Source organism: Paenibacillus cisolokensis, assembly GCF_018403665.1.
Taxonomy (GTDB): Bacteria; Bacillota; Bacilli; order Paenibacillales; family Paenibacillaceae; genus Paenibacillus_AH; species Paenibacillus_AH cisolokensis.
Genome location: NZ_BOVJ01000001.1, coordinates 1 through 46,752, shown reverse-complemented (window position 1 = coordinate 46,752; position 46,752 = coordinate 1). Strand labels below are relative to the sequence as shown.

The following is a 46,752-nucleotide window of genomic DNA, read 5'->3' as shown; positions in this document are numbered from 1 at the left end:
GACCGAGCCGGCCAAGCTGGCGCTCATTCTCTATTTGGGCGCGCTCATAGCGAAGAAGGGAGAGAAATTCCGGGATTTCAAAAAAGGGCTGCTGCCCGTCATCATCATCGTCTCTTTTTCTGCGGCCTTATTATGCTGCAGCCCGATCTCGGGTCCTGCCTGGTGCTTGCCGCCTGCGCTTCGATCATGATACTGGCCGGCGGCGCCAACCTGAAGCAAGTAGCCGCAACCGGCCTCATCATGCTGGTCGTTTTGGCTGTCTTGTTCGCCATATGGATTATGGCCGATCCCGACGGATGGACGTACCGGTTTGACCGGATCACCTCCTACATGGACCCGTTGGCCGACGAGCTCGGTTCCGGCTTCCATCTCGTCCGGTCGCTGCAGGCGCTCGGCCACGGCGGTCTGACCGGCGCAGGGTTCGGAGAGAGCGTACAGAAGCTGCATTATCTGCCTTATCCGTACAACGACTTCATATTTGCGATTATCGCCGAGGAATTCGGATTTATCGGCAGTACGCTGTTCCTCCTGTTCTACTTGTTTTTCCTTTGGCGCGGACTTCTGATCGCCCTGCGCTGTCCCGATATATACGGTACGATCGTCGGCGTCGGCATTATCGGTCTGATCGGCATGCAAGCGGTGATCAATATCGGCGGCGTAACCGGCACGATCCCGATAACGGGCGTTACGTTGCCGTTTATCAGCTACGGCGGCTCGTCACTGCTTTTTACGCTGATGAGCGTCGGCATTCTGCTCAGCATTTCGCGCGAATACAACCGGCAGGAGCGGATGCGCGACTCCGGCCGCAAATAAAGGGGTACCGGCCGTCGTCATCGGGCCGGTACCCCTTCCGTTTCGGTTGTTATTTCACTCGATGCGGCTCTTCCGGCGACTGTTCGTCCTCCTTGAACGCGACGCCCTCAACCTTTACGTTCACTTCCACCACATTCAATCCCGTCATATTCTCCACCGCTTCCTTCACGTTGCGCTGAAGCTGGCGGCTGACCTCCTGAATCGGGATGCCGTAGTGGACGATGATCCGCAGATCGATGGCCGCTTCAAGCTGGCCGACCTCGACCGAAACGCCTCGCTGTACATTTTTGCCGCTCAGCCGCTTGGCAAGTCCTTCAGAGATGCCTCCGGACATGGCGGCGATGCCCGGGGTTTCCAGTGCGGCAAGACCGGCGATGGTTGCCACAACGTCGTCGGATATGCGAATAATACCCGTATCGAAGCCTTCGGTCATATCGTTCACTCCTCATTCACCATATGATTCCATTGTAATGGATACGACAGGCGCAAAGCAAGGAGCCCGGTTTTCGCCGACGGGGACGACGCAAAAAAAGAGCAACTCCCTAACGAGAGTTACTCGCTTCTATTGTTCAGCGCTTCGTACAGCTGCGCCAAGTTGCGTTCAAGTCTGCTGACAATTTCCTTGCCGACGGGTTGCGGAACAAGTCCCGCCCGCACCGCAAAATCGACCTGACGAGAAAATCCGTACATCTGCGTGTCCAGCACTTCCTCGTACAACGGGCATTGACGCGTCGTCAGGTTCTCCATTTGAACCTCAATGAGCTTTTCGATTTTGTCCGCGTCCTCTTCAAGCAGCTGCAGCGCTTTGTGATGCAAATGGATCATGACATCCGATGAAGACATCGTATCCCCCCCTGTGCGCGATCCTCGCCGTCTTCTATACCCTTTATATTAGACGAAAAGAACGCAATACACAAGGACAAAACGGAAGCCGGCCGCAATTCGAGCAAATGTTTGCGCGATTGCCGTCCGGGTTTCGGTCAGTCGGAAATAATGTTGACGTGCAGATTATGCTTGGCGAATACGTCGGCCATCGCTTTCTTGGCTTCTTCGGCGTCCGGACCGTGAACGTGCAAATCATAGGCATGTCCGCTGATCAATGTCGTGAACAGCCCGAGGATGCTTTTGACATCGATATATTTGTTCTCGGCTTGAAGAACGATGGAAGAGCGAAAACGGCTTGCGGTTTGGGAAATTTCGACAATTGCCGTATTGTTGGACATGGAAATCCCTCCATTTGGGTTAGTAAGTCTTTCCTTCCTCATAATAACCCGAACATTGGCTCCGTTCAAGAGCAAAAGGCTTGTCTATTTCAGGTTTTCCGGATTTAACCCTTCAAGCTCCGGTACGACGAAGCGTCCGTCCTTGCGAATAAGCCGGCCGTCAAAATAAATTTCCCCGCCGCCGTATTCTTCGCGCTGAATAAGCACGAGATCCCAGTGTATGGACGAACGGTTTCCGTTATCCGTCTCCTCGTAAGCCTGACCCGGTGTAAAATGCAGACTTCCGGCGATCTTCTCATCGAACAGCGTATCGTTCATCGGGTGAAGAATGTACGGATTGAAGCCGAGGCTGAATTCTCCGATATAGCGCGCCCCTTCGTCCGCATCGAGAATTTCGTTCAGCCGCTTCGTGTTATTGCTGGTCGCCTTGACGATTTTGCCCTGCTCAAATGTGAATGCGATTTGGTCGAACGTCACGCCCGAGTAAACGCTCGATGTATTGTAGGTGATCGTTCCCTCCACGGAATCGCGGACCGGAGCGGTAAATACTTCGCCGTCCGGAATGTTGCGCTGGCCGGAACATTTTTGGCGCCGATGCCGCGAATGGAGAAACGCAGGTCCGTTCCCGGTCCGACGATACGAACCTGGTCGGTCCGCTCCATCAGCTCACGCAGCGGCTCCATCGCCTTGTCCATCCGGGAGTAGTCCAGATTGCATACGTTGAAGTAAAAATCTTCGAACGCTTCGGTGCTCATTTTCGCCAGCTGCGCCATCGATTCGTTCGGATAACGCAAGACGACCCATTTCGTATGCTTGACCCGCTGCTCCAGATGTACAGGCCTTTGATAAATTTGCTCGTACATCCGCATCTTGTCTTCCGGCACATCCGCCAGCTCGTTAATATTTCCGCCCGAGCGGACAGCAATATAGCCGTTCATCTCTTTCATGCGCCGAAGATCGCGTTCGGCCCACAACTCGAGCTGTTCCTTCGTCGCATGCAGAAGCAGCGTGCGCAGCACCGAACGGTCGCTCAATTCGACGAACGGTCTGCCGCCGCGTCTCGCCACTTCTTCCACGAGACATTTGGCCAGCTCGCGCTCGGCGCCGATCATGTCGATCAGCACGTTGTCACCAGGCTGCACGTCGATCGAATAGCCGACCAGATTGGCCGCCAGCTTTTGCAAACGAGAATCCCGCATCATATTCACCTCTTGCTTCGTAAAATGGCTAGCGTTACCATCGTAACACGGAGGGCGGCATACCGCCAGCCGGTTATAAACCGAATGTGACGTTCGTCGTCCGGCTTTCCCGGCATGTCTGCCCGTCTCTCTCGTACTGGAGAGTGGTCAACTCCGTAATTTCAAGAGGTAGCATGCGCCTGCGGTCAATCGCAACAATATAGGTAGACTGCACGTTCAGCCCTTTCATCATGCGTTCAAGCTCCTTACGGGACCTCGCGATTTCGGCGTTCCACTCGCGCCTGAAATCGACGTTCCGGCTGACCGGCAATTTCGCGATCGACGTCCGGGCCGCTTGCACGGCCGACTCGAATTCCCGTTCCAACCGCCGCTTCCAATCCCGGGTAGCATGTGCCGCTTCCAGATCGGCTTTCACGATCCAGGCGCGGTTCTCATGCCTGCGCGGCAAATAGGCGACGTTTTTGGGGGCGCCGACAAGCCGCTCGAGCGTCTGCACTGCGTTCCAATCGGCGCCTTCCTCCGCTTCCTTCATACCGTCGCGGGCGATCCAGCGATCGGGGCCTTTGCGGTCGATTTGCATCCATTGCCCCGTTTGAACGTCTTGCGCCCCTTGCACGTGCACGGACAAATTGCGATGGTTCCAAATTTCGCCTTCGAATTTCGCGGTCCTCGCGGAGCGGCCGTCCGCCAGCAGCAGCGTCGTCTCGCCGTCGAACGTATAGCGGTCAACGCCCGACAACCCGGATACGGCCAGCGCCAGCAGCTCTTCGGCAGACCGCTCCGGCTTGTAGAACGAGCAGGAGGTCAGTAGCAGCAGCGGAATAAGACAGGCCGTCCATCGCGCTCGTTTCTTCATGATGCAGCCCCCTTGCGGGCGCGAGCCGCCCTTTTTCCCTTATCGTCCCAAGAGCGGCAAACAATTATTCGGAGGCGCATCCTCCGATACAGATGCTGTTCCGGCCTTTGTTTTTGCTTTCGTACAGTGCCATATCGGCCTGATAGAACAGCGATTCGACGGTGATCTTGCCGCTGACGCGCGTCCACTCCGCCAAACCGCACGATATCGTCACGCGCGGAGCGGTCTCGCTTTCGACGCGGGCCCGGATCCGTTCGGCTATGCGGTACGCCTCCTCCGCGCGAGCTTCAGGAAAATAGACGGCCAATTCTTCTCCTCCCCAACGCGCGGCGATATCGTCAGGACGTATGGAAGTTCGGATAATTTCGCTGACCTGGACCAGTATCCGGTCGCCGATCAGATGGCCGTGGGTATCGTTAATCGTTTTGAAGTAGTCGATATCGATCAAGAGCAGCGAGCCGCATGACTCGAATCGCTGTCGGAGCTGGATTTGTTCGTTCAAAAAGTGGCGGGCGTGCAAACCGGTCAAATTGTCGGTAATGACCATGCGGCGGACTTCGGCATGCAGCGAGGCGTTTGTCATCGCCAAACCGATATGCGTTGACAGTACTTGCAGCAGCTTGTAGTTATCGTAAGAGAAGTAGTTCGGACTGCGGTGGGTAATGAGAATGACTCCGACAACACGGCCTTCGGCCAAAATTGGCGAAGCGATCAGGGAGCGCGATCCGGTCATCTCCATCAGCTTGGATTCCACAAGCGGATTTTGCCAGTAATCGGACAGGATGAGCGGTTCCTTGTTATTGTATATGATCCCGCAAAAACCATAGTCCGTGGAGTAATTCTCCTCGTCGGCAACCGGAAAGTTGCATGATACGACTTGAAAACGGCGGCTTGCCGGATCCAATTGCAATACCGAGCAATAATCGGCGTTGAATATCGCGAGCAGCTCGTCGGTCGCATATTGGAATATTTCATTCAAACTGAGCGAGCCGTTCAGCCGTTTCGTCAGTTCGTTGATGAGCCTCAGCTCCTTGATCAGCCGGTCGGATTGCTCCAGCAGCTTGGCGTTTTCGAACGCCGTGCCCGCGGTGTCGGCAAGCCATCGCGCGGTCGACAGATACGAATCGCGCCATTGCCGCGCATCCATGGAGAGACGGAGAACGCCGTAAACCGCCTGCTTGCCTGCCATCGGCAGCGCCATGACAGCCTGCTCTTCCACGCGGACAACCGGCCTGCCGTTCAGGAAAGCGTCCGTCACCACGTCGGACCCCTGGCCGCCGAATGCGAGAGGCCGAACCCGGGCATCGCCGTTCAAATGATCCTGGGACAAAAACAGGCAAATGGACGATTCCGGATAAAACCGCTCCAGACTTTGCAGCATTTCCGTCAGGACCGACTCGACGTCGTCGCAATTGTACAAACGGTTCGCAGCAAGAATCAGCGCTTCCTTCTGATGCGCCTCCCGGTCCGCCCGGCGCTTCTGCCTGTATGCCTCTTGCGCCTTCTCCCGCTCCAGCGCGGCTTTGATGCTGCTTGCAAGATGAAGCGCGGCGGCTTGCAAAACGGCTTCCTCGGGCTTCATGGCTTCCGGCCAGGCGCCGGCCACGGCCGCATACGGACGGGAAGGACGAGCACGGGTCCATAGCGGCACGGCCGTCATATAGAAACCGTCGGCCGTATTCGAGCGGAACGTCCCTTCGCGGCACGCATCGACCGCCAGCCTGGACAGCTGTTCCCCGTACGGCCGGCGTCCGTCCCCGGCATCCGCTGCGGCCTCGCCATCGGCATTCAGCAGCAGCAGCGACGCGCTTTTCCCCGCATGCAGCAATCCCCCGATTTCCTCCAGCCATTCGGTGAATGTCGCGGCCAGAACGGACGGAAGATCGAAAATGGCGTCATCGGGAATCTCCATATGCCGTTTCGATTCCCCCTCGTTCATCATGAGTTCGCTCATACGCAGCACCCGGTCCTTCCAACTCTTTCTCGTCAAGGTGTGAGCATCCCGAAATGAATTGGCTTCTTTATGATACTTGAATCCAAACGGTTTTGCACTACTTTTCCGGATTTTCCATAGGTCTTTAGATATATTTTAGAAAGGAGAAAAAGCGTCTATGGTCCTGTTATTTTGCGCATCGGAATTTGCAACGCCAATCTTGACAAGATGCCTCCTTCTCCTATAATATTTATTGTTGAATATTGGGCGTACGGTTTTGTGTCACCCTCACGAAGACGGTCGCTGACAGGACAGCGGCTGAACTAGCCTGTCAGGAGCCCGGCGGTACCAGCCGTCCGCGCTCGCCAGACCGCCTTCGGCGAAACAACCCCATTTTCAAACATCCCATTTGAAGAAGGAGTTTTTGCGACGCATGGCACGTTATACAGGACCCAAATTTAAACTGAGCCGCCGTCTCGGCATTTCCCTGAGCGGTACCGGCAAAGAATTGAAGCGCCCGTTTCCGCCCGGACAACATGGACCGAACCAACGCAAAAAGTTGAGCGGATACGGCGTGCAGCTGCAAGAAAAGCAAAAACTGCGCCATATGTACGGCTTGAGCGAGAAGCAGTTCCGCAACCTGTTCGATAAAGCGACGAAAATGAAAGGGATCGCCGGCGAGAACTTCTTGATCCTGCTGGAGAGCCGTCTGGACAACCTCGTATACCGTCTCGGTCTGGCGAACTCCCGCGCAGGCGCCCGCCAGCTGGTCGCACACGGACATGTGACGGTCAACGGACGCAAGGTTGACATTCCTTCCTATACCGTTTCCGTCGGCGATGTGATCGGACTGCGCGAACGCAGCCGCGGTCTGAAATCGATCAAGGAAGCGAGAGAAGGACGCCACCATCTGCCGAACTATCTGGAGTTCAACGACCAGACGATGGAAGGCAAATATATCCGCCTGCCGGAGCGTGCGGAGCTCTCGCAGGATATCGACGAAAGACAAATCGTCGAGTTCTACAGCCGCTAATGAGAAGCCCCCGGGATTTTCCGGGGGTTTTCGGTTTCAAAGGGATTTGTTATTCTATCGCTGCCGTCTTTTCGTCTTTGCCGGCGTTCGGCCGCTTCGCCGCCTCCGGTGACGGCTTCGGCGCTTCCAATGTGCCCGTCAGTCCCTGAATCAGCGCATTCACGTCGATTCCGGTGACGTTCTTCAGCATATCCGGCGCCGTCGCCATCAATTCGGTCACGTAATTGCTGACTCTCGCGGCCCCCTGTCCATTGCCCGTATCTACAACGGTCAGCTTATCAATCCCTTTAATCGGCTCGGCCACCTTGCCGGCCAGCTCAGGCAGCATTTTGGCGATAATATCGAGCACCGCTGCCTGACCGAAGTTTTGGAACGCCTCCGCCAGCTTCTCTTTCGCCTCCGCTTCGGCAAGCCCCCGCAGACGAATGACTTCCGCCTCGGCCGTACCTCTGGCCCGCTCGGCTTCGGCCGCCGCCAGTCCGTCCAGCCGCTTCTGCTCGGCAAGCGCCTTCGCTTCCGCTTCGATCTTGTATTTCAGGGCGTCGGCTTCGCGCAGCCGTCTCGCCTTCTCCGCTTCGGCCGCCTGCTCGACGGCATAGCGCTCGGCATCCGCTTTCTTCTTCACCTCGGCGTCGTACTGCTTCTCGCGGCGCAATATTTCTTTCGCTTCCAGATCGATTTCGCGCTCCTTGCGGACGAGCTCGACCTTCATCTGCTCCTCGACGACGCTTTGCTTCGCGCGGGCTTCCTGGATCGCGTAAGCCTGATCCGCCTCCGCTCTTGCCGTATCCTGCTCCCGCTTGAAGGCAGCGATTTTCAGTTCCTTCTCCTTGGTCGCCTCGGCGATGTTCGTATCGCGCAGCAGCTCCGCCTTCTGCCCCTGCTCTTCGGCGTTCGCCTTCTGAATCCGGGCGTCTCGGATCGCTTCCGCCTCGGCGATTTCCGCATCGCGCTTGACGGCGGCGATACGTGGCTTGCCGAGCGCGTCGAGATAACCGTGCTTATCCCGGACATCCTTGATCGTGAAGGATACGATCTGCAGCCCCATTTTTTCAAGTCTTTGGCCGCGACGCCTTGAACTTCCTGCGCGAACTTGTCCCGGTTGCGGTACACTTCCTCGACGGTCATCGAACCGAGAATCGCCCGCAGATGGCCTTCCAGCACTTCCTGCGCCTCACCCTTCAGCGCCTCGGTCGGTTTGCCCATGAACTGTTCGGCGGCCGTGGCTATATCCTCGACGGAACCGCCGATTTTGATAATCGCCACGCCGTCCGCCATGACCGGCACGCCCAGTTCCGTATACACCTCGGGCGTTGAGATGTCCAGCTTGTGCGACAGCAGCGAGATGAATTCGGCTTTTTGGAATATCGGCAAAATAAATGCTCCGCCGCCGCGGACGATTTTGATTTTGCGGCCGGAATCGTCGATCATCACGTTGCGGCTCCCCAGGAAAGAGCCCGTAACAATCATCGCCTCGTCCGGACTTACCGTTTTGTACCGCGCCCAGAAGGCGAGGCCGAGCACAACGATTACGGCGATGACAATGGAGGGAATGATAAGAAAATCTGGCATAATGGCTGCTCCTCTCTCTTTGTTCTCACATCTCTAACCGTGAAACATACAGCGTACCGTCCCGCACTTCGACGACGACGACTCTCGATCCCCCGGCTATCGGCTCGCCGTCGAAGCTTGCCGCGATATGGTTCGCGCGTCCGGCGCCGACGGAAACGAGCACTTCTCCGTACCCGGCGGACGGAATCGGCACAAGCACTTCCCCCAGCTTGCCGGTGAGGTCCCGGATCGAGTAGCCAGTGGAGTTTTCGCTGTTCTCCATCGGCTTGACATACAGGAAGAACACTCCCGCTCCCGCCAATACCGCAATAAGCAGCGAAGCCGCGATGACGGCGCCCGCGCCGAGCGGGCTGTAACGATCGAGCAGCAAGCCGGCTCCTCCGAAGACGGTGATCGCGCCGACGACCGTTGTCGGTTCCAGCCACGGCACCCCCTCAGGGGAAAGAAAGTCAAGCAATCCGTCCAGCGCTTCGCTCAGAAAATCGCCGAACACGACGCAGACGATCGCATACAACGCCCCCCCGGCAAGACACGACCAGAACAACGCCTCCACTTCTTTCCTCCTCCTTTCCAAGTCGCATGCGGTTGATCCATGACGATCAATAATACGAATCATAACCGAAGATGTTTCACAATTTCGTCAAAATTTAACGTCGAATTGACGAGAAAATTCTGTATTTTTCGGACACGTATACGTCCCGTTTCCGTGCAAAAACGTCCGTCCGGCCCAGGCCGAACGGACGTGAACAAAACGCGGAGCGAATGCCAAGACCCGGTATCAAGACCCGGTATTACAGACGGATACGGGCAAACAGGCGCTTGCCAACCTGTACGACGTCTCCGTCTTTCGGTTCAATCTCGGCGTTCGGATCGGTAATTTTATTTTCATTGATGCGTACCGCTCCCTGCTGCACGCTGCGGCGCGCCTCGCTCCCCGAGCTTTGCAGGCCGAGCGCCGTCAGCAGACGGACGATCCGGATGCGTCCTTCCGACAGTTCTTCGGCAGGCAGCGATACTTCAGGAATGTCGTCCGGCAATGCCCGCTGCTGGAATACCGTCACGAAATGCTGCTCCGCCGCTTCCGCCGCTTCCTCTCCGTGGTACATCCGGACGAATGTACGGGCGAGCCTCATCTTGGCATCCCGGGGATGCAGCGTACCGTCATTCAATCCGGCGCGCAGCTTCTCCAGTTCGTCATTGCTGATGTCGGTCGCCAATTCGAAATATTTCAGCATCAGCTCGTCCGGAATCGACATCGATTTGCCGTAAATTTGATTCGGCTCCTCGTCGATGCCGATATAGTTGCCAAGGCTTTTGCTCATTTTGTTGACGCCGTCCAGCCCTTCGATCAGCGGCATCATGATGGCGATTTGCGCCGGTTTGCCGTATTCCTTCTGCAGCGTCCGGCCCATGAGCAAATTGAATTTCTGGTCGGTGCCGCCAAGCTCCACGTCCGTTTCCAGCGCCACCGAGTCATAGCCTTGCATCAGCGGATAGAAAAATTCGTGAATGCTGATCGGCTGGCCGCTCTGATACCGCTTCGTAAAATCGTCGCGCTCCAGCATGCGGGCCACCGTCACCTTCGCAGCCAGGCCGACGACGTCGGCGAACGTCAGCGGCGCCAGCCAGGACGAATTGTAGTAAACCTTCGTGCGCTCCGGGTCGAGAATTTTAAATATTTGTTTCTGGTACGTCTCCGCATTGCGCTTGACATCCTCTTCGCTCAGCTGCTTGCGCGTTTCCGATTTGCCCGTCGGATCGCCGATTCTGCCCGTAAATCGCCGATAATGAGCTGAATCTGGTGGCCGAGCTCCTGAAACTGCCGCAGCTTGTGCAGGACGACCGTATGTCCGACATGAATGTCCGGCGCCGACGGGTCCAGCCCGAGCTTGACGTTCAGCGGTTTGCCGGTCTTCACCGAATCGGCCAGCTTCTCCCTCAGCTCCTCCTCCGGCACGATTTCGACCGTTCCCCGGCGGATAACGGCCAATTGGCGCTCGACCTCCCGTTTCTGCTCCTCGTTCAACTGCTGCCATCGATCCATAATGCCATTCCTCCTTAAAAGTTTGGGATCAAAGTGAAGGGCAATAAAAAAATCCTTCGCATCCCCAAGGGACGAGAAGGATTATCTCGCGGTACCACCCTCGTTAGAACGCAAGCCGATGCGCCGCGGCGCATGATGCCCGCAACGATCGTTTGACGCTCTCACTCGACTTTTGATAACGGAGTTTTCAATCTCCGGAACGGACTACTGACCGGTTGCGGCGACGTTCCCCCGTTCGGCTACAGGCGGTAATTCGTCAAACGGGACGTGCCGGTTCGCACCTGCCACCGGCTCTCTGGGTCCTGACGCGATCCGTTTGCTACTGAAGCCTGTCATTGCCTTTGTCGCTGGTTCGTGCCGGCTCGCTTTCCGCGCGGCACATTATTGCTTTTATATCATAGCGTTTGCCGAAAGTCAACAACCGGTCGGATGGCGTGAATAGCCGCCGCTTTCCGGACCTTTCCCCGCGCTGTCTGGCGTAAACGGGTTGATTTTGACGCCGTATGCCCGAAAATGGCGAATTGTGATATAATAATTCTGCTTTAGCCGAAATGACAGGAACGATTCGCGTCCGGCGTCCCGGATGTCCCTGCAATCATGAAGCCGGATTTACATAACGGCTTGTTCCGCGGCTTGTTCGCCATGCCGCAACCTTTGGGAGGTGTAGGAATGAACGAAAATGACCGTCAGCAGGAACCGCGCAAACGCAGCAAATGGCGGACATTTTTTCTGGTCGTTTTCATTTCCGTCAAATGGCTCGTTATTTTCCTTATTATGATCGGGCTGCTGGCGGGCGGAGCCGTTACCGGTTATGTCGCAGCTCTCGTCAAGGACGACGAAATCCGGCCACGCACCCTGATCGAGCAAAAGGTGAACGAGAACGGCTTGACCGGATTTGTCTATTTCAGCGACGGATCGGTTATCGGTCAGCTGGTGAGCGAGGAAGACCGGCGGCTGGTCACGTATGAGGAAATACCGCAGCATGTGATCGATGCCCTGCTGGCGACGGAAGACAACAATTTCTGGAATCATTACGGTGTGGATATTAACGGTCTCGGCCGGGCCGTGAAGCAGAAGCTGCTCAATGAAGACCAACAGACCGGCGGCAGCACGATTACCCAGCAGCTGGCGCGGCGGCTATTCTTAAGCGCGGACCGGACCGACAGCCGGAAATTCAAGGAGATCCTGCTGTCGCTCCGGATGGAACGTTATTTGACGAAGCCGGAAATATTGACCGCATATCTGAACAAGATGCCGTTCGGCAACGGTTCCAACGGCTATAACGTATCGGGGATCAAGGCGGCGGCCAAAGGCATCTTCAATATTTCCGACCTGAGCCAGCTCAATCTCGCGCAAGCCGCTTATTTGGCCGGTCTTCCCCAGCGTCCGTCCGCCTATTCCGCTTTTACCGGCAAAGGCGAATTCAACGAGGAAAACTTCGGCTATGCGATGGAGCGCCAAAGGCATGTGCTGAGCCGGATGCTGGAGACGGGCAGAATTACGCAAGCCGAATACGAAGAGGCGAAAGCTTTCGATATCCGGGCGTCACTCGCCAAACCGTCGCCAAAGGCTTACGCCAAATATCCGTATCTGATGTTCGAAGCCCAGCGGGCGGCAGCCGAAATTTTGCTCAAGCAAAAAAATCCCGAGCTGACGGAGGCCGATCTGCGCAACAATCCCGCGCTGGTGGAAGAAGCCCGGCAGGAGCTTCTGAGCAGCGGATATCGCGTCTATACGACGATCGACAAAAAATATATTCGCTGATGAAGAAAATCGCCGAAGACAAGAACAATTTCACCCCTGACAGCAAAGAAAAAGGGATGGAGCAAATTGCTGCCGTGATGATCAATCATAAAACCGGGGCGATCATCAGCATGCTCGAAGGCCGGGATTTCTACGAAGAGCAAATGAATCTGGCGACGCAGATGATCCGCCAGCCCGGCTCGACGATGAAGCCGATCGCCGCCTATTTGCCCGCCCTGGAAGAAGGGCTCATTCAGCCGGCGGGAGTTCTGGACGACTCGCCGATCATTCTGAAGGACGGCGGCAAAGGCTACCACATTCCGATGAACGCCGGACGCAACTTCAGAGGACTGGTCACGGCGCGGGAAGCGCTTGACCGTTCGCTGAACATTCCGGCCATCAAGCTGTTCGTCGAGAAGGTGACGATCAAAAATCATGGGATTTCGTGCGCAAGCTGGGCATTACGACGCTGCATCCGGACGACGATTACGCCCAGACCGGGGTTATCGGCGGACTGCATAGCGGCACCACCGTCGAAGAGCTGACCAATGCTTACGGTACGATCCCGAACGGCGGCATATTCAACGACGCCTATATGATCAGCCAGATTACCGACAGCGAAGGAAACGTCGTGTATCGCCACAAAGCGGAGCCCAGACGGGTCTTCTCCGAACAGACCGCGTTTCTGATGACCGACATGCTCCGCACCGTCATTGCGAACGAACGGGGAACTGCGCACGACTTGACGGGACTGTTCGACAAGTACGGAACGATCCCGATTGCGGGGAAAACCGGCTCGACGCAAAATTACGCCGACGTCTGGTTTATGGGCTTCACGCCGGACATTACACTCGGCGTATGGGCCGGTTACGAGCAACAGATTCACACGTTGTCCGATAACGGCAAAAAGAGGGCGCGGCATATATGGGCGAAAATTATGAACGAAACGGTGAAAGAAAAGCCGACGCTGTTCAAGACCGAATCGTTCGCACGCCCGGACGGCGTCGTGAAGGCGACCGTTTCCAGCGTCAGCGGCAAACTGCCGACCGATCTGACCCGCCAGGCGGGATTGCTGACGACGGACTGGTTTAATGAAAAATATTTGCCGAAGGAACCCGACGACGCGCTGGTGAAATTCAAATACATTTCCTATAACGGCGTCAACTACTTGCCCAACCCGGCAACGCCGGAGGATATGGTCAGCGAAAAATCGGCATCAAACGGGAAAAGCCGCTTGACCAGCTGATGGACGAAATCAGGGCGGCGCAGGAGAAAATGCCGGCCAGCAGCCGCCGGCCGCTCGGCCAATACGTGCCGAGGGACGCGGACAGCGGAGCCCCGTCCAAAATCGATCCGCGCAAGGACGACGGCGCTGTGCCGAGTCCGCCGCCGAATGTGCGGCTTGTGACGGAAGGCAACACGGTGACGATAGGCTTCTCCGCGAGCGGCGAGTCCGACGTTGTCGGTTACCGGCTGTATCGCTCGGTCGGAACGAACGCGTTCCAAAAGATAGGGCCTTCCATTCTGACAGGACAAACGTACCGGTTTACCGACACGATCGCGCCCAATACCGCCTACCGTTACTATGTGACGGCGGTCGACGTCGTCGGCAAGGAATCGGCGCCGAGCGCTATCGTCCAGATTGTGCCGGAAGCGCCGCCCGTTCCGGTCATTCCCGTGCCGGATCCGGCCGAGCCGGCGGTGCCGGATGCAGGGACGGCCGTTCCGGACAACGTCCAAGCGCCAACGTCTGTCCCCGATGCGATTCAGGGCAGCGAGCAGCCGGCAACGGAAAGCATGCCGGAACAGACCGCAGCGCCGTAACAGCGCGGCTGTTCCGGTTATACACTATGGAAAAAGCCGCCATTTCCGGTTTTGGAAATGGCGGCTTTGCCGTTGAGTCGTAACAGGATCAGTCCTCGATCGTCGACAGATCGCCGGTCGGCAAGTTCAGCTCCCATGCCTTCAGCACACGGCGCATAATTTTGCCGCTGCGCGTCTTCGGCAATTTGTCCTTGAATTCGATTTCGCGCGGCGCCGCGTGAGCGGCCAGACCCGTTTTGACGAACTGGGCAATTTCCGTCTTCAGCTCGTCGCTCGGCTCAAACCCTTCGCGCAGCGAAATAAACGCTTTAATAATTTCGCCCCGGATCGGATCGGGCTTACCGATCACGCCCGCTTCCGCAACGGCCGGATGCTCGACAAGCTTGCTTTCGACTTCGAACGGACCGACGCGTTCGCCGGCGGTCATAATGACGTCGTCGACCCGCCCCTGGAACCAGAAATAGCCGTCCTCGTCGACATAAGCGGAATCTCCCGATACATACCAGCCTTTCAAGCGGAAATATTCTTCATACTTCGCCGGGTTTTTCCAAACAGAGCGCATCATCGACGGCCACGGCGTACGGATCGCCAGATTGCCCATCCGGTAAGGAGGCAGTTCATTGCCGTTATCGTCGACAATTCCGGCCTCTACTCCCGGTATCGGCTTGCCCATCGATCCCGGTTTAATGTCCATAGCCGGGTAGTTGCAAATCATATGCGCACCCGTCTCGGTCATCCACCACGTATCGTGAATCCGCTGCCCGTAAACTTTCATACCCCAGCGCACGACTTCCGGATTGAGCGGCTCCCCGACGCTCAGCACATGCCGCAAGCTGGACAGATCATACTGCTTTACGATATCGTCGCCGGCGCCCATCAGCATCCGGAAGGCGGTCGGCGCGCTGTACCATACCGTCACGCCGTAGTGCTGAATCGTCCCGTACCAGTCCTGCGGGCTGAAACGTCCGCCGCGCACGACATTGGTCGCGCCGTTCAGCCAGGGGGCAAAAATTCCGTAAGACGTGCCGGTTACCCAGCCCGGATCGGCCGTGCACCAGTAAATATCGTCTTCTTTCAGATCGAGCACGATTTTGCCCGTATAGTAATGCTGAATCATCGCGTTCTGAACGTGATAAACCCCTTTCGGTTTGCCCGTCGAACCGGATGTGTAGTGTATGATCATGCCGTCTTCGCGGCCCAGCCACTCGATTTCCGTCTCGTCGGAAACCGCTGCCATCTCCGCCTTGTAATCGACGATTCCGTTTCCGGGTTCTATGTCATCGCCTACGACGATCAAATATTTCAACGCAGGCAGTTCGTCCCGCTTGATGCGCGGCAGAAGCGACGGCGTCGTAACGATGGCGATCGCCTCGCTGTCCTGCAAACGGTCTTTGACGGCCATCTCCATAAACGCTTCGAACAACGGTCCGACGATGGCACCGATTTTCAGCGTACCGAGCAGGCTGATGTAGAGCTCCGGCGTGCGCGGCATAAAAATAAATACGCGCTCGCCCTTGCCGATGCCCAGCTTGCGCAGCACGTTGGCGAACCGGTTCGATTGCCGGCTTAGCTGTTCGAACGTATACGCCTCTTGCCGCTGATTGTCCATGTAATGCAAAGCGACCTTGCCGCCGCGGCCCTCGGCCACATGACGGTCGATCGCTTCATAGGCCATATTCACTTTTCCCGTCTTATGCCAGGTGAAATGCTTCTCGATGTCTTCCCAACGAAACGATTTGCGGGCCTCTTCGTAGTTCCCCATATTCGATCCGGTGGCCGTAGCCGGAATCCGCTCTTGATGCAAGTTGATCACGCCTATCATCCTCCCATCAAAACTGGCACTGCGTAGCTGCTGTCGCAAAAGCGCGGACAAGAATGCGCTTTCACAAATTGTTCAACTTTATTATAACATATTCGCTTTTGTTTAGACCAATCTTTTCAATTCCCTCGTAATCTGTTATAAGTGAAAAGAGTATATGCTGCAGCCCGTATATCGGCCGCCCGGATCGGCGAAAGTTCATCGGCAGAAAGGAGCGGGTTCTTTCGTGGAGCACCGTAAACAATTGCATAAAGAGCGGGTACCTTATCGGGACCGCGAGCTGGTTGTCGAAGGCCCGCTGCCGCCGGAAGACGTTTCCCGGCTGCGCATGCACGCCGATCTGGACGCGTTCCGGCGACCGGATGAGCAGCACAAGGCGCTCGTGGAAATTGCCGGTCTGCCGGAAGGACGCATTATTGTCGCGCGCGACGAGGATACGATCGTCGGTTATGTAACGTTCCATTATCCCGACGAGCTGGAGCGATGGTCCGAAAGCGGCATGGAAGATCTGATCGAGCTTGGCGCGATCGAAGTCGCGAACGAATATCGAGGGTACGGACTCGGCAAAAGGCTGATCCGCGTTGCATTCGCCGGCGGACAGCTGGAAAATGCGATCGTTTATACGACGGAATATTATTGGCACTGGGATTTGGAAGGCACCAAAATGAGCGTCTGGGAATATCGCAGAATGATGGAAGATCTTATGAAATGCGTCGACATGGTCTGGTTCGCCACCGACGATCCGGAAATATGCTCTCACCCGGCCAATTGTCTGATGGTGCGTATCGGCAAAGAGGTGCCGCTCGAATCGGTCGAGCGGTTCGACCGGGTCCGCTTCCGTCAGCGCTTTATGTATTGACATCTTACGAAGCGACTTTGTTCTGTAAAGTCTAGTTATGCTTACAAAGCGACTTTTGCTTCGCGAAGTTTAGCTCACGCTTACGAAACGACTTTTGCTTCGCAAAGTCCAGCTTATGCTTACGAAGCGACTTTGCTTCGCAAAGTCTTGAGGAGGTCCCGTTCATGTCGGCGGACGCCGTATTTGTGCATCCTCCGGGCGCTGCCCGATATAAATTCCGCGCCGACCATCCGTTCGATCCGATCCGGCTTACGCTGGCTATCGATCTGCTGACAAGCGTCGGCGCATTGAAAGCAAGCGACATCATAGCGTCTGAGCCGGCCGATACGAATTTGCTGTCGCTCGTTCACCGCCCGGACTACATCCATGCCGTAACCGCTCTCAGCAAGGAGCATCCCGAGACTCGATGGCTCGATGAAGCCGAACGATTCGGCTTGGGCACGGAAGACACGCCGTTCTTTCCCGGCATGCATGACGCCGCGGCGCAGCTTGTCGGCGGCTCGGTGCGGGCGGCCGAGGAAGTCATGTCCGGCCGTGCGCTCCACGCTTATCATATGGCCGGCGGCTTACATCATGCCTTTCCGGAGCGGGGCGCCGGTTTCTGCGTCTATAACGACGCGGCGATCGCCATTAAATACATCCGGCAGCGCTACGGAGCGAAAGTGTTGTATATCGACACCGACGTGCATCACGGCGACGGTGTGCAATGGGCTTTCTACGACGATGCGGACGTATGCACGTATTCGATTCACGAGACCGGCAAATATTTGTTTCCTGGAACCGGTTTCGTCCATGAGCGCGGCAGCGAGCTCGGTTTCGGCTTTTGCTATAATATGCCCGTCGAACCTTATACCGAGGACGATTCATGGCTCGAATCCTTCGTTTCCACCGTAGAAAAAGTAGCGAGGGCGTTCCGTCCGGATATAATCGTCAGCCAGCACGGCTGTGACGCGCACGCGCTTGATCCGCTCTCCCACATTCACTGCAGCACCCGGATCTATCTGGAAATGCCGCGCATCATCCACGAGTTGGCCCATCGATACGCACAAGGACGATGGGTCGCGGTAGGAGGCGGCGGCTACGACATATGGCGCGTCGTCCCAAGGGCCTGGTCGCTCGTCTGGCTGGCGATGACGGAGCATCCGCTTGTCGGCCGCCTGGTCGCAGGGGAGAATGCGCCTCTGCCGGCCGAATGGGTGGCGCGATGGCTTCCGCACAGTCCCGAGCCATTGCCCGACCGCTGGCTGGACGATACGTCAGCCTGGACGCCGATGCCCCGCAGAGCCGAAATCACCGCCAAAAACCAGGCGACTGCCGGCATTCTGGTACAGGATTTGTAGGGCGATGCGCCATAGAGGCTAAGGCATAGAGGCTAAGGCATAGAGGCGCTGTTGAGTCGCAGTTAGTTGCAGTTAATGCAGTTAATGCAGTTAATGCAGTTAATCGCAGTTAATCGCAGTTAATCGCAGTTAGTTGCCGTTAGTTGCCGTTAGTTGCCGTTAGTTGCCGTTAGTTGCCGTTAATGCAGTATCGCAGTTAGTTACAGTTTATCGCTATAATCGCAGTAGAGAAGCCGTCGAATCACCGTTGAATGCGCATTCATCGCAAGGCAGCAAACAAGATCGAACAGGAAAGTGAGAAAATAGCGAAGCGCTGCCTGGACAAGGCATGGGTAAACAAAGTTGCAAAAATGCAATTTTTCGGACGTAAAATAACCAAAACATGAAAATTCCTGCGAAAATGCAGTTTTGTGATCCGTTCAAGCCAAATAAACGAAAATCACAAAAAATTACTGTATTTTGCAGTATTTTGTGCTATATTTACTTATTTGGGTCAAAATTCCTGTACTTTTGCAACTTTTTTGCCAACACAACCTGCTGGGAGATGGGTGCTGAAGGCGAGGCGCACCGACATGCCGGAGACGATTTGTTGGATGGCGGAACGCATCGACGGGCCGAAGACGATTTGACGAATTGCGAGGCGCACCGACGGACCGGAGACGTTTAACGGAAGGCGGAAAGCATCGACGGACGGGCCACGTTTGACGGAAGGCGGAAAGCACCGACGGGCCGGAGACAATTTGACGAATTGCGAGGCGCATCGACGGACGGGCGACGTTTTGACAGATGGCGAAATATACCGGCGGACGGGCGACGATTGGACAGATAGCGGAACTCACCGGCGGACGGTTAGAGGCAAATTGGAAATTAAAAAGCCGCCTGTCGCCGTCAAAATGACGGGAGGCGGCTTCTCTTTTGGATGCCAATGCCGATTGCAAGCGTTTCGCCGGGGCTCATCCCGATCGAGCCCCTCCCTCCGCGCTTCTGCTCCCGCTTGCGCGTCAGCCTTTGGCTTGCGCGACCGACTGGCGGGAGATGACTTCATGAGGCAGCACCACTTTCGACTGCTCGACGTTCTCCTTCTTCATCAGCTTTGTCAACAGACGCATCGATACCGCGCCAATGTCGTACATCGGCTGGGCGACGGTCGTCAGCTGCGGACGAACCATGGACGCCATCCGGCTGTTGTCTACGCTGATTACGGAAATGTCCCCCGGCACCTTCAAGCCGTGGTCTTGTATCGCATGGATGGCGCCGATCGCCATTTCGTCCGTTGCCGAAAATACGGCGGTCGGCTTCTCCGGCAAGTCGAGAAAATAGTTCATCGCTTCCACGCCCGATTCGTACCGGTAGTTGCCGATGCGTACGAGCGTCTCGTCATACTTCAGACCGCCTTGCTCCAAGGCGCGCTTGTATCCGCTGAAACGGGCAAAGCCGACCGACGGATCCTGCAGCGTGCCGCTGATCATGGCGATCCGCTTATGTCCTTGGGCAATCAATGTGGATACGGCATCGTAAGCGGCAGCTTCATGGTCGATATCGACGGAAGGAATAACGCCGTTCTCGTCGGTCGTCGCACAGAGCACGATCGGCACATTGGCCGTCTTGAACGCCTGCAGATGCTCGTCCGTTACCGCGCCGCCCATAAACAGCAGACCGTCTACCTGCTTCTCCAGCAACGTGTTGATAACGCGGATTTCCTTCTCCTTCTTCTTGTCGGAGTTGCACAAAATAATGTTGTAATGATACATGTTGGCGATATCTTCGATACCGCGCGCCACTTCCGCGAATATCGCGTTCGAAATGTCCGGTATGACAACGCCAACCGTCGTCGTCTTCTTGCTTGCCAATCCGCGGGCTACCGCATTCGGACGATAGCCGAGACGTTCGATGGCTTCATATACTTTTTTCGCGTTTGCGGCTTTACGTTCGGGTTGTTGTTGACCACCCTGGAAACAGTCGCCATCGATACGCCTGCTTCCCGCGCCACGTCATAAATAGTTACCGTCACTATCCTTCTCTCCATTAACTCAAATTTTGTTCATCCGATTAAACGTTACCGTTAATGATACGACAAATTTTTACTTTCCGCAATGTTGCCGGACTTGCTCGTCAAGCGAGGAGTACGTTATGTTCCAGTGAGACGTGTTCCATACGGCCTTGCCGTCCTTGACCAAAATGACTTGGGGCGAAGCATGCTTCACGCCCGTCGCTTCCTCGATGGCATTCGATACCGGCCGTTCCTCGATAACGCGGACGAGGACATGGCCGATCCCGAGATCCGCCGAATCTTCCAGCCATTTGCCCCATTCTTCATAGGCGCCAGCGCTGATCGGGCAGCGCGTGCTGTGCTTGAATACGAGCAGCGGCTTCTCCGCGCTTGCCCGGAACGCTTCGTTCCATTGCTCGACCGTCGTCAGCGTGCGATAGTTCGCCATTTCCCTCTCTCCTCTTCAAACTCCAAATTCCCCAACCTATGTAAGGGTATACCTGCGGCTGATCTGTGACAACCGTTTATTCAAATCCGCTTTCCACGCTTCGTCGCCGAGCCGGCATGCAATCAGGTACAAATCGAGCAGCTCATCGATCCGTTCCTCGATCAGACGCTCCACCTGTTCGAGATCGGGCATCTTGTGCCCGATAACAGACTCTACCAACAAATTTGCCCACTCATTCCATTCGTTAAACAGAAAGGTTTGCTTTTTTGGCTCTTCACCGAGTTGGCCGATCAGTCCGGTCAGATCCGATTTTACTTCCGGAAACACTTCGCTCCGGCTGCATGACGGGCAGGAATAAATCGGTACATTGTCAATTTCCACTTTGCCCGAGTATATGACCGTGCGAAGCTTTACCGTCATGATGTCGCCGCAGGAACACCGTTTTCGCAAAGCTGGTCACTCCTTCTACTGGCATCCGCCGGACGAGTGCGTCGCCGAACCGGCAGAGAACGACATGTAGAAGAACATTCGACCTTTTTTGCAAAAATCCTTCCCGCCGTTTTCATGAAATTTTTACTATGCGGGGCAATGAACGTCACGGCGCGATTCGCCGCCACCGCTTCCGGATGAAAGGAATCGCCGTCAGCGCGACGGCCATGGCGGCGCCGATGCAATCATTGCGCAAATCGAGCACATCCGGCGTCCGTCCGTCGACGAACGATTGATGGTATTCGTCCGTCACCCCGTACAGTCCGCACAGCGCCACAATGAGCAGCTTGCCGGACCAGCGGTCCGCCCGGCCGCCTAGCGCAAAATCGAATGCGAGAGCCAAAATAAAATAGGCGAAATAATGTCCCCAGTCAAAGCTTTCCATCCACGGCATCCATTGCTGGAACAACGGAAGCACCGTATTCAATTCGTCGCCTTCCCGGCCGGACAAGACAAAGATGACGGCCATCCACGCGACGGCCGGCAGCCAGCGCCACAGACGCCGGAAGCGGCCCGTTTGCCGCTGATCGGTTTGCTTCATCGCAACTCCTTCGCTACAATAAAATAAGTTCTGGCCAGGCATAAACGATAAACGGCTGTGCCGTCTCTGGCGCTTGAGCCAAGCTCTTATGCCGATCACCAATCATTTCGGGAGGGATTTCAATTATGACGCTTCAAGGTAAATCCGTCATCTGTCTTCTGGATGACGAATTCGAAGATCTCGAGCTGTGGTACCCCGTCTATCGCGTGCGCGAAGAAGGGGCTACCGTCCGATTCGCCGCGCCCGAGAAAGGCCGGACCTATATCGGGAAGTACGGCGTGCCGGCAACCTCCGATCTTTCGTACGGAGAACTGGACAGCGCGTCCTGCGACGGCGTGCTCGTTCCCGGCGGCTGGGCGCCGGACAAAATCCGTCGTTATCCCGAGGTGCTCGCCTTTATCCGCGAAATGAACGAGGCGGGCAAGCCGATCGGGCAAATTTGCCATGCCGGCTGGGTGCTCATCTCCGCCCGCATTCTGAACGGACGCAACGTCACCTCGACGCCGGGCATTCGCGACGATATGGAAAATGCCGGAGCGCGCTGGTTCGACGAGCCGGTCGTCGTCGACGGCAACCTGATCTCCGCCCGCCGGCCGCCGGATCTTCCGCCGTATGCCAAAGCGTTCGTCGAAGCGCTTCGCGCAAGCCGAAGCTAACCTCCGCCGGCAGCCCAGCCGATAATCGCCGCCCTCGCCTCAAGCCGTCTCTTCCGGCCCGGAAGAGGCGGCTTGCTCTTTATCGACGCCTTCCATAAATTTCTGCAGAAGCTGATGGATTTCCCTGCTTGTCCGGCAATTGAGCAGCTCCGGCAGCAGCTCGCGGCTGGCCGACTGCTTCGTCCGAAGGAGCCGTTCCTTGACATGCAAAATCGAATGCGCCGACATGCTCAGTTCGTCGATATCAAGCGCCAGCCAAATCGGGAGAGCTTTCAGGTCGCCGGCCATTTCCCCGCATACGCCGACCGGTATGCCGGCCCGCTTCGCCGCTTCCACGGTGATCTTGAGCATGCGCAGCAGAGCGGGATGAAACGGCTCGTACATATGGGAAATTTGCTCGTTCATCCGGTCGACGGCCAGTGTAAACTGAACGAGATCGTTCGTGCCGATGCTGAAAAAATCGACTTCTTCGGCCAGCAGATCGGCAATGTGGACCGCAGCCGGCACCTCGATCATCACGCCCACCTGTGTCTGGCGATCGTACGGCACCCCTTCCCGGTCGAGCTCCATCTTCGCTTCGGCCAGCACGCTGTTCGCCTCGCGCACTTCCTCGACCGAGGAAATGAGCGGATACATAATTTTCACGCAGCCGAAATGGCTTGCCCGCAAAATGGCGCGCAGCTGCGTTTTGAACAAGTCCCGCCGGTCGAGGCAGATGCGAATGGCCCGGTACCCGAGAAACGGGTTGTCCTCCTCCGGAATTTCAAAATAATCGAGCTGCTTGTCGCCGCCGATGTCCAGCGTACGGATAATGAGCGGACGGCCCTCCAGCTTCTCGGCGACGCTGCGGTAAACGTCGAACTGTTCGTCCTCGTGCGGAAACCGGATCCGGTCCATATACAGAAATTCGGTCCGAAACAGGCCGACGCCGAGGGCGCCGCTGCCAAGCGCGACTTCGAGCTCCTTCAGCGAGCTGATGTTGGCCGCCAGCTCCACTTCCTTGCCGTCCGGGGTAACCGGACGAATGCCGGCAATACGGCGCAGTCTCTGCTTGTCTTCCCGCTGCTTCTTCTGTAGCGCCGTATAGCGTTCGATCGTCGCCTCGTCCGGATTGAGATAGACGGTGCCGTCTCCGCCGTCAATAATGATCATATCGCCGGTTTGAATCGGCTCGGTCTGGCTGTCGAGCTTCGACTCCAGCCCGACGACGAGCGGAATGCCGAGCGCCCGGGCCATAATGGCCGAGTGGGACGTCGTGCTGCCCCCGTAGGTGACGATGCCGAGCACATGGTTCGGGTTCAGATTCGCCAGCTGCGAAGGCGACAATTCCCTGGCCACCAGGATGAAAGGCTGGGTATCCGACGGCAGCGTAATTTCGGGAGCGCCGAGCAAATGCTTCAGCAGCCGGTTGCCGACATCTTTAATGTCGAGGGCGCGCTCCTTCATGTAATCGTCGTCAAGCAGATCGAACATCGTTACAAAATGATCGATCGCTTCCTTGACGGCAACTTCGGCCGCCTTGTATTGCCGCTGAATGATTCCCCGAATTTCGTTCATAAAGACCGGGTCGTCCAGTATCGCGAGATGGGCGTCGAAAATTTGACTTTCGTCGGTTCCGACCACTTCGCGCAGCTCGTCCTTCATTTGCTCGATTTCGCTTTTCGAAGTGCGAATGCCTTCGTACAGCCGGTCGAATTCGCGGGCCAGATCGGCGACGTCGATTTTTTGCTCCGGCAGATCCCACTCCCAATTTGGCAATACGAACGTCTTGCCGATCGCGATTCCCGATGACGCTCCAATACCTTGAATCATCGCGTTTCCCCCCCACCGTTTCTCTCTTTAAGTACGACCGACATAACGGATGACTGCCCTTTTTTGCACATTTTAAACGGCGCAAACCGCCATGAGCGGACCTTGTCCGGATTGGTGATGACCATCGGCGTCGCCAGCGATTTGCAAACTTTCCGCAATCGCTGGATATCGAACCGGATGAGCAGCTGGCCCGGATTGACGATATCGCCTTCCTTCACGACGGCATGAAAATATTGCTGATCCTTCAATCCCGACGTGTCGATGCCGATATGCAGCAGCACTTCGAGCCCTTCGGGCGTCTGCAGGCCGATGGCGTGCATCGTCGGATAAATATGCACGACTTTCCCCTTCACCGGTGATACGAGTTCACCGCGTTCCGGCAGGAAGGCGACGCCGTTGCCGACGATTTTGCCGGCGAATATCGGATCGGGCACTTCCTCGAGCGGGATCATTCGGCCTTGCAGCGGCGAATTGAATTGGACCTGATGCTGGTCGCGCTGGATTACCTTCAATATTTCGGCCCGGATCAGCTCGGAGAATGTGCCGAACACCACCTGGACGTAACCGCCTCCGAGCTTGATGACGCCTGCCGCGCCGAGGTTGCGCAGCGCGTTGATATCGACCAGCCGGTCGTTGGCAAGCCTCAGCCGGAGCCGCGTAATGCACGCCTCCATCTGCACGATATTGTCCTTGCCGCCGATGGCTTGCAAAATAAGCGGGGCCCGATAAGGGATATCCCCGGCGAAATCGTCCAGCAACGAGCCTTCTTCCCGGCCGGGGTCGGAATGCGGAATTTCCGGATCGCCCAGCGAAACAAAATATAGTAAAAAGCCCGAACACAAGCCCGATCGGAAGGATGAGCCAGCCGCGGGTGGCCAGATGCTCGTTGAGAATAAAATCGATCGCGCCGGCCGAAAAGGAGAAGCCGTGACGGATGCCGAGCTCGTAAACAAACCACATGACAAAGCCGGATAACAGGGCATGAATGATAAACAGATAAGGTGCGACGAACAGAAACGCGAATTCGACGGGCTCGGTGACTCCTGTCAAAAACGCCGCCAACGCCGCGGACAAAAACGTCTTGCGGATTTTCGGCTTCAGGTCTTCGCGCGCTTCCTGAATGATCGCGAAAGCGATCGCCGGCAGCGCAAACATCATCGTCGGATACAGACCGGCCATGAAAGCGCCGGCAGTCGGGTCGCCGGCAAAAAACGGGGCAGATCGCCGTAAACCATCCCGCCGCCGGCGGTCTCGTAGCCGCCCACTTGAAACCAGAACACATGATTAAGCAAATGATGCAGGCCGAACACGACCAGAATGCGGTGCAAAAATCCGTACAGAAATACGCCGAAGCCGCCGGCCGAATCGACGATATGGCCGAGACGGATCAATCCGGTTTCCAGATGCGGCGCAAGGCCGACCATCCCGATCGAAAAGATGAGCGACAAGATGCTGACGAACAGGGGAACGAACCGCGGACCGCCGAAAAACTGTATATATTCCGGAAGCTTGAAGTCTTTAAACCTTTCATAGCTATAGCCCGAAACGACGCCGATCAGACACCCGACGAGCACGCTCGGCTCGATCGGATGGTCGCTGGAGCCGACGATGCCGGTGTAAATAAACATGCCGGCCAGCGCCGCGAGTCCGGCGCCGGCGAATTGCCGGACATGCCGAGTGCGACGCCGAGCGCGAACAGATAGGGCAAAAATAAAAACAGCGCCTGACCAGCCGTCAGCAAATAGCCGGACATGCCGGGAAAACCGAGACGATCCCAAGGCAACTCGCTAAGGCTTAAAAATACGGCCGCGCCGGGCAGTACGATCATCGGCAGCATAAACGAACGGCCAAGCTGCTGCAAGCCTCCCATGAAATTCATCCCGTTCCCCCTTCCCTCCCTGTTTTGCCGTTCTCAACATCCAATAACGATGTTAAGCGCTTGATTTCGATTTGTCAAAAACGAGCGAAAGACGGGCCGCTGCCGGCCCGTCATCCATAGCTTCAGTTCCCTGCCCGAAGCGGGATTAGAATTGGCGCTGCTGCGCGCCGGCCTGGTAGCCGACATGCGAATATACCGGACCCGAGTTTTGGGCGTTCGTCGCCTGGTACACCGGATGATACGAAGCGGACGCTTGCTGCTGAGACGAAGCGCCGGACCAGGATTGCTGCTGGCCGAAATTCGCTGTCGTTGCCTGGATGACCGGATTTTGAGCGCCTTGGCCGGCCGTATAACCTGCGTGAGAAATGACCGGTTGGCTGTGCTGCTGCTGATTTTGGGCCGCAAAGCCGCTTTGTGCCTGGTTGAACTGGTTGTTCTGGCCGGCCTGGTAGCCGACGCGGGAAATGACCGGACCGGCGCCGGTACGGCTCGAAATCGATTGATTCATTCCGGATTGCTGCCATTGCTGCTGCATCCCGGATTGGGCCATGCCGAAGCTTTGGGCTTGTTGTTGGCCGAACTGCTGCTGCGCGGAAGCCTGGTAGCCGGTGTGCGAAATAACCGGGCCGGCGCTGCGCTTGGAAATGCCGCCTTTATATTGAGACTGTACGAAACCTACCGGCTGGTATTTCTGCTGGTTTTGCTGATTTTGAAACGTCCCCTGATTGCCCGAAAAGTAATTCATGTTTGTCCTCCTGTGCAGGGTGAAGTCTCCAGTCAGCCGCATCGGCGCTGAAGCCTTTTTTATTGTTGGAGGGACGCCGCGCGTTTATTCCGTCATGTTCTGGATTTTCCCTCAGGGAGCAGAATGGAATCTTCCACTTTGATGCACCGGTCCATGATGACGTTGAGCCCGCCGGCGGAAGCGATGTTCGCCGCTTCCTCGTTATAAATGCCGAGCTGCAGCCACAGCGTCTTGGCGCCGATCGCGACCGCTTCTTCCGCCACGGGCGGCGTAAATTCGCTGCGCCGGAAGACGTTGACGATATCGACCGGGAATGGAATATCTTTCAGCGTCGGATAGCTCTTTTCCCCGAGAATTTCAGTCGCATTCGGATTGACCGGGACGATCCGGTACCCTTTGCGCTGCATCGCTTCCGATACGGCGTACGATGTCCGCTCCGGCTTATCCGACAAGCCGACGACGGCGATGACGGACGACTCCAGCAAAATGTTGCGGATTTGCTCTCTCGACGGATTTTCGAATGCCATACGTTTGCTCCCTCCTTAGGTTAGGACTCGACTTTCACCCATTCCACTTGGGCGCCCAGCGCCCGCAAATGGTCGAAATAAATCGGGTACGATTTGGCGACATGATGCGCGTCCCGAATGACGATCGGCCGCCGGGCGCGCAACCCTACGACCGTCAGCGCCATAATGACGCGGTGATCGTAATGCGCGTCGATTTCCACACCGCCCTCGACGCCTTCCGGCTTGCCGTGAACGATAATTTCGCTTTGGCGCTCCTCGACATCGGCTCCCGCCTTGCGCAGCTCGTTCAAGTAATCGGTGATGCGGTCGCATTCCTTGTAGCGCAAATTTTCGACATTGTAAAAGCGCGACGTTCCTTCCGCAAAGACGGCCGCCGCCACCATCGCCAGCACCGCATCGGTTGCGGTGTCGCCGTCGAATTCGACGGCTTTCAGCTTGCCGTTGCCCCGAACGTTCACGACCGCATTATGATGCGTCAGCGGCACTTCCATCATGCGCAGCACATCGATAATCGCGCGCTCGCCCTGCTTGCTGTTTTCGACGAGGCCGCGAATCGTCACGTCGGATTCCGTGACCGCCGCCGCGGCGAGAACGGCTGCCGAACCCGGATAATCGCCTTGCACCGTATACGTTTTGGCCGCGTACGATTGGCCGCCCGGCACGCGGTAGCGCATCAGATCCTCGCTCGCTTCGATGACGATGCCGGCCTGTTCCAGCACCTCGAGCGTCTGGCCGACGACGACCTTCGATTTCAAGTCGCCGACGACTTCGATTTCGCTGTCTCCTTCGAGAAGCGGCGTCAAAAAGAGCAGTGCGCTCAAATATTGCGAGCTGACGCTGCCCGATACGCGAATGCGGCCGCTTCTCGGCTTGCCGCCGCGAATCGTAATCGGCAGCTTGCCGCCGTTGTGGTCGATCTCGACCCCCATCTGTTCGAGCGCGTCGATCAAATCGTCATGCGGCCGCTTGCCGAGCGACTCGGGATAACGGTTCACAAACGTCACGTTCGGGCATAATGAGGCAATAGCCATCAGGAAGCGCAGAACGGCGCCCGCATTGCCGACATCAAGCTCCCGAACGTCCTTCGGCTTCCCGCCGAAGCCGGTGATGACAATTTTCTCTCCGTCTTCTTCCAGAACGGCGCCCAGATCGCGGACGCAGCGGCGCATCGCGTCGCTGTCCTCGCTGTGCGCCGGATAATAAATCGTGCTCGTTCCGTCCGCAAGCGCTGCCGCCAGCAAATAACGCGTCGTATAATTTTTCGATGAGAGCGCCTGAATGTCTCCCCGCAGACGGGGCGTCGGCGTTACGATTACGTCCATACCGTTTCGTTCTCCTTTATATGCGTTATGCGTTTGTTCTGCCGTTTCATGAAGCGTTCACGAGGCCGTGTTCATGGGGCGTTCCCCGCCGCCTCCAGACGGGCGGCCGCAATCCGTTCGACGACCGCTTCCGCGCTCAGACGGGTCGTATCGACCGTCAAATGGGCAAAATCGTAGGCATTTTGGCGTGCGGCAAGCAGCCGCGCCACATTGCCTTCCACATCCCCTTGCAGCAGCGGACGGTTCGGATCGTTGCGCACCCGGCTCACGATTTGCTCCCGCTCCGCCTTGAGCGCTACAACATAGCCTTTCTCCAGCATGGCCTGCCGGTTCGCTTCGGCCAGCACCGCGCCTCCGCCTGTTGCCAGTACGATTTTCGGCGTATCGAGCAAATCCGCAAGCACTTGGGTTTCGATCGCCCGAAACGCCGGTTCGCCCGATTCGGCGAAAATATCGGGAATCGACCGTCCTTCCCGCCGCTCGATTTCCTCGTCGGTATCTTTCCAGGACCAGCCGAGCCGCTCGGCAAGCAGCCGGCACACGGTCGATTTGCCGGTCCCCATAAACCCGATCAGCACGATCGGTTTGTCAAGCAATGTTCGATCCAAAACTGCTGCACCCTTTTATAGTTGTTATTTGTCTTAGCATACCATTTTTATTGGGAAACGGTATAAAAAGTTTATGCTCCGTAAGGATAATACTAAGTCGTCTATCCAAAGATTGGGAGTGGTCCCCTTGTCCGAACCGTCATCGTCCTACCCTGTCAGGCTGCGTCTCGACCGCTTGCTCGCCCCCGACTATCCGCTCTGCCGGGACGATGTCGTCTGGGTGCTTGATTATATTAAAAAAAAGGTGGCCGGGGAAGATCCGGCGTTATTGGATCTGCCGCAGCCACGCTTGCTCAGGAATTACCGGTTGTTCGCCGAGGCGGCGATGCTGCTCATCCACCGCAGGCCCGGAAACGAGCAGGAGATCGACCGGCTCCGGCTTCTGCTCGCCGAAGCGGTGCGCGATTTCGAGCAGCCGCTCGCTTGAACGGCCGGTTGTTTCCGCCTGCTCAGGATTCGAGCCAGTTGAAATGGAATACCCCTTCTTTATCCACCCGTTTGAACGTATGGGCGCCGAAATAGTCACGCTGCGCCTGCAACAGGTTGGCAGGGAGCCGCTCCGTGCGGTAGCTGTCGAAATAGGAAAGGGCGCTTGCGAACCCGGGCACCGGAATGCCGTACTGAACGGCTGTCGCCACCACTTCGCGCCATGCCCCCTGGTACGACTCGACGATTTCCTTGAAATAAGGATCGAGCAGCAGATTGCGCAGCTGCGGATCGCGGTCGTACGCTTCCTTGATGTTCTGCAGGAAGCGGGCGCGGATAATGCAGCCGCCGCGGAAAATCATCGCGATGTCGCCGTAGCGCAAATTCCATCCGTACTCTTCCGACGCCGCCCGCATTTGAGCGAAGCCTTGCGCATAGGAGCAAATTTTGCTCGCGAACAGCGCTTTGCGGACCGCTTCGATAAACGCCTTCTTGTCGCCCTGGAACGGAGCGGTTTGCGGACCTTTCAGCAGCTTGCTCGCCGCTACGCGCTCTTCCTTAAGCGCCGAGATGAAGCGCGAGAATACCGATTCGGTAATGATCGAGAGCGGAACGCCAAGATCGAGCGCGCTCTGGCTTGTCCACTTGCCGGTTCCTTTCTGGCCGGCCGAGTCGAGAATGACGTCGACCATCGGCTTGTTCGTTTCCGGATCGTACTTGGAGAAAATGTCGGCCGTAATTTCGATCAGATAGCTGTCCAGCTCGCCGCGATTCCATTCCGAGAACGTCTCGTGCAGCTCCTCGGTCGTCAGCCCGAGCACCGAGGTCAGCAGATGGTAAGCTTCGCAGATCAGCTGCATGTCGCCGTATTCGATTCCGTTATGCACCATTTTCACATAATGGCCGGCGCCGTCCGGACCGATGTACGTGCAGCAAGGATCGCCGTTTACTTTGGCGGAAATGGCCGTCAAGATCGGCTCGACCAGCTTGTAGGCCGATTCCTGACCGCCCGGCATAATCGCCGGCCCTTTGAGCGCGCCTTCTTCGCCGCCCGATACGCCCGTACCGATGAAACGCAGTCCTTTCGCCTCGAGCTCGCGGCTGCGGCGCTGGGTGTCCGGGAAATAAGCGTTGCCGCCGTCAATGATAATATCCCCTTTGTCCAGATGGGGGACAAGCGCTTCGATCGTGGCGTCGGTGCCCGCTCCGGCTTGCACCATGATCAAAATTTTGCGCGGCGTTTCCAGCGACGCCACGAATTCCTCGATGCTGTACGTCGGCACGATATTTTTGCCGGCCGCCTCTTTCATCAAATCGTCGGTTTTTCCCGCGAACGGTTGTAGACCGATACGGTAAACCCTTTGCTTTCAATGTTAAGCGCCAAATTTCTGCCCATAACGGCCAGCCCGATGACGCCGATCTGCTGTTTTGCCATAGTTTCCTCCACCTTCGATCTTCTGAGTTTATTTACCGCAATACTTTATATTGTACTTCTTTTGGCGTACCGTGAAAACTACTTTGTCGAAACGTCCCGCATTTGCCAGTCCCGCTGGAACGACGCGATGTCGGCAAACGCCGCTGCCAGGCTGCCGTACAGCGACCGGTATACGGGATAGAGCCGGTTGTAGACGGCCGATGCGCCCGCGTCCGGGTGCCGCAGCTCGGCAATGCCGGGCGCGGGTCCCGCCTGAAGGCCGAGCGCTTCAAGGGCGAAGCGCGCCGCGCCGAGGGCCGAAGCGTCGCTCGTGTCCGCCATCGCCACGGGGCAGCCGATCATATCGGCCGTCAGCTGGCGCAGCGGCGCCGAGCGGAAAAATCCGCCCGAGACGCGAATTTCGCGGATCGGCCCGCCAAGCTCGGCCACCGCTTCCGCCACGGCGCGCAGCCCGAAGACGATGCCTTCGAGGGCTGCGCGGATCATGTGCCGCCTGTCGTGCCCGAGCGACAGGCCGACAAAGACGCCGCGCGCGTCCTCGTCCCAATGCGGCGCGCGCTCCCCCGCCAGGTGCGGCAGGCAGAGCAGGCCGTCCGCACCCGGCGGCACCTCGAGCGCCAGAGAGACGAGGCGCTCGTAAGGGTCTTCGCCGGCGGCGACAGCGACCTGCGCGTCTGCGGGAACGAGCTTGTCCCGCAGCCAGCGGAGCACGACGCCGCCGCTGTTGACCGGCCCGCCGGCGATCCACAGGTCGCCGCCGGCCGGGTAGCAGAACAGGCGGCCTGCCGCATCGGCCGCCGGACGCGGCAGCGCGACGCGGACTGCGCCGCTCGTGCCGACCGTGACGGCGGCAACGCCGGGCTCGACAGCGCCCGCGCCGAGATTGGCCAGGACGCCGTCCGCGCCGCCGATGACGACCGGCGTGCCGGCGGCAAGCCCCATCGCCGCCGCCGGTCCCGGCAGCAGCCCCCCCGGCGCCGCGAAGGACGACGGAACGAGCGCAGGAAGCCGCTCCTCGCCGATGCCGGCCAGCGCCAGCGCTTCCGGATCCCAGGCGCCCGTATGTACATTATAGAGACCGGTGCCGCCCGCCACCGATTCGTCCGACAGATACGGCCCGCCGCACCACCGTGCAAACACGTATTCGCGAATGCCGACGAACGCCGCGGCGGCGGCAAATAGCTCCGGTTCCCGCTCGCGCAGCCACATCAGCTTGCAGAGCGGAGTCATCGCATGAACCGGCACGCCGGTGCGCTGCGCCAGCCGCGAAGCATGCCCGGTCTCGCGCAGACGCCGGGCCATTGCGGCCGCCCGTTGATCGGCCCAGGTGATGCAGGGCGTCAGCGGGTCGCCGGCCGCGTCTACGGCGATCAGCGCATGCATGGCCGAGCTGAAGGCAACGGCGGCAATATCCCCGGCCGTTAGGCCGGCCAGCGCCAGCGCCTCGCGCACGGCGCCTTCCGCTGCGGAACGGATCCGCTCCGGCTCCTGTTCGGCATAGCCGGGAGAAGGCACGAGCAGCGGATAGTCCCGCTCCGCCTTGGCGAGCACGAAGCCGCCGTCTCCCCCCTCCGTAAGCGAGCGGACGGATACGGCTACGGCTTTGGCGCTCGTCGTTCCGAGATCGACCGCCATAATGGCCGGCCGCTTGGCAAAATCTGATCCTGATGTCATGCAGTATCTCCTTAACGCAAGCGAATGGATGATCGCACTCGATCATTGAAGCAATCTTCCTTCATTCTAGCTATACGTTTCGAAGATGTAAAGCTTAAGGGGCGGCTCGCCGAATGCCGGCAAGACGCCCCCCCAAACCGAACAATCCGTCGCCGCCGAATGCGGCGCCGCTTCCCCCTTCTTACAATTCCAGCTGAAGCATTTCCACCCGGAGCGACGCCAGACGTTCCTTGGATGCCGCCGCGTCTTCCTCCCTGCCTTCCTGCAGCGCTTCGTACAACGTCGCCAGTTCGTAATCCAGCTCGTAACGGAGAACGGCCGCCCGCTCCTCCGCTCTCGTCGACTGATACGCCCTGGTAATTTCGTCCAGTGTCACAAACGGCTTTTTCTGATAGATAATGCGATGCTCCATTCCCGACACCTCCACAAGCCGAATAATTTCGCCAAACATAATATTTTCGATGACGATCTGGCGGTCTTTAATCCGTTTTACTACCGCATGACCTCTTGTGTCGTTGATCAGTTTCTCGATCAATTCCGCGAGCTTCTCGTCCTTGATCACGTAATCCCCCACGATTTTGTAGCAGTTCAAAAGCTTCTGAAACCTCAGCTTTACCAGTTTTCGTCCTGTGCGTACCGATATGAGGAATTGCGCCTCTGACTCGCTCCAATACAAGGAATAACCTTCTTGGATCAAATCCCGGATCAGATTTTGGATTTGCCGGCGGTCGAATCGCAGTTCCAGATTGCAGTATTCCACTTCGTAGCTCCTGTTCACGGCAATCCCTCCTTGCACAATTTTTGACGAAATGTTCTGACAATTTTTCTATACTCCTATCTTATACTTCATTTTATGTTCTGGCAACTTGGTTTATTGACTATTTTTAAAAGGTTGGGCAAGCCGTTTTTTGCGATGCTGGCGCGGAAACCGGACGATCGGACGGGCTGTGCTGTTCGCGGATACCGGACAGACGGACGAGCTATGCTATAATGGAAAAGACTAACGACGACCAAGGAGTGTTGACCTATGACGACCCCATCGGCGCCAGCCGCTCATGCGGCCGGTACCCTTCGCCGGTTCGACGGCTTTGCGGCGGCCGATTTCGACGTATTCGCCATTCCGGGACTGGAGGCGCGCATGAGCGCCCTGATCGAACGCGTGCGGCCGAAGCTGACGCTGCTCGGCGAGAGGCTGGCTCCGGCCCTGTCCGCCATGTGCGGGGAAGAAATGTTCCCCCATGTCGCCAAGCACGCCCGCCGGACCGTTCATCCGCCGAACGATACATGGGTCGCTTTCTCTGCGAACAAGCGGGGATATAAAGCTTTGCCGCATTTTCAGATCGGTCTGTTCGAATCGCATCTGTTTATCCAGTTCGCCGTCATATACGAAGCCCCGGACAAAGCCGCTTTCGCCAGACGGGCGCTCGCATCGCTTGCCGATATCGCCCGCGCGATCCCGGATCATTACGTCTGGTCGGGCGACCATACGGTTGCGCAAAGTACGCCTCACGGCGAAATGAAGAACGACGGCGGCCTCGCCCGCCTGTTCGAGCGTCTCGCCAGCGTGAAGGCGGCCGAGGTCCTGTGCGGCATCGAGATCCGGCGCGGCGACGAGCGGCTTCGCGACGGCGAAGCGCTGATCGGACTCGCAGAGCAAACGTTCGAGACGCTGCTTCCGCTGTACCGCATGGCCCGAAGCGCCGGCAGCGCCGTGTAAAGCTGTGTAAAAATCGTATTCGCCGATCGGGCAAATATTCCCGCGAATTTGCCTCCCAAGCGTAAAAAGCTTCGCGCTTATCGGCGAAGAAAAAGAAAATCCGCCTCGCTTACGCCCGGTCAGGCGAAAGCGAGGCGGATTTTCGGTACAGCAAGCGGCTGCGTAGCTGTGAAGGCGGCGCCGCGATCAGACGCTGTGCGCCCTCTGAATCTCGCCCCGGTCGAGCGTCCGGAAACGAAGCAGCAGCAGGAGAGCGGCCAATGAAATGACGCCGCCCAGCAAATAAGGCAGCAGCAGATCGATCCGGAACAACAAGGCGCCCGCCAGCGGTCCGGTGATGCGGCCAAGGCTGTCCATCGACGAGCTGAGACCGGAAGCGACCCCTTGTCCGACAGTCGTCTTCTGCGTAATGAGGGACGTGACGCAGGGGCGGATCAGCGCATTGCCGACGCCGAAAACGGCGAGCGACAGCGTCGCGTACCAGAGGCTGTGGGCGGCAAGCAGCATAAAGAAGCCTATCGCCGATATGACGAGCCCGGCCGCGATATATTTCGGCTCCTCACCTTTGCGGACCATGCGGCGGACGACGCCGCCCTGAATGAGCGCGCCGACGATTCCGCAGACGAAAAACATGACGCCAACCTCAAGCGGTGTCACATCGAATCGGCGAATGCCGAAAAACTGCAGCGTCGCTTCCAGTCCGGCAAGCGAGAACGACACGAAAAACGCCAGCACGTACAAATATTTGAGCGGACCGGTGAAAGCGGTCCAGCGCGACTGCCTTCGCTGCGGCGCCTGCTTGCGGGCTTCGGGCGGAAGCGATTCCGTCAATTTCCCGAGCGCCAGGAAGAACGTCACCATCGCCAGCGCGGCGGCGGCAAAGAAAGGGGTCTCATGCGAAACGAGGCTGAGCAGTCCGCCGAAACCGGGACCGACCGTAAACCCGAGGCCGATCGACATGCCGACGAGCCCCATCCCTTTGGTCCGCTGTTCGGGCGGCGTAATATCGGCCACATATGCGACGATGACCGATGTCACGGCGCCGGAGAACAACCCGCCGAGCACCCGCGACGCATACATGAGCGCGAGATTGCCCGAAGCGAGGCCGAACAGCAGGAAGCTGGCCGCGAAGCCGAGCACGCCCGTCAGGATGACTTTTCGGCGGCCGATCCGGTCGGACAACCCTCCCCACACCGGCGACAGAATGAACGACACGGCCGAATAGATGGCCAGCATCAATCCGGTATGCGTTTCCGCCAGCGCCGGGTCGGCTTCCTTAATAATCTCCGGCATGACCGGAATAATAATGCCGAAGCCGATAAAAGTCGTGACGATCATCGCCATGACGATCAGCAATCGCTTATCTTTCATCCAGATTCCCTCCAATACCCCTTATCGTACCACAACGGACAGCCTTCCGGTTATGAACAATTCGGGAACAAAAGTCTACTATCATTTTCGGCAAAAATGCAGCTTGCAATCCCCTTCGTTTTGCTATACTCATCCTTGTTTGATTTCAATAGCGATTCCTTCGAAACGAAAGGCAGGGACGAAAAAAAGCGATGGACCACAACCGCACCCCGCTCTTCAGCGCGCTGCGCCGGCATGCGGAACGCGATCCGGTGCAATTCCATATACCCGGACATAAAAAAGGGGTGGGCAGCGACGAGGAATTCCGCCGATTTGTCGGTGACAATGCGCTGTCCATCGACCTGATCAATATCGCTCCGCTCGACGACCTGCACCAGCCGACCGGCGTCATCGAAGAAGCCCAGAAGCTGGCGGCGGACGCGTTCGGCGCCGATTACACCTTCTTCTCTGTACAGGGCACGAGCGGAGCCATCATGACGATGATTCTGACCGTCTGTTCGCCCGGCGACAAAATTATCGTCCCGCGCAATGTGCATAAATCGGTCATGTCCGCCATCATTTTCGCCGGCGCGCGACCGGTCTTTATTTCGCCCGCACGAGACGCGAACCTCGGCATCGATCACGGCATTACGACCCGTTCGGTCCGCCGGGCGCTCGAGCGCCATCCGGACGCCAAAGCGGTGCTCGTCATCAACCCGACGTATTTCGGCATCTGCGCCAATCTGCGGGAAATCGTCGAGCTTGTCCACAGCTACGATATTCCCGTCCTCGTCGACGAAGCGCACGGTGCGCTGATTCACTTCCACGAGAAACTGCCGATGTCCGCCATGCAGGCCGGCGCGGATATGGCGGCCACCAGCGTTCACAAGCTGGGCGGTTCGATGACGCAAAGCTCCGTTCTGAACGTCCGCAAGGGCCGGATCAATCCGCAGCGCGTCCAGACGATTATCAGCATGCTGACGACGACGTCCACTTCCTATCTGCTGCTCGCCTCCCTGGATACGTCCAGACGCAATCTGGCGATCAACGGCCATGATCTGGCGGAGCGCGCCATCCGGCTGGCAGATCAAGCGCGGACGGCGATCAACCGGATTCCCGGCTTGTACTGTATGGGAGAAGAAGTGCTCGGCGGCGAAGCGACATACGATTTCGATCCGACCAAGCTGACGATCCATGTCCGCCATCTCGGCATCACCGGCTACGAAACGGAGAACTGGCTGCGCGACCGATTCAATATCGAAGTCGAGCTGAGCGATATGTACAACATTCTCTGTCTCGTCACGCCGGGGGACAGCGAGGACACGATCGACAAGCTGATCCGTGCGCTGCAGGCGCTGTCCGACGAGTTCTACAATCGCGGCGAAGTGAAAGAGCTGGTCGTGAAAATACCGGAAATTCCGCAGCTCTCCCTGACGCCGCGGGACGCCTTCTACGCCGAGACCGAGATCGTTCCGTTCCGGGAATCGGCCGGCAGAATTATTGCCGAGTTTATTTACGTTTATCCGCCCGGCATTCCGATTCTGCTGCCCGGCGAAGTCATTTCGCAGCAGAACATCGATTATATCGTCGATCATGTCGAAGTCGGCCTGCCCGTAAAAGGGCCGGAAGACCGGACGATCGAATATGTCAAGGTCATTGTGGAAGAAGAAGCGATCTTCTAACTTCGCTTCGGCATAAAACGGCCGGCGAATTGTTGCGCCGCCGGGGCCGCCTGTCCGACAGGCGGCTTCGGCGGCGCTTTTGCGCGTTTTCCGTCGCCTTTCCCGCGAAACCGTTTTTCGCTCCCGTCCCCTTGTTCCCCTTGCTTCCCCGCGATTCCCCGGCAAACCGTTCCGCGCAGCCGATGCCGGGTCATGGCTCGCCATCCACTTATTGTCAACCTCAGGTCGGCATGCTATGATGGTTTGGGGGTGGAAATCATTGGCTCAAAGCGCTTACATTGCATTCGTGGAAGGCTCGGCCGCAGAGCGGATTACGCTCGCGGAACTGCAGCGGAAGCTGCTGGATTACCGGGACCGGACCGCGCGCACAGGCAAGCAGCTCAATTGGGATTATGCCGAGGCCGCATTTCCGTACACCATCGAAACCAAACCGGGCGAAGAGGACCGATGGTTTTATTTGAAAGGCAAGGATCCGCTTTACCGATACATCGTGTTCGGCATTTCCGAGCGGGCCGCCGGCGACGGCGAAACCGCCAGGCCATGCATACAGGTCGTACTGCCGGACGACGCCACGCACGGCGACAAGGCGAAAGCGAACGAGCTGTGCAAGTTTTTGGCCAAGCAGTACAAAGCCGCGCTTACGATGTTCAACGGCCGCACGATCTACTATAATCCGCGCAAATAAAATACCCGCACAAAAAAACATCCCCTTCCATTTGGACAAATGACCGGGATGTTTTTCAGCTTAACCGTTTCGCCTGCTCAGGAACTTTGCCGTTCCTGCTCGGCAATCTCTTCGTAAATGCGGGTGACGCGCTCCCATTCCGCATCGTCTTCGATGCCGACAAGATACGCCTCGTCGTTCTCTTCCTCTATGCGGAAAATGACGCCGTCTTCTTCCGGATTGTTGCGGTCGAGCAGCACCGCATAGAGCTGATTTTCGGATTCGAACGTGTACACCATTACCATCTCGCGTTCCGTACCTTCGTCGTCGGCCACGAGAAACACATGCTCTTCATGTTCGTGATCGTGGTCGTGATCGTGTCCGCATCCGCATTGGTTGTCATGCTTGTGATCGGTCATTCGCGTTCCCCATTTCCATCATTGTATTGGCACCTTCGTATCGTATCATGTTCGCCGTTCAACCGCAAGGCGCCCTCGTCCGCCGCAGCGGAGGGGCGCCTGGTAACGGTTTATTCTGCCGTGATCATTTTCTCGGATACAAGCCCCCATTCATCGGTGGGCGAAGCCTTCATAAAGAACCGTACGGCATATTTGCCTGCCGTTTCGAAGTGATACTTGATATTTTCGGTCCGGAACCAGAAGTTGTCCTTTCCTTTCAGATTTACATCTTGCGACTGGATGACCGTCTCCTGATTGGCCGGATTGAAGATCGATACTTTGACCGCGCTGATTTGGGTCGTCAAATTGTCAATCTGTGCAAACACGTTAAACGTGTACCGATTATTTTTGTCGACATTGCCGAACGTCTTCTGGTCCTGAAACAGAAACATGTGAACGTTCGGTTTCGTTACGATTACTTTTTTCGTATCGTTGTCCCACGCGACCAGCGCCTGCAGCGAGCCGGCTATTTCACGCAGCGGCAAAAGGGTCTGGCCGTCGATGATGACGCCACTGTTTACGCCTTCTTTTCCGTTTACCAAAATGTTCACCCGCTGAGCCGCCGCATCGGCAAATACCATCGTACCTCCCCACAAGCTGAGGACGAACAGGACTATGAGCAGCTTTCGAACTTTCATGCGATGCAAAACCTCCATCCGTTATTCTCTGGATGTAAGGTTATACTCCGCATGTATACCAAAGTTGCGGGGCCGTCCCGCATTTCTTCGCAAAAGTCAAGCAGCCGAATTTGTCGCAATTTGCAACATATTGCGATTGCCGGGGAAATGTTCCTGCCGGCGTTCACACCCATTTTCGGGTCAGAATGCACGGCACGCCTTTGCCTGCGGCTCCCGCGCGGCGCATTCGATCGAGGTAGCGAAGTCCGCGTTCGCAAGGCGTTTTGCAGACCGCGCATGTCTCCGACAAGACCAGTTTCATTTCCATCTGACGGCGTTCCGAACCGGCATTTTTGTTTCTTTTGGCCATTTTCACCTTGCTCATCTTTCCCGCTCCCCTTCCTCAACGAACCGAAATTCCGCGCTGTCCGCGCTCCCTGCATTGTATGCGGAATGTCCGAGGAAAGATAAAGGCGTATGTGCCGTATGCGGCGGTACTATGAAAAGTTTTCTTCCGCCCTGGCGTCATGCATGATACATTGAACATAAACGGAAATTTATTTAGCGAGGTGGAGATAATGGCTGTACATATCCAAATGATCGGCACCGGCAGCGCGTTTGCCAAACGGTACGACAACAACAACGCGCTGATCGAAACGGGAAGCCGCACCCTGCTGCTCGATTGCGGCATAACATGCCCATCCGCGCTGTATCGTCTCGGCCGTCATTTCGGCGAAATCGACGCGGTGCTGATCAGCCATATTCACGGCGATCATGTCGGGGGGCTGGAGGAATATGCGTACCAGATGAAATACGTATACAAGCGCAAGCCGGTGCTGTACGTTCCCGCGCCGCTCGTTGCGCCGTTATGGGAACATACGCTGAAAGGCGGGATGGAATCGGAAGAGGCGGACAGCCTGACGCATTATTTTGACGTTTATCCGCTTGAGGAAGGAGAGGAAAGCGAACTTCTGCCGGGTTTGCGCGTCAAGCCGCTGCGCACCCGGCATGTCCCCGGCAAAATCAGCTTTTCCTATGTCATCAACGGGACGTTCTTTTATTCGGCGGATATGCGGTTCGATCCCGATCTGCTCGAGCGGCTCGACCGCGAAGGCATCCGGACGATCTTCCACGACTGCCAGCTTCATCCTCCGGGGGAAGTGCACGCCGCTTTGCCGGAGCTGCTGACGCTTCCGGAACGGCTGCAGGAGAAAATATGGCTGATGCATTACGGCGATGACAAGGAGGCTTTCGAAGGCCGCACAGGACGAATGCGGTTTGTCGAGCCGCATGTCCGCTATCCGATCTGAATGGCGAAAGGCCCGTCGCGACCGACGGGCCTTTCCGAATCAACGAAATTTATTCGAATTTTATTTAGTTTATTCGAAAGTCGGCAATTGATCCAAATTGTTCGTCGGGTCGCCGTCCGCGTCTCCGCGAATGTACGTTTCCCCGTCTCTGCCCTTGAACGCGTTGACTCCTGCGATTTCCCCGGCCTTCACCGCCTGCAGCGCCTGACCGTAATCCAATATCCGGCCGGTGGACGTTTGGAATGCGGTCAAATCGCCGTCCCCGTTTTTTGCACCGCCACGAACCTTTCACGCGCACTCTGCGTTCCGTTCGGATCTGTCATGTCGCATGCCTCCTCGGTCATAATTGGCCTTACGGTTGTAGTATCGCATTCATTGTCAGAAAATATTCGGAATTGCTATCATGAACGGGATAGTCGGCAGCCGGACGGATAAGGTATGCTAGAGAGCGTATGCGCGCCGAAAAAATACCGGACGAAAACGGGAAGGGAGGCGGTCATAATGCTGGTCGTTTATATGATTTCTTTTATCATGCTGATCGCAATGGTGGCGCTGCTGCTGTTCGTCACGAAGAAAGCATACTCCCGCAAATGGGACGAATAAATATAAGCCCGGGGCACTTCATACATCGTGCCGGGCTTTGTTCGGTGTGGCCGATTTACGGCAGCACTTCCGCTTCCCCGTTCTTGTCAGAACGGCCGGCGTCTTCCTCATCGGACGGGAATAATGCGGGATGGTCCGGATCATCTGCACCGTAACTTCCGAACATATCTTGTCCCGACGGAGGCGTGTAGCCGGGAGGAAGCGGTTCGGTTTTGCCGTACACATCGGTCCGCACCTCATCGGTATAGACGTTTCCGCGAACGCTTTGCTCCGCCCGGACATCTGCCGGCACGGCATGCCGTTGATCATCGCAGCCCGGCAATGCCGCCGGCAGCAGCATGAGGCATACCGCAGCCGCCATAAAGCCGGCTACGATTTTCCAGTCTGAACCATTCGAATCCATCGAGCAGCCTCCCAAACAGGCGGAGAGCCTTTTGGAAAACAGTATGCCTCATTTTCGCCGGTGATATGCATCGTCCGGCAGCTTCCGCAGCCAGATGTAACGTTCGTCGTAATCGACGCTGTCTTCGCTTAACATTTTCGCGAACACCACAATGACCGCGCCGAGAATGACCGCCAGACCGAGCAGCCAAGCGAACAGGTAGCTGTATTCAGCCGCCATCCCGCACCCTCCCGTTCTCCCATTTTGGTACAGCTTATTCGAACGGAAGCGCAAATAGACACAAAAAATCCCTTGATGATCAAGGGATTTCGGTTGGGCCTCGAATTTTTCTTTCATTTCGTCCAATCGCTACCATTTTCCAAAAACATATAATTAACAGAAGGTGTTATAATGATCAATCGTGTAACTGGAGGTGTTATAATGACCAATCGTGTCGCTGAATTAAACCACTTGGCTGCAGCCATTACTTTAATCGGAGCGTTATTGCTGCTTATTGGGGCGGCGGTTAGATTTAAATCGACTTCAATAGAAGTTCGATCTTCACGTTTAAACTAGGGTGAGTTGCCACGGACCAAATTCGTTCATTTTACGCCACTGTTCCTACATTTTGGTTATTATTCATATCACGTAATGGTGGTTAAGAGCGATGTCACCGGTCTTGTAGTCATGGTGCGATAAAAACAAAAGAAGCCTTGATGTACAAGGCTTCTCATCACTTCATATGGTGATCTGTAGTGGGCTCGAACCACTGACCCCCACCCTGTCAAGATGGTGCTCTCCCAGCTGAGCTAACAGATCATATTTACCGGAGACAAGTAATAATATATCAGGAATGAAACGCGCAGTCAACAACTTTTTTAAAATTTTTTGCCCTATGTCGAAAGGACTATTTTGCGCCGGCTGGTGCAACCAATTCCATATGATCGCCGTCTAACGTGATGAATCAAAACAAAAACTTGATCCAAAGAGGTGAATTTGATGAAAAGACGATCCGTCATCACACTGCTCGCCGCGTTTCTGATCCTGCTGCTTCCCCTGCAGTCGGTGTCGGCGTTTCCGGATACCGGCCACGATCCGAACGCGGCGAAAATCGAAAAGCTGAAAAACAAAGGAATCGTAAACGGTGCGAAAAACGGCCGCTTCAATCCGAAAGGCAAGCTGAGCTACGCCGAAGGCGTATCTTTGATCGTGAAAGGAATGGAGCTGAGCCTGGCCCATATCCAATTCATTAAGGAGCCGAAGGCGAGCGACTACTTCACGCATGTTCCCGACAAAGCCTGGTACGCCAAAGCTTTCGTGATCGCGCACCATAACGGTCTGGACATCCCGAAAGACGTGAAGCCGCATTCGTCCATCAGCCGTGAGCAGTTCGCCCATTTGCTGTATCAGGCTTTGATTACGACGGGAGACTACGCATTTACCGAGATTTACCATATCATCAAGGACGAGAACAACATCAATCCCGACTACATGACAAGCATCCAGCGATTGCTGAACATCAAGGTCATTCAGCTCGACAAATCGGGCAAATTTTATCCGCAAAAAGCGATAACCCGCAGCGAAGCCGCGGCTTGGCTGCATGACGCGATCGATTTTGTGAAAGAAATGGCGGAACAGCCCAAGCCGGAACCCGAACCGCAGCCGCAATTGCAAAACTTGAAGCTGAGCTTGACGCCGGTTAATCCGGAAGTGAACCGGGTAACGGTAACGGCCGATGCGCCTCATCCGGGATACGGCATCCGCATCGCTTCCATTACGTTCGACAACGATACGGCAATCCTTCATGTCGAAACGGTACAACCGGACCCGAATCAGATGTATCCGCAAGTCATTACGGAAGTGAAGGCCGAAACCTACGTAGCTTCGTCGTACAAGGTCCGGTTCGCTTCTTAAGGCCGAAATCCTTCCTGGCCGAAGAAAACGGCTCCCGCGGGCATCAGCGCGGCGAGCCGGCTGTAAAACCGGTCGGCTGTCTCCGGCGCGTACAGCTCAGGTTCTCCGAACGCGCTGTAGCTCGCGCGCAGACCGAGCCTCTCCGTCCGCTTGCCCATGCTGCCGTCGCCCCGGAAAAATCGTCGACGACGATGCGTCCGGCCGCGGCGGCAAGCCGTTCGGCGAATGCCGGCGTATGCGGCAGCAGCGGACTGACCGCAAGCTGATAGGGAATGCCGGCGGCGCTCAGTTGCTCCGCCGCATGCCATCTCGCTTGCAGCGGCGGCGCCGCAGGCGTAAAATGCTTCCGCGCGTCCTCGCTGTCCGTTTCGATCGTCAGACTGACCCGAATCCGATCCCCGAACAAGCGGATCAACTCCGTATCCCTTACGACAAGCGGACTGCGCGTCTGCAGCAGCACGAACTCGGGAGGATCCTCCGCCATCAGGCGCAGCAAGCTGCGCGTAACCTCGTGCCGGATCTCGGCAGGCTGGTAAGGGTCTGTCGCCGAACCGAAGAACAGAAGAAGCGGCCCCTTCGCTTTCTCCCTCTTCCATTCCGCGCGAAACCGTTTTTCGTCAACCGTTTTGACATCGGCCCAGCTTCCCCATGCCTCTTCCCGAAACCGTCCGACAGGCATTTCCCTTACATAGCAGTACGAGCAGCCGAACGCGCAACCGACATACGGATTCAACGTATGGCTGTAACCGCTCAAATAACCCCCTGCAGGCGTCAGCCAGCGCTGCGGCGCTTTGCGGATTTGGATGCGCGGAGCCATCTTAGCGCCTCTCCAGAGCCAGCTCCTCCTGAGCTAGCTCCGCAAGCGGCGGAATGCGCCAGTCGATCTCCGGCCTTCCGACACTGCGCAAAACGCGTTCGCCCGCGAGAACGGCCGGCTGCCGAAAAGCCTTTATGAGCCGCAAACGGGCTCGGATGCGCCGAAGCGATGACGCAGTGCCGCCGCTTGTCGATGAAAGACGCTTTTTCCTGCGCATGGCGTCCCCACAAAATAAATACAACCGGAGACTCCCGGTCGTTGAGCGCCGCGATGACGCGATCCGTGAACCGTTCCCACCCTTTGCCCTGATGCGAATTGGCGATGCCGGCCTGAACCGTCAGCACGGCGTTCAACAGCAGCACGCCCTGCTTCGCCCACGATACGAGCGAACCGTGATCCGGAATCGGACAGCCGAGATCGTCGTGCAGTTCTTTGTAAATGTTTTGCAGTGACGGCGGTATCCGCACGCCGGGCTGTACGGAGAAGCTCAAGCCGTGCGCCTGCCTCGGTCCGTGATACGGGTCCTGACCCAAAATAACGACGCTCGTCTGCTCGAACGAAGTATAATGAAGGGCGTTAAAAATGTCGTTCATATGCGGGTAAACGGTGACGGACCGGTACTGCTCGATCAGAAACTGGCGCAATTGCCGGTAGTATGGCTTGTCCATCTCCGCATGCAGAATTTGTCCCCAATCATTATGAAAAATTGCCCCCACCGGAATTCCTCCTCGTCTTGCTCTCGTTCCTACTTAATTATACCAGTCTTCCATCCGCAGCCGTATACATTTAAAGAAATTTCACCCGAAAACGAAAAAGAACCCGCCAAAACGTTGGACCGGATCGGCTGTTTTGGGGGTTTTCGCGGATCGGGCGCCCGCTTCAGGCTTGCGGTTCCCTGCCCTGCCGCGGGGAGTTGACCTGATGCTGACCGCATCCGATCGGCGGTCCGAGAATGACGGATTCCCGGATGGGCGCTACTGCTTTTCATAGACGTCTTCATTGACGCAATAGGCCCGGTTCATCACTTCTTTGGGCGTGAAACGCAAGAAATCGGAACCGTACACAATATCGGGAGTCGGTTGATCGAATATGGTCAAAAATGAGCGCGGTCGGTCACCGCCAAAATCCAGTGAAACCAGCCTTTCGGAAATACGGATACTTGCCCCGGCTTCAAACGGTAAATCAACGGCCGCTGCGTAAAAGGATCGAAAACCGATGTCACGACCTCTCCATCGATTACAAATACCGTTTCGGTCACATTCGTATGCCAGTGCGGCTGAACGATAATCCCTTTGCTCAAATGGACATTGAATATACCGTTCCTGATCGCTGGAAATTGATTTCCAAACAGCTGGGTAATATAATTGTGCGGGTCGCGCTCGTAATTGAGCACCCGGGTGGAATCGGCGGCCAACGTTACATCCGGCGCTTGCCAAACAGCGTCCATCATTGCGGTTGTTCCTCCATTTTGGGTTAACGTCTATTTACTGTATGCCGCAACGAACCGATTTGACATTCTCCAGCGCCGCGCAGGCGGCAAAGGGATATAACGCAGATGGAGATAATAATTATTCAACGATTATAACAGGATCAAAAAGCCAGTCTCTTGCTCTTCTGTAACGAAATAGATACGAGGCATTTTTCATGCCGGAAGTGTCCCTATCGGAACAAGCAAGTAACAAGGAACTTTCCCCGAACTTGGCCCTTTATGGGCGACTTCTTGAAGCTCGTACCCTGTGATTCCCCAATCTTCCATTAGCCTCGCCATTTTTCGGAAACGATCCAAAATGCTGATTCTACATTTACCATATCCCGATCCCCTATGTTGCTAATGTCCCCTCTGATCTCTGTCCCTTTCCATTGCTTCTTTTATGTAATTTCCACGAGGGATTTTACTGTTAATATGGAGCAGGACTCCGAGGTTCACAATAAGCAAAACAATGATGATGTAGTTCATAAAATCCCTTCCTTGCTGAAGAATTTCGCCTTGATTCGTCCGAATAGTAAAAAATTTTGAGTGCTCAAAGCGATGTTAACGCCAAGACCAATGCACCAGAAGCTTCTTCCAATTTACAACATATGACTTCTCGTGCCAAGCTTGCAGGCTATAAGGATTTTTCCGACCTCGACACGAACGATTTCATCGAGGAGCATATTGATGCGACGCGAAAGAAAATTTTTTATGAAGCGCTAGGAAACGATTGATTTTCAACTGCCTGTTGTGATAATCGATTAACAATATCGATATATTCTTGTGATAATTGCTTAATAATTTCTAAACTTTCAAAATTGTAAAATGCAAGCGTAATCGTAACAAGATTATGATGCTCTAACACATTAATTCATTAAAATATTGACAATCGTTGGGAGTTGCTCTTAAATGAACATGCGGACGGTAAACCGTTTGCAATATGAGCGTTTTGCAATA

Annotated in this window: 38 protein-coding genes, 1 tRNA gene, 10 pseudogenes and 1 other annotated feature; of the genes and pseudogenes, 14 read left to right on the top strand and 35 right to left on the bottom strand. The window is 56.5% G+C overall.

All coding sequences use genetic code 11. From position 1 onward, the window contains the following. Window positions 1–813 (top strand): annotated as a pseudogene (locus tag PACILC2_RS00240) (FtsW/RodA/SpoVE family cell cycle protein); the annotation flags it as partial. A 49-nt stretch (window positions 814–862) separates the two neighbouring features. Here the strand turns inward: PACILC2_RS00240 and PACILC2_RS00235 are convergent. From PACILC2_RS00235 to PACILC2_RS00210, 6 genes and pseudogenes are all read right to left on the bottom strand, one after another. Next, complete coding sequence (locus PACILC2_RS00235) at window positions 863–1,246, bottom strand: Asp23/Gls24 family envelope stress response protein (RefSeq protein ID WP_062492480.1); 384 nt, start codon at window positions 1,244–1,246, stop codon at window positions 863–865. Window positions 1,247–1,365: 119 nt separating this feature from the next. Further along, a complete protein-coding gene (locus tag PACILC2_RS00230) occupies window positions 1,366–1,656 on the bottom strand; it encodes an Fpa/YlaN family protein (protein WP_062492479.1) in 291 nt (96 codons plus the stop codon). 137 nt (window positions 1,657–1,793) lie between these two features. Continuing rightward, entirely contained in the window at window positions 1,794–2,036 is a 243-nt protein-coding gene (locus PACILC2_RS00225; protein WP_062492478.1) for an HPr family phosphocarrier protein, read from the bottom strand. A gap of 84 nt (window positions 2,037–2,120) precedes the next feature. Next, window positions 2,121–3,235, bottom strand: a pseudogene (locus tag PACILC2_RS00220) (aminopeptidase). Between the two features lie 73 nt (window positions 3,236–3,308). Then, on the bottom strand, window positions 3,309–4,091 hold the full coding sequence (locus PACILC2_RS00215) for a hypothetical protein (RefSeq protein WP_062492476.1): 783 nt from the start codon (window positions 4,089–4,091) through the stop codon (window positions 3,309–3,311). A gap of 64 nt (window positions 4,092–4,155) precedes the next feature. Next, a complete protein-coding gene (locus PACILC2_RS00210; RefSeq protein ID WP_244863113.1) occupies window positions 4,156–6,081 on the bottom strand; it encodes a GGDEF domain-containing protein in 1,926 nt (641 codons plus the stop codon). A gap of 376 nt (window positions 6,082–6,457) precedes the next feature. On the opposite strand from PACILC2_RS00210, the gene rpsD reads away from it, so the two are divergent. Then, window positions 6,458–7,057, top strand: a complete 600-nt coding sequence (gene rpsD / locus PACILC2_RS00205; protein WP_062492474.1) for a 30S ribosomal protein S4 — start codon at window positions 6,458–6,460, stop codon at window positions 7,055–7,057. A gap of 49 nt (window positions 7,058–7,106) precedes the next feature. On the opposite strand, the pseudogene floT reads toward rpsD, so the two are convergent. From floT to tyrS, 3 genes and pseudogenes are all read right to left on the bottom strand, one after another. Further along, a pseudogene (gene floT / locus PACILC2_RS00200) lies at window positions 7,107–8,629 on the bottom strand (flotillin lipid rafts scaffold protein FloT). A gap of 25 nt (window positions 8,630–8,654) precedes the next feature. Further along, the gene (locus PACILC2_RS00195; RefSeq protein WP_062492472.1) at window positions 8,655–9,182 is read right to left on the bottom strand and encodes an NfeD family membrane protein; all 528 of its coding nucleotides are present in this window, start codon (window positions 9,180–9,182) and stop codon (window positions 8,655–8,657) included. 238 nt (window positions 9,183–9,420) lie between these two features. After that, a pseudogene (gene tyrS / locus PACILC2_RS00190) lies at window positions 9,421–10,673 on the bottom strand (tyrosine--tRNA ligase). Between the two features lie 64 nt (window positions 10,674–10,737). Further along, window positions 10,738–11,018 (bottom strand) — a binding site (T-box leader). 324 nt (window positions 11,019–11,342) lie between these two features. On the opposite strand from tyrS, the pseudogene PACILC2_RS00185 reads away from it, so the two are divergent. Together PACILC2_RS00185 and PACILC2_RS29065 are read left to right on the top strand one after the other, a co-directional pair. Further along, a pseudogene (locus tag PACILC2_RS00185) lies at window positions 11,343–13,530 on the top strand (transglycosylase domain-containing protein); the annotation flags it as partial. 131 nt (window positions 13,531–13,661) lie between these two features. Further along, the gene (locus tag PACILC2_RS29065) at window positions 13,662–14,240 is read left to right on the top strand and encodes a fibronectin type III domain-containing protein (protein ID WP_372447004.1); all 579 of its coding nucleotides are present in this window, start codon (window positions 13,662–13,664) and stop codon (window positions 14,238–14,240) included. An 88-nt stretch (window positions 14,241–14,328) separates the two neighbouring features. On the opposite strand, the gene acsA is transcribed toward PACILC2_RS29065, so the two are convergent. Further along, the gene (gene acsA, locus PACILC2_RS00180; RefSeq protein WP_062492469.1) at window positions 14,329–16,062 is read right to left on the bottom strand and encodes an acetate--CoA ligase; all 1,734 of its coding nucleotides are present in this window, start codon (window positions 16,060–16,062) and stop codon (window positions 14,329–14,331) included. Window positions 16,063–16,285: 223 nt separating this feature from the next. On the opposite strand from acsA, the gene PACILC2_RS00175 reads away from it, so the two are divergent. Both PACILC2_RS00175 and PACILC2_RS00170 read left to right on the top strand, forming a co-directional pair. Then, on the top strand, window positions 16,286–16,918 hold the full coding sequence (locus PACILC2_RS00175) for a GNAT family N-acetyltransferase (protein ID WP_062496709.1): 633 nt from the start codon (window positions 16,286–16,288) through the stop codon (window positions 16,916–16,918). A 164-nt stretch (window positions 16,919–17,082) separates the two neighbouring features. Beyond that, on the top strand, window positions 17,083–18,258 hold the full coding sequence (locus tag PACILC2_RS00170) for an acetoin utilization protein AcuC (RefSeq protein ID WP_213526685.1): 1,176 nt from the start codon (window positions 17,083–17,085) through the stop codon (window positions 18,256–18,258). Between the two features lie 1,001 nt (window positions 18,259–19,259). Here PACILC2_RS00170 and ccpA read toward each other — a convergent pair. The 4 genes and pseudogenes from ccpA to PACILC2_RS00150 form a co-directional block, all read right to left on the bottom strand. After that, a pseudogene (ccpA, locus tag PACILC2_RS00165) lies at window positions 19,260–20,269 on the bottom strand (catabolite control protein A). Between the two features lie 70 nt (window positions 20,270–20,339). Continuing rightward, window positions 20,340–20,696 carry a bacillithiol system redox-active protein YtxJ gene (gene ytxJ / locus PACILC2_RS00160; RefSeq protein ID WP_213526683.1) on the bottom strand — a complete coding sequence of 119 codons (357 nt, stop codon included), beginning with the start codon at window positions 20,694–20,696 and terminating at the stop codon, window positions 20,340–20,342. Window positions 20,697–20,732: 36 nt separating this feature from the next. Further along, window positions 20,733–21,146, bottom strand: coding sequence for a hypothetical protein (locus tag PACILC2_RS00155; RefSeq protein WP_062492465.1), 414 nt, complete (start codon window positions 21,144–21,146; stop codon window positions 20,733–20,735). Window positions 21,147–21,291: 145 nt separating this feature from the next. Further along, window positions 21,292–21,726, bottom strand: a complete 435-nt coding sequence (locus PACILC2_RS00150; protein ID WP_062492464.1) for a VanZ family protein — start codon at window positions 21,724–21,726, stop codon at window positions 21,292–21,294. Window positions 21,727–21,851: 125 nt separating this feature from the next. Here PACILC2_RS00150 and PACILC2_RS00145 point away from each other — a divergent pair, with 125 nt between their 5' ends. Next, window positions 21,852–22,382, top strand: coding sequence for a type 1 glutamine amidotransferase domain-containing protein (locus PACILC2_RS00145; protein ID WP_062492463.1), 531 nt, complete (start codon window positions 21,852–21,854; stop codon window positions 22,380–22,382). Window positions 22,383–22,421: 39 nt separating this feature from the next. Here PACILC2_RS00145 and ptsP read toward each other — a convergent pair whose 3' ends face one another. The 6 genes and pseudogenes from ptsP to PACILC2_RS00115 form a co-directional block, all read right to left on the bottom strand. Then, on the bottom strand, window positions 22,422–24,194 hold the full coding sequence (ptsP, locus tag PACILC2_RS00140) for a phosphoenolpyruvate--protein phosphotransferase (protein ID WP_062492462.1): 1,773 nt from the start codon (window positions 24,192–24,194) through the stop codon (window positions 22,422–22,424). Further along, window positions 24,191–26,073, bottom strand: a pseudogene (locus PACILC2_RS00135) (glucose PTS transporter subunit IIA). The gene ptsP and the pseudogene PACILC2_RS00135 overlap by 4 nt, the downstream one beginning before the upstream one ends. A 145-nt stretch (window positions 26,074–26,218) precedes the next feature. Continuing rightward, window positions 26,219–26,818 carry a hypothetical protein gene (locus PACILC2_RS00130; RefSeq protein ID WP_062492460.1) on the bottom strand — a complete coding sequence of 200 codons (600 nt, stop codon included), beginning with the start codon at window positions 26,816–26,818 and terminating at the stop codon, window positions 26,219–26,221. 92 nt (window positions 26,819–26,910) lie between these two features. Continuing rightward, on the bottom strand, window positions 26,911–27,345 hold the full coding sequence (locus tag PACILC2_RS00125) for a CoA-binding protein (protein ID WP_062492459.1): 435 nt from the start codon (window positions 27,343–27,345) through the stop codon (window positions 26,911–26,913). A 20-nt stretch (window positions 27,346–27,365) separates the two neighbouring features. Then, complete coding sequence (gene aroA, locus PACILC2_RS00120; protein WP_062492458.1) at window positions 27,366–28,667, bottom strand: 3-phosphoshikimate 1-carboxyvinyltransferase; 1,302 nt, start codon at window positions 28,665–28,667, stop codon at window positions 27,366–27,368. Window positions 28,668–28,738: 71 nt separating this feature from the next. Next, window positions 28,739–29,275 (bottom strand): shikimate kinase, encoded by a 537-nt coding sequence (locus PACILC2_RS00115; RefSeq protein ID WP_256364518.1) that lies wholly within the window; start codon window positions 29,273–29,275, stop codon window positions 28,739–28,741. Window positions 29,276–29,393: 118 nt separating this feature from the next. Here PACILC2_RS00115 and PACILC2_RS00110 point away from each other — a divergent pair, with 118 nt between their 5' ends. Next, window positions 29,394–29,702: a hypothetical protein gene (locus tag PACILC2_RS00110; RefSeq protein WP_372447005.1), complete on the top strand. Its 309-nt coding sequence runs from the start codon at window positions 29,394–29,396 to the stop codon at window positions 29,700–29,702. Between the two features lie 22 nt (window positions 29,703–29,724). Here the strand turns inward: PACILC2_RS00110 and gnd are convergent. The 3 genes and pseudogenes from gnd to PACILC2_RS00095 form a co-directional block, all read right to left on the bottom strand. After that, window positions 29,725–31,136, bottom strand: a pseudogene (gene gnd / locus PACILC2_RS00105) (NADP-dependent phosphogluconate dehydrogenase). Between the two features lie 78 nt (window positions 31,137–31,214). Next, window positions 31,215–32,810: a gluconokinase gene (locus PACILC2_RS00100; protein WP_213526679.1), complete on the bottom strand. Its 1,596-nt coding sequence runs from the start codon at window positions 32,808–32,810 to the stop codon at window positions 31,215–31,217. A gap of 181 nt (window positions 32,811–32,991) precedes the next feature. Then, the gene (locus tag PACILC2_RS00095) at window positions 32,992–33,588 is read right to left on the bottom strand and encodes a YkzI domain-containing protein (RefSeq protein ID WP_062492454.1); all 597 of its coding nucleotides are present in this window, start codon (window positions 33,586–33,588) and stop codon (window positions 32,992–32,994) included. Between the two features lie 249 nt (window positions 33,589–33,837). Here PACILC2_RS00095 and PACILC2_RS00090 point away from each other — a divergent pair, with 249 nt between their 5' ends. Then, entirely contained in the window at window positions 33,838–34,527 is a 690-nt protein-coding gene (locus tag PACILC2_RS00090; RefSeq protein WP_213526677.1) for a YktB family protein, read from the top strand. A gap of 186 nt (window positions 34,528–34,713) precedes the next feature. Here PACILC2_RS00090 and PACILC2_RS00085 read toward each other — a convergent pair whose 3' ends face one another. Next, window positions 34,714–35,898, bottom strand: coding sequence for an MFS transporter (locus PACILC2_RS00085; protein ID WP_213526675.1), 1,185 nt, complete (start codon window positions 35,896–35,898; stop codon window positions 34,714–34,716). Between the two features lie 191 nt (window positions 35,899–36,089). Between PACILC2_RS00085 and PACILC2_RS00080 the strand changes: the two genes are divergently transcribed. Continuing rightward, window positions 36,090–37,559, top strand: coding sequence for an aminotransferase class I/II-fold pyridoxal phosphate-dependent enzyme (locus tag PACILC2_RS00080; RefSeq protein WP_062492451.1), 1,470 nt, complete (start codon window positions 36,090–36,092; stop codon window positions 37,557–37,559). Here PACILC2_RS00080 and PACILC2_RS00075 read toward each other — a convergent pair. Next, window positions 37,556–37,753: a hypothetical protein gene (locus PACILC2_RS00075; RefSeq protein WP_213526673.1), complete on the bottom strand. Its 198-nt coding sequence runs from the start codon at window positions 37,751–37,753 to the stop codon at window positions 37,556–37,558. The genes PACILC2_RS00080 and PACILC2_RS00075 overlap by 4 nt on opposite strands. A gap of 65 nt (window positions 37,754–37,818) precedes the next feature. Between PACILC2_RS00075 and PACILC2_RS00070 the strand changes: the two genes are divergently transcribed. After that, entirely contained in the window at window positions 37,819–38,244 is a 426-nt protein-coding gene (locus PACILC2_RS00070; RefSeq protein ID WP_213526671.1) for a DUF1885 family protein, read from the top strand. Between the two features lie 77 nt (window positions 38,245–38,321). Here the strand turns inward: PACILC2_RS00070 and PACILC2_RS00065 are convergent, their stop codons facing one another. The 3 genes from PACILC2_RS00065 to PACILC2_RS00055 form a co-directional block, all read right to left on the bottom strand. Further along, window positions 38,322–38,642, bottom strand: coding sequence for a DUF1292 domain-containing protein (locus PACILC2_RS00065; protein ID WP_062492448.1), 321 nt, complete (start codon window positions 38,640–38,642; stop codon window positions 38,322–38,324). A 110-nt stretch (window positions 38,643–38,752) separates the two neighbouring features. Then, complete coding sequence (locus PACILC2_RS00060; RefSeq protein ID WP_213526669.1) at window positions 38,753–39,319, bottom strand: stalk domain-containing protein; 567 nt, start codon at window positions 39,317–39,319, stop codon at window positions 38,753–38,755. Between the two features lie 163 nt (window positions 39,320–39,482). Beyond that, window positions 39,483–39,683: a hypothetical protein gene (locus PACILC2_RS00055; RefSeq protein ID WP_062492446.1), complete on the bottom strand. Its 201-nt coding sequence runs from the start codon at window positions 39,681–39,683 to the stop codon at window positions 39,483–39,485. Between the two features lie 193 nt (window positions 39,684–39,876). Between PACILC2_RS00055 and PACILC2_RS00050 the strand changes: the two genes are divergently transcribed. Beyond that, on the top strand, window positions 39,877–40,608 hold the full coding sequence (locus tag PACILC2_RS00050) for an MBL fold metallo-hydrolase (RefSeq protein WP_213526667.1): 732 nt from the start codon (window positions 39,877–39,879) through the stop codon (window positions 40,606–40,608). Window positions 40,609–40,677: 69 nt separating this feature from the next. Here PACILC2_RS00050 and PACILC2_RS00045 read toward each other — a convergent pair. From PACILC2_RS00045 to PACILC2_RS00030, 4 genes and pseudogenes are all read right to left on the bottom strand, one after another. Continuing rightward, a pseudogene (locus tag PACILC2_RS00045) lies at window positions 40,678–40,931 on the bottom strand (DUF3892 domain-containing protein). A gap of 335 nt (window positions 40,932–41,266) precedes the next feature. Further along, on the bottom strand, window positions 41,267–41,614 hold the full coding sequence (locus tag PACILC2_RS00040) for a hypothetical protein (protein ID WP_213526663.1): 348 nt from the start codon (window positions 41,612–41,614) through the stop codon (window positions 41,267–41,269). Window positions 41,615–41,662: 48 nt separating this feature from the next. Beyond that, the gene (locus PACILC2_RS00035; protein ID WP_213526661.1) at window positions 41,663–41,833 is read right to left on the bottom strand and encodes a hypothetical protein; all 171 of its coding nucleotides are present in this window, start codon (window positions 41,831–41,833) and stop codon (window positions 41,663–41,665) included. 503 nt (window positions 41,834–42,336) lie between these two features. After that, window positions 42,337–42,412 (bottom strand) — tRNA-Val (locus tag PACILC2_RS00030). 180 nt (window positions 42,413–42,592) lie between these two features. On the opposite strand from PACILC2_RS00030, the gene PACILC2_RS00025 reads away from it, so the two are divergent. Continuing rightward, complete coding sequence (locus tag PACILC2_RS00025) at window positions 42,593–43,507, top strand: S-layer homology domain-containing protein (protein WP_213526659.1); 915 nt, start codon at window positions 42,593–42,595, stop codon at window positions 43,505–43,507. Between the two features lie 43 nt (window positions 43,508–43,550). Here PACILC2_RS00025 and PACILC2_RS00020 read toward each other — a convergent pair whose 3' ends face one another. The 3 genes and pseudogenes from PACILC2_RS00020 to PACILC2_RS28270 form a co-directional block, all read right to left on the bottom strand. After that, window positions 43,551–44,324, bottom strand: a complete 774-nt coding sequence (locus PACILC2_RS00020; RefSeq protein ID WP_244863112.1) for an SPL family radical SAM protein — start codon at window positions 44,322–44,324, stop codon at window positions 43,551–43,553. A gap of 1 nt (window position 44,325) precedes the next feature. Further along, window positions 44,326–45,040 (bottom strand): annotated as a pseudogene (locus PACILC2_RS00015) (uracil-DNA glycosylase). A gap of 377 nt (window positions 45,041–45,417) precedes the next feature. Next, window positions 45,418–45,774, bottom strand: coding sequence for a cupin domain-containing protein (locus PACILC2_RS28270; protein WP_307860246.1), 357 nt, complete (start codon window positions 45,772–45,774; stop codon window positions 45,418–45,420). 563 nt (window positions 45,775–46,337) lie between these two features. Between PACILC2_RS28270 and PACILC2_RS00005 the strand changes: the two genes are divergently transcribed. Next, window positions 46,338–46,529: a hypothetical protein gene (locus tag PACILC2_RS00005; RefSeq protein ID WP_213526657.1), complete on the top strand. Its 192-nt coding sequence runs from the start codon at window positions 46,338–46,340 to the stop codon at window positions 46,527–46,529. Window positions 46,530–46,752: the final 223 nt, after the last annotated feature.

What these genes read in the sequence shown, in the direction of transcription:
- PACILC2_RS00130 (WP_062492460.1), bottom strand. Translation starts at nt 26,818, where the DNA reads ATGAATTACTTTTCGGGCAATCAGGGGACGTTTCAAAATCAGCAAAAC.
- PACILC2_RS00150 (WP_062492464.1), bottom strand. Translation starts at nt 21,726, where the DNA reads ATGAAGCAAACCGATCAGCGGCAAACGGGCCGCTTCCGGCGTCTGTGG.
- PACILC2_RS28270 (WP_307860246.1), bottom strand. Translation starts at nt 45,774, where the DNA reads ATGATGGACGCTGTTTGGCAAGCGCCGGATGTAACGTTGGCCGCCGAT.
- PACILC2_RS00090 (WP_213526677.1), top strand. Translation starts at nt 33,838, where the DNA reads ATGACGACCCCATCGGCGCCAGCCGCTCATGCGGCCGGTACCCTTCGC.
- PACILC2_RS00075 (WP_213526673.1), bottom strand. Translation starts at nt 37,753, where the DNA reads ATGACCCGGCATCGGCTGCGCGGAACGGTTTGCCGGGGAATCGCGGGG.
- PACILC2_RS00055 (WP_062492446.1), bottom strand. Translation starts at nt 39,683, where the DNA reads ATGAGCAAGGTGAAAATGGCCAAAAGAAACAAAAATGCCGGTTCGGAA.
- PACILC2_RS00035 (WP_213526661.1), bottom strand. Translation starts at nt 41,833, where the DNA reads ATGGCGGCTGAATACAGCTACCTGTTCGCTTGGCTGCTCGGTCTGGCG.
- ytxJ (WP_213526683.1), bottom strand. Translation starts at nt 20,696, where the DNA reads ATGGCGAACTATCGCACGCTGACGACGGTCGAGCAATGGAACGAAGCG.
- PACILC2_RS00225 (WP_062492478.1), bottom strand. Translation starts at nt 2,036, where the DNA reads ATGTCCAACAATACGGCAATTGTCGAAATTTCCCAAACCGCAAGCCGT.
- PACILC2_RS00215 (WP_062492476.1), bottom strand. Translation starts at nt 4,091, where the DNA reads ATGAAGAAACGAGCGCGATGGACGGCCTGTCTTATTCCGCTGCTGCTA.
- rpsD (WP_062492474.1), top strand. Translation starts at nt 6,458, where the DNA reads ATGGCACGTTATACAGGACCCAAATTTAAACTGAGCCGCCGTCTCGGC.
- aroA (WP_062492458.1), bottom strand. Translation starts at nt 28,667, where the DNA reads ATGGACGTAATCGTAACGCCGACGCCCCGTCTGCGGGGAGACATTCAG.
- PACILC2_RS29065 (WP_372447004.1), top strand. Translation starts at nt 13,662, where the DNA reads ATGGACGAAATCAGGGCGGCGCAGGAGAAAATGCCGGCCAGCAGCCGC.
- PACILC2_RS00060 (WP_213526669.1), bottom strand. Translation starts at nt 39,319, where the DNA reads ATGAAAGTTCGAAAGCTGCTCATAGTCCTGTTCGTCCTCAGCTTGTGG.
- PACILC2_RS00050 (WP_213526667.1), top strand. Translation starts at nt 39,877, where the DNA reads ATGGCTGTACATATCCAAATGATCGGCACCGGCAGCGCGTTTGCCAAA.
- PACILC2_RS00065 (WP_062492448.1), bottom strand. Translation starts at nt 38,642, where the DNA reads ATGACCGATCACAAGCATGACAACCAATGCGGATGCGGACACGATCAC.
- acsA (WP_062492469.1), bottom strand. Translation starts at nt 16,062, where the DNA reads ATGATAGGCGTGATCAACTTGCATCAAGAGCGGATTCCGGCTACGGCC.
- PACILC2_RS00170 (WP_213526685.1), top strand. Translation starts at nt 17,083, where the DNA reads ATGTCGGCGGACGCCGTATTTGTGCATCCTCCGGGCGCTGCCCGATAT.
- PACILC2_RS00230 (WP_062492479.1), bottom strand. Translation starts at nt 1,656, where the DNA reads ATGTCTTCATCGGATGTCATGATCCATTTGCATCACAAAGCGCTGCAG.
- PACILC2_RS00040 (WP_213526663.1), bottom strand. Translation starts at nt 41,614, where the DNA reads ATGGATTCGAATGGTTCAGACTGGAAAATCGTAGCCGGCTTTATGGCG.
- PACILC2_RS00025 (WP_213526659.1), top strand. Translation starts at nt 42,593, where the DNA reads ATGAAAAGACGATCCGTCATCACACTGCTCGCCGCGTTTCTGATCCTG.
- PACILC2_RS00125 (WP_062492459.1), bottom strand. Translation starts at nt 27,345, where the DNA reads ATGGCATTCGAAAATCCGTCGAGAGAGCAAATCCGCAACATTTTGCTG.
- PACILC2_RS00145 (WP_062492463.1), top strand. Translation starts at nt 21,852, where the DNA reads ATGACGCTTCAAGGTAAATCCGTCATCTGTCTTCTGGATGACGAATTC.
- PACILC2_RS00100 (WP_213526679.1), bottom strand. Translation starts at nt 32,810, where the DNA reads ATGACATCAGGATCAGATTTTGCCAAGCGGCCGGCCATTATGGCGGTC.
- PACILC2_RS00020 (WP_244863112.1), bottom strand. Translation starts at nt 44,324, where the DNA reads ATGGCTCCGCGCATCCAAATCCGCAAAGCGCCGCAGCGCTGGCTGACG.
- PACILC2_RS00235 (WP_062492480.1), bottom strand. Translation starts at nt 1,246, where the DNA reads ATGACCGAAGGCTTCGATACGGGTATTATTCGCATATCCGACGACGTT.
- PACILC2_RS00085 (WP_213526675.1), bottom strand. Translation starts at nt 35,898, where the DNA reads ATGAAAGATAAGCGATTGCTGATCGTCATGGCGATGATCGTCACGACT.
- ptsP (WP_062492462.1), bottom strand. Translation starts at nt 24,194, where the DNA reads ATGATTCAAGGTATTGGAGCGTCATCGGGAATCGCGATCGGCAAGACG.
- PACILC2_RS00080 (WP_062492451.1), top strand. Translation starts at nt 36,090, where the DNA reads ATGGACCACAACCGCACCCCGCTCTTCAGCGCGCTGCGCCGGCATGCG.